Source organism: Pseudovibrio flavus (assembly GCF_009711345.1).
In the GTDB taxonomy this organism is placed as follows: domain Bacteria; phylum Pseudomonadota; class Alphaproteobacteria; order Rhizobiales; family Stappiaceae; genus Pseudovibrio; species Pseudovibrio flavus.
Genome location: NZ_SMMA01000066.1, coordinates 247,104 through 304,774, shown reverse-complemented (window position 1 = coordinate 304,774; position 57,671 = coordinate 247,104). Strand labels below are relative to the sequence as shown.

General features: G+C 53.2%; 48 protein-coding genes and 1 other RNA gene (1 of these 49 only partly in view). 20 read left to right on the top strand and 29 right to left on the bottom strand.

Annotated elements, in window-relative coordinates:
- Window positions 1-333, top strand: partial view of a pyridoxine 5'-phosphate synthase gene (locus E1162_RS18310; protein WP_155134484.1) — the final stretch only. Its footprint begins 420 nt before the window's first position; the window shows 333 of its 753 coding nt (coding positions 421-753); its start codon lies off the left edge, out of view; it ends in the stop codon at window positions 331-333.
- A gap of 85 nt (window positions 334-418) precedes the next feature.
- On the opposite strand, the gene E1162_RS18305 is transcribed toward E1162_RS18310, so the two are convergent.
- Window positions 419-874 carry a hypothetical protein gene (locus E1162_RS18305; protein ID WP_155134481.1) on the bottom strand — a complete coding sequence of 152 codons (456 nt, stop codon included), beginning with the start codon at window positions 872-874 and terminating at the stop codon, window positions 419-421.
- Between the two features lie 451 nt (window positions 875-1,325).
- On the opposite strand from E1162_RS18305, the gene E1162_RS18300 reads away from it, so the two are divergent.
- Together E1162_RS18300 and ilvC are read left to right on the top strand one after the other, a co-directional pair.
- The gene (locus E1162_RS18300; protein WP_371312014.1) at window positions 1,326-1,967 is read left to right on the top strand and encodes a TetR/AcrR family transcriptional regulator; all 642 of its coding nucleotides are present in this window, start codon (window positions 1,326-1,328) and stop codon (window positions 1,965-1,967) included.
- 56 nt (window positions 1,968-2,023) lie between these two features.
- The gene (gene ilvC, locus E1162_RS18295) at window positions 2,024-3,043 is read left to right on the top strand and encodes a ketol-acid reductoisomerase (protein ID WP_155134478.1); all 1,020 of its coding nucleotides are present in this window, start codon (window positions 2,024-2,026) and stop codon (window positions 3,041-3,043) included.
- Between the two features lie 85 nt (window positions 3,044-3,128).
- On the opposite strand, the gene E1162_RS18290 is transcribed toward ilvC, so the two are convergent.
- Complete coding sequence (locus tag E1162_RS18290) at window positions 3,129-3,344, bottom strand: hypothetical protein (RefSeq protein WP_257099111.1); 216 nt, start codon at window positions 3,342-3,344, stop codon at window positions 3,129-3,131.
- Window positions 3,345-3,511: 167 nt separating this feature from the next.
- On the opposite strand from E1162_RS18290, the gene E1162_RS18285 reads away from it, so the two are divergent.
- Together E1162_RS18285 and E1162_RS18280 are read left to right on the top strand one after the other, a co-directional pair.
- Window positions 3,512-4,720 (top strand): MFS transporter, encoded by a 1,209-nt coding sequence (locus tag E1162_RS18285; protein ID WP_155134475.1) that lies wholly within the window; start codon window positions 3,512-3,514, stop codon window positions 4,718-4,720.
- A gap of 434 nt (window positions 4,721-5,154) precedes the next feature.
- Entirely contained in the window at window positions 5,155-7,164 is a 2,010-nt protein-coding gene (locus E1162_RS18280) for an alkyl/aryl-sulfatase (protein WP_155134472.1), read from the top strand.
- A gap of 58 nt (window positions 7,165-7,222) precedes the next feature.
- Here the strand turns inward: E1162_RS18280 and E1162_RS18275 are convergent, their stop codons facing one another.
- On the bottom strand, window positions 7,223-8,695 hold the full coding sequence (locus tag E1162_RS18275) for a tetratricopeptide repeat protein (RefSeq protein WP_257099110.1): 1,473 nt from the start codon (window positions 8,693-8,695) through the stop codon (window positions 7,223-7,225).
- 423 nt (window positions 8,696-9,118) lie between these two features.
- Between E1162_RS18275 and E1162_RS18270 the strand changes: the two genes are divergently transcribed.
- The 3 genes from E1162_RS18270 (at window position 9,119) to E1162_RS18260 (ending at window position 13,305) form a co-directional block, all read left to right on the top strand.
- Window positions 9,119-10,033: a PhzF family phenazine biosynthesis protein gene (locus E1162_RS18270; protein ID WP_155134466.1), complete on the top strand. Its 915-nt coding sequence runs from the start codon at window positions 9,119-9,121 to the stop codon at window positions 10,031-10,033.
- A gap of 113 nt (window positions 10,034-10,146) precedes the next feature.
- Complete coding sequence (locus E1162_RS18265; protein WP_257099109.1) at window positions 10,147-11,331, top strand: ubiquitin-like protein; 1,185 nt, start codon at window positions 10,147-10,149, stop codon at window positions 11,329-11,331.
- 417 nt (window positions 11,332-11,748) lie between these two features.
- Window positions 11,749-13,305: a 2-isopropylmalate synthase gene (locus E1162_RS18260; protein ID WP_155134463.1), complete on the top strand. Its 1,557-nt coding sequence runs from the start codon at window positions 11,749-11,751 to the stop codon at window positions 13,303-13,305.
- A 52-nt stretch (window positions 13,306-13,357) separates the two neighbouring features.
- Here the strand turns inward: E1162_RS18260 and E1162_RS18255 are convergent, their stop codons facing one another.
- Entirely contained in the window at window positions 13,358-13,894 is a 537-nt protein-coding gene (locus E1162_RS18255) for a GNAT family N-acetyltransferase (protein ID WP_257099106.1), read from the bottom strand.
- Between the two features lie 532 nt (window positions 13,895-14,426).
- Window positions 14,427-15,383 (bottom strand): tRNA (adenosine(37)-N6)-dimethylallyltransferase MiaA, encoded by a 957-nt coding sequence (miaA, locus tag E1162_RS18250; protein WP_257099105.1) that lies wholly within the window; start codon window positions 15,381-15,383, stop codon window positions 14,427-14,429.
- A 14-nt stretch (window positions 15,384-15,397) separates the two neighbouring features.
- Here miaA and serB point away from each other — a divergent pair, with 14 nt between their 5' ends.
- Window positions 15,398-16,294: a phosphoserine phosphatase SerB gene (serB, locus tag E1162_RS18245; protein ID WP_155134457.1), complete on the top strand. Its 897-nt coding sequence runs from the start codon at window positions 15,398-15,400 to the stop codon at window positions 16,292-16,294.
- 117 nt (window positions 16,295-16,411) lie between these two features.
- On the opposite strand, the gene E1162_RS18240 is transcribed toward serB, so the two are convergent.
- The 7 genes from E1162_RS18240 to E1162_RS18210 form a co-directional block, all read right to left on the bottom strand.
- Window positions 16,412-17,896: a DegQ family serine endoprotease gene (locus E1162_RS18240; RefSeq protein ID WP_155134454.1), complete on the bottom strand. Its 1,485-nt coding sequence runs from the start codon at window positions 17,894-17,896 to the stop codon at window positions 16,412-16,414.
- 166 nt (window positions 17,897-18,062) lie between these two features.
- Window positions 18,063-18,254 (bottom strand): DUF2065 domain-containing protein, encoded by a 192-nt coding sequence (locus tag E1162_RS18235; protein WP_155134451.1) that lies wholly within the window; start codon window positions 18,252-18,254, stop codon window positions 18,063-18,065.
- Window positions 18,251-19,123 carry a protease modulator HflC gene (gene hflC, locus E1162_RS18230; protein ID WP_155134448.1) on the bottom strand — a complete coding sequence of 291 codons (873 nt, stop codon included), beginning with the start codon at window positions 19,121-19,123 and terminating at the stop codon, window positions 18,251-18,253. The genes E1162_RS18235 and hflC overlap by 4 nt, the downstream gene beginning before the upstream one ends.
- Window positions 19,123-20,292 (bottom strand): FtsH protease activity modulator HflK, encoded by a 1,170-nt coding sequence (hflK, locus tag E1162_RS18225; protein ID WP_155134445.1) that lies wholly within the window; start codon window positions 20,290-20,292, stop codon window positions 19,123-19,125. Before hflK ends, hflC begins: the two co-directional genes overlap by 1 nt.
- 232 nt (window positions 20,293-20,524) lie before the next feature.
- Window positions 20,525-21,361, bottom strand: coding sequence for an S-formylglutathione hydrolase (gene fghA, locus E1162_RS18220; RefSeq protein ID WP_155134442.1), 837 nt, complete (start codon window positions 21,359-21,361; stop codon window positions 20,525-20,527).
- Between the two features lie 128 nt (window positions 21,362-21,489).
- Entirely contained in the window at window positions 21,490-21,957 is a 468-nt protein-coding gene (locus E1162_RS18215) for a GNAT family N-acetyltransferase (protein ID WP_155135121.1), read from the bottom strand.
- A 28-nt stretch (window positions 21,958-21,985) separates the two neighbouring features.
- Window positions 21,986-23,095, bottom strand: a complete 1,110-nt coding sequence (locus E1162_RS18210) for an S-(hydroxymethyl)glutathione dehydrogenase/class III alcohol dehydrogenase (RefSeq protein ID WP_155134439.1) — start codon at window positions 23,093-23,095, stop codon at window positions 21,986-21,988.
- Between the two features lie 235 nt (window positions 23,096-23,330).
- Between E1162_RS18210 and E1162_RS18205 the strand changes: the two genes are divergently transcribed.
- Together E1162_RS18205 and E1162_RS18200 are read left to right on the top strand one after the other, a co-directional pair.
- Window positions 23,331-24,227 (top strand): hypothetical protein, encoded by an 897-nt coding sequence (locus E1162_RS18205; RefSeq protein WP_155134436.1) that lies wholly within the window; start codon window positions 23,331-23,333, stop codon window positions 24,225-24,227.
- A 19-nt stretch (window positions 24,228-24,246) separates the two neighbouring features.
- Window positions 24,247-25,317, top strand: coding sequence for a phytanoyl-CoA dioxygenase family protein (locus tag E1162_RS18200; RefSeq protein WP_155134433.1), 1,071 nt, complete (start codon window positions 24,247-24,249; stop codon window positions 25,315-25,317).
- Here the strand turns inward: E1162_RS18200 and E1162_RS18195 are convergent.
- The 4 genes from E1162_RS18195 to E1162_RS18180 form a co-directional block, all read right to left on the bottom strand.
- Window positions 25,314-25,823, bottom strand: a complete 510-nt coding sequence (locus E1162_RS18195; protein ID WP_155134430.1) for a dihydrofolate reductase — start codon at window positions 25,821-25,823, stop codon at window positions 25,314-25,316. The two genes, E1162_RS18200 and E1162_RS18195, sit on opposite strands and share 4 nt — an antisense overlap.
- 69 nt (window positions 25,824-25,892) lie before the next feature.
- The gene (locus E1162_RS18190; RefSeq protein WP_155134427.1) at window positions 25,893-26,504 is read right to left on the bottom strand and encodes a histidine phosphatase family protein; all 612 of its coding nucleotides are present in this window, start codon (window positions 26,502-26,504) and stop codon (window positions 25,893-25,895) included.
- Entirely contained in the window at window positions 26,501-27,325 is an 825-nt protein-coding gene (locus E1162_RS18185; protein WP_155134424.1) for a 3-deoxy-manno-octulosonate cytidylyltransferase, read from the bottom strand. Before E1162_RS18185 ends, E1162_RS18190 begins: the two co-directional genes overlap by 4 nt.
- Window positions 27,326-27,349: 24 nt before the next feature.
- Window positions 27,350-28,144, bottom strand: coding sequence for a thymidylate synthase (locus E1162_RS18180; protein WP_371312013.1), 795 nt, complete (start codon window positions 28,142-28,144; stop codon window positions 27,350-27,352).
- Window positions 28,145-28,315: 171 nt separating this feature from the next.
- On the opposite strand from E1162_RS18180, the gene ssrA reads away from it, so the two are divergent.
- The 4 genes from ssrA (at window position 28,316) to E1162_RS18160 (ending at window position 29,920) form a co-directional block, all read left to right on the top strand.
- Window positions 28,316-28,675: a transfer-messenger RNA gene (ssrA, locus tag E1162_RS18175) on the top strand.
- Window positions 28,676-28,804: 129 nt separating this feature from the next.
- Window positions 28,805-29,371: an SspB family protein gene (locus E1162_RS18170; protein WP_155134421.1), complete on the top strand. Its 567-nt coding sequence runs from the start codon at window positions 28,805-28,807 to the stop codon at window positions 29,369-29,371.
- A gap of 52 nt (window positions 29,372-29,423) precedes the next feature.
- Window positions 29,424-29,660, top strand: a complete 237-nt coding sequence (locus E1162_RS18165) for a DUF4169 family protein (RefSeq protein WP_155134418.1) — start codon at window positions 29,424-29,426, stop codon at window positions 29,658-29,660.
- Window positions 29,657-29,920, top strand: a complete 264-nt coding sequence (locus tag E1162_RS18160; protein WP_155134415.1) for a ribbon-helix-helix domain-containing protein — start codon at window positions 29,657-29,659, stop codon at window positions 29,918-29,920. Before E1162_RS18165 ends, E1162_RS18160 begins: the two co-directional genes overlap by 4 nt.
- A 2-nt stretch (window positions 29,921-29,922) precedes the next feature.
- On the opposite strand, the gene E1162_RS18155 is transcribed toward E1162_RS18160, so the two are convergent.
- A complete protein-coding gene (locus E1162_RS18155) occupies window positions 29,923-34,011 on the bottom strand; it encodes an AsmA family protein (protein WP_155134412.1) in 4,089 nt (1,362 codons plus the stop codon).
- A gap of 131 nt (window positions 34,012-34,142) precedes the next feature.
- On the bottom strand, window positions 34,143-35,561 hold the full coding sequence (locus E1162_RS18150; protein ID WP_155134409.1) for an FAD-binding oxidoreductase: 1,419 nt from the start codon (window positions 35,559-35,561) through the stop codon (window positions 34,143-34,145).
- A gap of 291 nt (window positions 35,562-35,852) precedes the next feature.
- On the opposite strand from E1162_RS18150, the gene E1162_RS18145 reads away from it, so the two are divergent.
- The 3 genes from E1162_RS18145 to E1162_RS18135 all read left to right on the top strand — a co-directional run bounded on the left by E1162_RS18145 (window position 35,853) and on the right by E1162_RS18135 (window position 38,712).
- The gene (locus E1162_RS18145) at window positions 35,853-37,493 is read left to right on the top strand and encodes a chloride channel protein (protein ID WP_155134406.1); all 1,641 of its coding nucleotides are present in this window, start codon (window positions 35,853-35,855) and stop codon (window positions 37,491-37,493) included.
- 135 nt (window positions 37,494-37,628) lie between these two features.
- Entirely contained in the window at window positions 37,629-38,390 is a 762-nt protein-coding gene (locus E1162_RS18140; protein ID WP_155134403.1) for an AzlC family ABC transporter permease, read from the top strand.
- On the top strand, window positions 38,383-38,712 hold the full coding sequence (locus E1162_RS18135) for an AzlD family protein (RefSeq protein WP_155134400.1): 330 nt from the start codon (window positions 38,383-38,385) through the stop codon (window positions 38,710-38,712). The genes E1162_RS18140 and E1162_RS18135 overlap by 8 nt, the downstream gene beginning before the upstream one ends.
- A gap of 174 nt (window positions 38,713-38,886) precedes the next feature.
- Here E1162_RS18135 and E1162_RS18130 read toward each other — a convergent pair whose 3' ends face one another.
- Together E1162_RS18130 and E1162_RS18125 are read right to left on the bottom strand one after the other, a co-directional pair.
- Window positions 38,887-39,921 carry a phytanoyl-CoA dioxygenase family protein gene (locus E1162_RS18130; protein ID WP_155134397.1) on the bottom strand — a complete coding sequence of 345 codons (1,035 nt, stop codon included), beginning with the start codon at window positions 39,919-39,921 and terminating at the stop codon, window positions 38,887-38,889.
- Between the two features lie 114 nt (window positions 39,922-40,035).
- Window positions 40,036-41,856 (bottom strand): aminopeptidase P family protein, encoded by a 1,821-nt coding sequence (locus E1162_RS18125; protein WP_155134394.1) that lies wholly within the window; start codon window positions 41,854-41,856, stop codon window positions 40,036-40,038.
- Window positions 41,857-42,164: 308 nt separating this feature from the next.
- On the opposite strand from E1162_RS18125, the gene E1162_RS18120 reads away from it, so the two are divergent.
- Together E1162_RS18120 and E1162_RS18115 are read left to right on the top strand one after the other, a co-directional pair.
- Window positions 42,165-42,359, top strand: coding sequence for a hypothetical protein (locus tag E1162_RS18120; RefSeq protein ID WP_155134391.1), 195 nt, complete (start codon window positions 42,165-42,167; stop codon window positions 42,357-42,359).
- 432 nt (window positions 42,360-42,791) lie between these two features.
- Entirely contained in the window at window positions 42,792-42,995 is a 204-nt protein-coding gene (locus E1162_RS18115; protein WP_155134388.1) for a hypothetical protein, read from the top strand.
- A 187-nt stretch (window positions 42,996-43,182) separates the two neighbouring features.
- Here the strand turns inward: E1162_RS18115 and E1162_RS18110 are convergent, their stop codons facing one another.
- The 9 genes from E1162_RS18110 to ftsZ form a co-directional block, all read right to left on the bottom strand.
- The gene (locus E1162_RS18110; RefSeq protein WP_155134385.1) at window positions 43,183-44,085 is read right to left on the bottom strand and encodes a 50S ribosomal protein L11 methyltransferase; all 903 of its coding nucleotides are present in this window, start codon (window positions 44,083-44,085) and stop codon (window positions 43,183-43,185) included.
- Window positions 44,086-44,201: 116 nt separating this feature from the next.
- Complete coding sequence (locus E1162_RS18105; RefSeq protein WP_257099130.1) at window positions 44,202-46,577, bottom strand: ATP-dependent helicase; 2,376 nt, start codon at window positions 46,575-46,577, stop codon at window positions 44,202-44,204.
- Window positions 46,578-46,890: 313 nt separating this feature from the next.
- Window positions 46,891-48,189 (bottom strand): nitrate- and nitrite sensing domain-containing protein, encoded by a 1,299-nt coding sequence (locus E1162_RS18100; protein ID WP_155134379.1) that lies wholly within the window; start codon window positions 48,187-48,189, stop codon window positions 46,891-46,893.
- A 105-nt stretch (window positions 48,190-48,294) separates the two neighbouring features.
- Entirely contained in the window at window positions 48,295-50,439 is a 2,145-nt protein-coding gene (gene ligA, locus E1162_RS18095; RefSeq protein WP_155135115.1) for an NAD-dependent DNA ligase LigA, read from the bottom strand.
- Between the two features lie 171 nt (window positions 50,440-50,610).
- The gene (locus E1162_RS18090; RefSeq protein ID WP_155134376.1) at window positions 50,611-51,867 is read right to left on the bottom strand and encodes a glycosyltransferase family 87 protein; all 1,257 of its coding nucleotides are present in this window, start codon (window positions 51,865-51,867) and stop codon (window positions 50,611-50,613) included.
- Window positions 51,868-51,959: 92 nt separating this feature from the next.
- Entirely contained in the window at window positions 51,960-53,642 is a 1,683-nt protein-coding gene (gene recN, locus E1162_RS18085) for a DNA repair protein RecN (RefSeq protein WP_155134373.1), read from the bottom strand.
- A gap of 42 nt (window positions 53,643-53,684) precedes the next feature.
- A complete protein-coding gene (locus E1162_RS18080; RefSeq protein WP_155135112.1) occupies window positions 53,685-54,539 on the bottom strand; it encodes an outer membrane protein assembly factor BamD in 855 nt (284 codons plus the stop codon).
- Between the two features lie 164 nt (window positions 54,540-54,703).
- Complete coding sequence (lpxC, locus tag E1162_RS18075) at window positions 54,704-55,663, bottom strand: UDP-3-O-acyl-N-acetylglucosamine deacetylase (protein ID WP_155134370.1); 960 nt, start codon at window positions 55,661-55,663, stop codon at window positions 54,704-54,706.
- Window positions 55,664-55,907: 244 nt separating this feature from the next.
- Window positions 55,908-57,647 carry a cell division protein FtsZ gene (gene ftsZ / locus E1162_RS18070; RefSeq protein WP_155134367.1) on the bottom strand — a complete coding sequence of 580 codons (1,740 nt, stop codon included), beginning with the start codon at window positions 57,645-57,647 and terminating at the stop codon, window positions 55,908-55,910.
- Window positions 57,648-57,671: the final 24 nt, after the last annotated feature.

Genomic DNA, 57,671 nt, shown 5'->3' with positions numbered 1-57,671 from the left:
GACCCGAACCCGTCACAGCCTGAGCTTGCCGCAAAAGCTGGGGCCGAGCGGATCGAAATCTACACAGGACCATACGGCGCGACCTACGGCGATATTGCTGCTGCACAGCGTGAGCTTGACCTTGTTGTTGAAACAGCAGAGGCTGCGCAAGCGGCTGGTCTCGCAGTCAATGCAGGCCACGATCTCACTGTAGATAACCTGCCACCCCTTATCGCCCGCGCACCGTACATCAGCGAAGTCTCCATCGGTCACGGCTTCACAGCCGATGCGTTGATTTATGGATTTGCAGAAAGTGTTCGCCGCTTCCGTCGCTCTTTGGGTGAAGACGCTTAAGGACAGCCTTGTAGGCGTGAGTAAAAACGCAAAGCGCACACTGCCGAAAGCTGTGTGCGCTTTTTTGTTTAGCAACCCAATGGCCTTAGTTATGGCCTGTGATAATACAGTTGCTGTCTTTGTCGAAACTTGCCAGCAAGATGAATGCCTTCTGGCTAAGGTCCTCACTCATATCGAGTATTTCGCGGCTGATACCTTTGTCGGCAAGCGCCTGAGGTACACCGTCTGACATGAAGTCATACTGGCCTTCAATACCCAGTGGGTGCAGATCAGTGACGATGCCAAGCACATCAGCCTTGGCGTCCATAATCCCTGTCGTTTTGTCGATGTTATATTTCGCACTCACATCAATGCCGATGAAGTCGCGATACTTGTCAGCGCAAGCTGCATCTTTTGCAGGATCGGGCGAACCGTTAAGCTTCACCGCTTTGACGTGATCAAGTTTCACATTCAAAGAACCCGAAACAGGAACAGCGAGCGCAGAGCCCACGCTTGCAAGGGTCATTGCTGCTGCCAATCCCAGAGCACTCAGTTTTCTCATCGACTTTTCCTTCCCATTAGCAAGGCGGCGACACCGCAACACGCAAAAGCCCTACTCAAGCAATGGGTGCAGAACAACAAAAGCCTGCCACAAGGGTAAAACGGCTTAAAACACAATCCCTCCGGTTTTATTCAAAGGCTGGAGCTTTACTGAATAGCCGCCCACACCCGCCCTGTCATGCGGAACCAAGCGCTACAAAGCATCAAAAAACGCCGTAACGCGGGCTAATGGACGGGCGCGTCCAAACCGCGGTTTTCCAAACTGTTGAGCTTGCAGCACCGGTTGATTGAAATTTTCGAAAAGAATAATCGCCCAAGCCGTAATTTGTATATTGACGGGGGACAGATTCCACGCCATAAGAGAACCGTACCGTACGGTACTGAGCAAAAAACGAATTTCGAGAGACTTCCCGAAAGTCGAAAACATAAAAGAAGATAAAGGCTTAACAACGGTGAATGCAGCGGCAAACAAACTGGAAGAGCAGACACTTACAGATCGGCAAAAGGCCGTTCTGGATACTGCGCTCCAGCTGTTGGTTGAAGGTGGCGAGAAAGCTCTAACCACTTCTGCTATAGCGCGCGCAGCCGGTTGTTCCAAAGAAAGCCTCTACAAGTGGTTTGGTGACCGTGACGGCCTTCTGGCGGCAATAGTAACCCGTCAGGCAAGCAAGGTGCGCACACCGGCCCACTCCGACGAAGTGGTTTCCAAAGAACAGTTTGTTCAGGAGCTCAACCACTTTGCTCAGGATCTTCTGGAAGTGATTTCCGGCGAGGTTTCTCTGGCACTGAACCGACTTGCGATCGGACAGGCCAGTAAAGGCGACGACGCCTTGGGAAGACAATTGCTTGAGCAGGGACGTGGCCGCATTGGCGAGCAAATGACCCAGCTCATGGCTCAAGGGGCAAAACTGGGTTTCGTTAAAGTGCCGGATGCCCACGCGGCCTACCAGATTCTCTACGGTCTGGTGCTCAAAGACATTCACGTCCGCCTGCTACTGGGAGCTACCCTCAAGCAGGAGGAAGCGGATTTTAAATCAGCGGCAGGCGATGCCGTTTCACAATTTATGCAGCTCTTCGAGAACTGCACCAAATAGGAAATCGGGCCGGAACCCTCTGCTGAGTAAGGGACTGGCTGAAAAAGGGGAAAACAATGCGCGTTTATTATGATGCAGATGCAGATCTGAACCTGATCAAGTCTAAAAAAGTTGCGATCATCGGTTATGGTTCCCAGGGCCGTGCACACGCAATGAACCTGAAGGACAGCGGCGCTGAGCAGGTTGTTATTGCTCTTCGTGAAGGCTCCACCACCCGCTTCAAAGCTGAAGCTGATGGTTTCGAAGTCAAATCCGTTGCAGACGCAGCAGCTTGGGCAGACCTGATGATGATGGCGACCCCAGATGAACTGCAGGCTGAAATCTACAAGGACAGCATTGCTGCAAACATCCGTGACGGCGCTGCAATCGCATTCGCACACGGCCTGAACGTTCACTTCGGCCTCATCGAGCCAAAGAACACCGTTGACGTTCTGATGGTTGCTCCTAAAGGCCCTGGCCACACCGTTCGCGGCGAATACCAGAAAGGCGGCGGCGTACCTTGCCTCGTAGCTATCCACCACGATGCAACTGGCAACGCTCTTGATCTGGCTCTGTCTTACGCATGTGGCGTTGGTGGCGGTCGCTCCGGTATCATCGAAACCACCTTCCGTGAAGAATGTGAAACCGACCTCTTCGGTGAACAGGCAGTTCTGTGTGGCGGTCTGGTTGAGCTGATCCGCGCTGGCTTCGAAACTCTCGTTGAAGCTGGTTACGCACCAGAAATGGCTTACTTCGAGTGCTTGCACGAAGTGAAACTCATCGTAGACCTGATCTACGAAGGTGGCATCGCAAACATGAACTACTCCATCTCCAACACCGCTGAGTGGGGTGAGTATGTAACCGGTCCACGCATCATCACCTCTGAAACCAAAGCAGAAATGAAGCGCGTACTGGATGAAATCCAGAGCGGCAAGTTCACTTCTGACTGGATGCAGGAATGTAAAGCAGGTCAGGCACGCTTCAAAGCAACCCGTCGCCTCAACGACGAACACCAGATCGAAGCAGTTGGCGAAAAACTGCGCGGCATGATGCCTTGGATCAAGTCCGGCGCTCTCGTCGACAAATCCAAGAACTAATCATCTTCCAGATCTACGAAAAACCCGGCCTTGTGCCGGGTTTTTTGCGTTCTGGACGCCGTGCCACGCAATGAGAACGCCCAAGCTAGTCCCTAGGCCATCTGGCAAAGGCAACAACCCAAAGAGCAATGAGATTTACAAAGGGGATAAAGGCAACGATCGTCCAAAGCTTACTGAAACCCATGCGCCCCAATATCTGCGCAATGGGAATACCAACGATGATGATCCAAGCAAGGATCATCACGATTTGCCACACTCCCATACCCATTTCGCCAAAACTCATTGCCTGCATGTCGTCCATGGTTCCCTCCAGTGCTTGCAAGGCAATTAGTCTACGAAAGCTGAGGCGAATAAACCCACCAACCTTACCTAGTAAAAACTAGTCTGATCTGTGAGGTTCTTTTCCATTGACGGCTCAAGGAATGCAAACTACGTATTATTACCTTCGCATTTTCTTTAGAGCTTTTCATGACAGACCAGATTGCACCGAGCCTGCGCCGGTTGGACCGTTATCCGGTTCTCTTCCTTTTTACGGTTTTCCTGAGCGCCCTACCCATCGCGTTGGCGGTGCCGCTTTTCAGCCTCTACGTAGTGGATGGGCTTGGCCGCTCTGCAATTCATGTCACCATCGTCATAGCGAGCTTGATGACACTAACGGTGCTCGCCAACAGGTACTTCGGTAGAAAGATTGACGAAGGTGCGCAAGTCCGTCCCCTTCTTGTGCTGACGGTCGTCGCGGATGGCCTAGGGTTTGGCTTGCAAGCCATCTATCCCGGCTATTGGTCCCTCATCATATTGGGTATTCCGCTTTGGGGAATTGGGGCTGCTTCCGTCTCTTTGTTTATGACGGCAGGTAGACTGTTTGCAGAAAAGACGGAAAGAGAACCTCTCGACTTCAACGCCTATGTGCGCATGGCCATTACCCTTGGCTGGATTATTGGCCCAGCCGCCGGTTTCACCATCTATGGCCTGCTTGATTTCGAGATTATCTTCTATCTTTCCTTCGCCCTCAAACTGGCCTGTGCAGGCTGTGTGCTATTGCTATTTCCACGGAACTTTACCAACCACAACATTAAGGACAGTGACAAAGAGAGGGCAGATCACAAGGTTCCGAACGCTCTTGTCGTTGCCTGTGTGCCCGTTTTCTTGCTGTTCGCATGTAACAGCCTGTTCGTCTCCGCAGCTCCGCTTTACTTCCTTGGAGAGCTAAACCTGCCCACATCAACTCCGGGGCTGGCGTTTGCTGTAAAATGTATCGTCGAGATGTTGGTAATCTACTACATCGCCGCGCCTGCACGGCGTTTTGGAGAACGGCGAATGATTATGCTTTCAGGCATATTCGGCGGCATGTTTTTCCTCTCCATCACGCAGGTAACGAGCGTGGAGGCTGCCATTTTATTCAGCGGTCTGGAGGGGCTTTATTATGGCATCGTTGCAGGCATTGGCCTGACATTCATCCAGTCTTATGCACCAAAGCAGACTGGTGTAGCGACAGCGTGGTTCTCTAACGCTTTGTTTGGTGGCGGGCTTGCAGGCTCTTTGGTCTTTGGCACCCTAGGCACCATTACGTCCTACCAGAGCACGATCTTCTACTGCAGCTTTATCGCGCTTTCAGCCTTTATAATCACGATCGCTATTCGCGATGCAGCTCCTGCCCCCTCTCAGGCTGCTCTTTGAACATTACTTGGGCGGGTTTACTGAACAATGATCCAGTAAGCCCGCGCTTCTGCCCGTTTTAAATCGGAATAATTTCCAGTGCTGCGCAGGTTATGGCTGTGCCGAGGGCCAGAAAGCAAAAGCTCATTAGCCAGAAATCTGTTCGTTCACAGTACCATTTGCGCGGTGAGTGCTGCTTGCCACACAGCGGACATTTGGAAGCCAACTCCCGACCTCCTCCGTACTACTAAAGAATCAATGTAAGTAGTATGCATAATCGCCGAACTACCATAAGACGCATATTTACGTAGTTAGCCTAAATAAGGCATTTCCTTGTGAGTAAACGATTAATCAGCCATTTACCAAAAGCATTGCTTGAAACACCAAGCTTAAACGCAGATTAGGACTAACCCAACGATACTCGCAGCACAAAAACAATAAGGTGCCGAGGTCCCATGACTACACCCAAGCTGCGTTTTCTAACCATCTGTTCCTTCGCGGCAGCAGGAGGCGTGCTCCTTTCTTCTGCAGCAAGCTTTGCCCAGCCCAATCCGGCGACCTCCTATACTCAGGAAAAGTATGAGGAGCTGATCAAAACACTTCCCTTCAGCAATACTCAAAGCTTCGACGATGCTAAGGAGGGGTTCATTGCTCCCCTGCCAAATGAAGGCAAGGTGACCAACGCACAAGGGCGCGTGGTGTATGACCTCAACAACTACGCCTTCATCATGCAAGGCTCCGTTGCGCCGGAAACCGTAAACCCCAGTCTTTGGCGGCAATCCCAGCTAACCATGCTGGGCGGCCTCTACAAGGTGGATGAGCGCATCTATCAGGTTCGCAGCGCGGACCTCTCAAACGTTACCTTTATTGAGGGTGAGACCGGCATCATCGTGATTGACCCTCTCATCTCGGAGGAAACGGCCAGCTATGCGCTTGATTTCTACTTCTCGCACAGGCCGAAAAAACCCGTTATTGCGGTGATCTACACCCACTCTCATGTTGACCACTACGGCGGAGTACGCGGCGTTGTAGATGAAGCCGATGTCAAAAGCGGCGCTGTGAAAATCTACGCCCCCGATGGTTTCCTTGACCATGCCGTTTCGGAAAACGTTATGGCGGGCAATGCGATGAGCCGCCGCGCTTCCTACATGTACGGCAATATTCTGCCTGCCAACCCTCAAGGACAGGTCGGTGCGGGCCTCGGCCCCACCACATCAAGCGGCACGATCACGCTTATTCCGCCGACAAATGTCATCAAGGACCGCCGCGAAACGCTGGAAATTGATGGCCTGACCTTCATGTTCCAGCTAACGCCGGATTCCGAAGCGCCCTCAGAAATGTTCTTCTACATCAAAGAGCTGAATGCCCTTTGCACCGCGGAGAACGCAACCCATACACTGCATAACACCTACTCTCTGCGAGGGGCGCGTATCCGCAATCCACTAGATTGGTCAAAGTACATTAACGAGGCGATCTACGAGTTCGGCAAAGACGTTAAAGTCCAGTTTGCCCCGCACCATTGGAGCCTCAAGGGTCGGGAAAAGATCATCGAACATCTGGAGGTCCAGCGGGATCTCTACCGCTATATCAACGACCAGCCTCTACGCCTTGCCAACCACGGCTTCCGCATGGTTGAGATTGCAGAAATGCTAAAGATGCCGAAAAAGCTGGAGACCACGTGGTCCGCGCGCGGTTACTACGGCTCTGTCAACCACGATGCCAAGTCTACCTATGTCAAATACCTTGGCTGGTTTAACGGTAACCCCGCAACACTGCACCCCTACCCAGAGCGTATAGCCGGTGCGAAGTACGTGGAGTTTATGGGCGGAGCGGACGCTCTGCTTCAACAGGCGCAAAAGTCCTATGATGCAGGCGACTATCGCTGGGTAGCGCAAGTCGTCAACCATCTGGTCTTCGCAGAGCCGGACAATCAGGATGCAAAGAACCTACAGGCAGACGCCCTTGAGCAACTTGGCTATCAGGCGGAATCTGGCCCTTGGCGTAACTTCTATCTCAGCGGCGCGAAGGAACTGAGAGAAGGCGTAAAGCCCGAAGAAGCTCCCGATACTGCGAGCCCTGACACCATTCGTGCGATGGACTTGTCTTTGATGTTTGATTACACCGCGCTGCGTCTTAACGCAGAAAAAGCGGGCGAGAGCGAAATGGTTCTGAACTGGAAGTTTCCAGACACAAACCAAGAGTACGTCGTAGAGCTACAAAACGGCGCTCTCAGTCATATTGAGGGCTATCAGTCTGATAAGGCAGACGCCACGATTTCCATAAACCGAGAAACCATCAATAATATCATTCTCGGACAGGAGACCTTCGACGGCGCAAGCAAAAGCGGTGATTTGAAGATTGAAGGCGATCAGGACAAGCTAAAGGAGCTTCTCTCGATGTTGGATAGCTTCGACTTCTGGTTCAACATCGTAACACCTGTCCCGCTAGACAAAGCAAACCAGTAGCACATAGAACACCGCGCTTACCCTGCGCGCGCCGGAGCGCGCAGGCTGCCCATTTCAATTATCGGGATGTGCTGTGCATTTGCTGCTCTAGACGATGAACAGCATCAGAGGATTGCTGAAGGCCACTTTCAGCCGATACGCGGTAAAAGTCCAAAGCTCTGCGGATGTTCTTATCCACGCCGGTCCCGTTCTCGAAGCACCAAGCCATCAAGTGGAACGCTTCAGGATCACCCTTCTTGGCAGCGGACTCAAAGAAGCCAAATGCTTTTTTGGCGTTCACCTCAACACCAACACCCTCAAGATAGGCTTTGCCTATCATGATTTCACCCTGCGGTTCGCCAAAATCCGCTGCCTGTTTGAAGTAATGGAAGGCTTCCTTTGCATCCTTCTTAACGCCGAGGCCATTGAGATGCATAAGGCCAATATTGGTGTAAGCAAATGGGTAGCTGGCCGATGCGCGTTTGTAGAATGAAAGCGCCTCGGCGTAGTCCTGCTTCACATGCTCGCCAAGTTCATACATCACGCCAAGATCATTAAGCGCCTTGCCAAAACCTTGGTCGGCAGCTGCAAAGAATAGCTCCAAGCCTTTTTCTGGATCATAGGGAACACCAACGCCAGCGAAGTAGTATCGGCCCAGAACATATTCCGACTGTGCCAATCCACGATCTGCGGCCTTCTTGAAGTGGGATAAAGCCATATCAAGGCTCTGCGAAACGCCTACACCTTCTTCATAGAGCGTGCCAACATAGTGAAGCCCAAGCGGATCGCCATGATCGGCAGCTAATAGATAATGGTGAACGGCCTCATCTATATCGACGGGCCCGCCTTCCCCAAATTCGTAAAGTTCGCCAAGAGGAACGTGTGCTTCCATTGCTCCATCAGCAATCGCTTCCTCATAGATCTTACGGGCTTTTTCGGGATCAGCTTCAACGCCTCTGCCCTGCCGATAAAGCGTTGCAAGGTTTAGCCGCGCTGGAAGCAGGCCAGCATTCGCCGCCTCTCCTATCCAGTAGAAAGCTTCTTCGTCATCGTGATCAACACCAATGCCATTGAGGTACATGAGCCCAAGATTGTTCTGCGCCCAGTAGTCACCAACGTCTGCAGCCTTGTGATACAGCTCCAAAGCTTTGGGCAGGTTTAGATGCCCATCCTTGCCATTTCGGAAGATATTGCCAAGGTTGGTCCACGCGGCGGAGAGCCCCATATCAGCAGCAACCTGATAGTATCCGATTGCCTTTTCTACGTCTCGATCAACACCACGGCCGAGCTCATAAGCCAAACCCAAGGCAAAGAGCGCCTCGCCATTTCCTGCCTGCGCCTCCACCAGTAGACGCGGAATGTTTGCCCCTTCCACCATATCTTCTAGCATGGCCTCTTCAAATTGAGGACCAAACAGTGCGCTGTACCGATCAGGCACAACGACAGCTCGATACGATAGCTGCGGCTCAAAATTGGGCGTCAGTGACGCCGCCGCTTCTCCGGCCACAAGGGCCATTACCGGCAAAAGAACCAGCAGGGTTCTATTACGCATTCGCATTCCTAGTGATTAACCAATTCGCCTTACTCATAGTCGCTCGGCGTCCATTCACAACACTTTTTATGCGACGACGAACAAAGACGAAATTCAAGCAGAATTGCGCCATTATACAACTGAATGTGTCGGTTTTGGGTATCCATAGATATGAGAGGCCGATCCCGCTAAGCATTTTCCGCAAGGATTCTATAGCTCACTGATTTAGCTAAATAATATCGCCATATCAGATAATCACGCTGCGCCAGATTATTTGCCTCATTCGTCATTACCGAGCATTATCAGCATAAAAACAGGCACAATGTGCACAAGCACTGGGATAAACTGGCAAACCTGATCACTTTGCAGTTTAAAACCAAAAGTAGAACTGGTTAAAATTACTCGCACAAACAAAATTGCTGCTTTGCGGAGAAAAGAACTGCTATGCCTCGTCGTTATGTAATTCTTGATGTATTTACCCAAAACGCTCTTGAGGGCAACCCGCTCGCAGTCGTTTTGGATGCTCAAGACCTTTCCGACGAGCAAATGCAAAGGCTCGCTCAGGAGTTCAATCTGTCTGAGACGGTTTTCGTGCTTCCACCGGAAAATCCCGCACACTCTGCTGCCCTTCGTATTTTCACACCGGGTGAGGAGCTAGGCTTTGCCGGGCACCCAACAGTCGGCACCGCTGTTCTGCTAGCGCAGGAACGGTTCAAACACAGCGAGTTGCAGCAAAACGCCGTTGTAGTGCTGGAAGAGAAGCTGGGAACGATCCGTTGCGGCGTGAAGCTGGAAAAGCCACTGCAAGGTTTCGCAGAGTTCGACGTGCCTCAAGTAGCCCGCCCTGCCCTGCCAGTGGCGGACAATGAGATGCTTGCCGCAGCGCTAGGCATATCTCCTCTTGAGCTAACCTTCGAAAACCACCGGCCACTTTCCATGGATGCAGGCAAGCCCTTCGCGTTCATTCCACTGCGCGATCTTTCCGTTATGGAACAGATCAGGCCGAATTCGAGCCTTTGGAAGAAGACCTTCACAGACTACGGCTTCAACAACATCTTCCTCTACTGCCGCGAATGTGTTTGTGCCAGCAGCGATTTCCATGCCCGTATGCTCTATGAGGATAGAGGCTCTATTAGAGAAGACGCGGCCACAGGATCAGCCGTCGCGGCCTTTGCGGGCATTGTCGCCTACTATGACAAACCTCTAGACGGCTCCCATATCTATAAGATCGAGCAGGGTTACGAGATGGAACGCCCATCCAAGATCACGCTGGAACTAGAGATGGACAAAGGCAAGATCCGGCGAGAGCGGATTGGCGGTAACGCGGTGGTTATTGGTCGGGGCGAATTGTACGTCTAGACCGGCCGCGAACCGAAAGCATTAGAGCCAACCTACAACCATTGGTGAATACCCTGCGGCATACCTATAGCTATTAGTACTCATCCAAGATCAATAGGTTAATTGGTTTCACGATGAGTTTTCTGGCTAGGCTGTTTGTTACCCTTTCCTTCATGCTGGTCGCATCCCTTACAACCAGCGCTGCGTTTGCGATGCAGATTTTTGTGCTGACCGAAGCGGGCAAGACCATCACCCTCGACGTGGAGGCCAGCGACTCCATTGAAAATGTGAAGGCAAAGGTCATGGATAAAGAAGGGGTTCCGCCGGATCAGCAAATACTGAAGTTCGCAGGTACGGTGCTTGAGGATGGCCGAACGCTTAGCGACTACAACATCCAAAAGGAATCCACGCTTCACCTGTTCCTCAATCTTTCTACCTTCGATGGTGCCCTTTTTAAGGAAGCTCTAGAAGCACAAGCACTTCGTGGTATGCGACAAGGCTCGCAGATTAATCAGCGCTTTCTCAGCAGCATCAATAGAGACCGATTTTCCACTACCGGTAGCGGATTTCGCTTCGGCTTGATAAGCGATCTTCCGTCCGTCTATTGGGAAAGTGATGTCCTGGCCCTTGAGGCAAACGCCCGCGCCTTTCTGGAATTATCGCTGGCTGAGAACATCATCACCGGCGCCTATCTAGGGGCGTTCGGTTCGCTTACTGACACTTCCAGCGCTATCGATAGCTACAACCGATTTGGCGCAGCATCGGTGGGCGCGTACAGCGCCATTAATCTGGGCGGAGTTATCGCAGCAGCATATGGCGAGAAAAACCTGACGTGGTTTGACCACTCAATGAAGCATGAAGCCGATCAATATGACGCTTCATTTGGAAGGAACGGCTACAGGTTCGGCGGCTCCTTGTCTGGGGAGATCAACTTTGAACAGCTTCTCATCTCCCCGCAGCTTGCAGTTTCCCACGCAACGCTTGAGGAAAAATCCACATCTGTGTTCGACGGCACTGATAATAATCCCCTGCACCTAGAAGCCGATTGGCTTACCCGCGTCTCCTTTACCCCGCAGATCACCCTCCCACTTTCAACGGGCGTGACGGATTCTTATTCGCTGGAAGCGCAACTAAACCCGCATATTACCTGTGAAAACGCAGCGAACTCTGCCGGAAACTGTGGTGGTGGCGTAGGAGTTGCTCTCACCTTTTCCAATCGCCCACAAGTTTTCTCGGGCGCTTTTTCGGCGAGCTTTGAAAACGTATCAGGCGAGCCGCGATACTCGGCAGGGCTTAACTTTTCTATTCCACTACCGTAAGGTGAGTTACTACGCATGAGCGTCTGAAGACGGCTAAGCAAGAGCATCAGTCTTTTGACCTCTTGCCAATTAATTTCTTTTGAGCTACCAAAGCAGCAATATTTGATTACATCTTCCCTCGGAACATTCCGAAGATTACAAAACAGAAGATGGATCACTCGCTAACAAGACCGGAAGGCATTGGAAACAGATGATCGCCCGTTGCGACACTGCTAATTTTTCCAGCGACGCGCACCAGCGCGGCGGCCTACTCCTACTTGGCGACCTCCTACTCCTTAGATGCCCCTAAGCGTCGGCAGCCCCGTATTCGGGCGGGCACTTGGGGGATTGTGAAATTTCATTACATCAGAGATTTTGTAAGACCCCCGCAATTGCACGTGTCTTTTCATGTTGGGGGCAAATAAGGACCATATGACTATGAGCGCAGCTGCAAAAGATCAGGTAGTTATCTTCGATACAACCTTGCGGGATGGGGAGCAGTCACCTGGCGCCTCCATGACTTTGGAAGAAAAGCTGCAGGTTGCCGAACTTCTGGACACTATGGGTGTAGACGTCATTGAAGCCGGTTTTCCGATTGCTTCCATTGGTGACTTTGAAGCTGTTTGCGAGATTGCAAAGCGTTCCAAAAACTCCGTAATCGCAGGTCTGTCTCGCGCTATTCCAGCAGACATTGACCGCGCAGGCGAAGCAGTTAAATTTGCTGAACGCGGCCGTATCCATACCTTTGTTTCTACCTCTCCTATCCATCTGCAATACCAGATGAAGAAGAACGAGGAAGAGGTTCTGGAAATCATCCGCCAGACCGTTTCCCGCGCTCGTAACCTGATTGATGACGTTGAATGGTCTGCGATGGACGCGACCCGCACATCTATCGAATATCTGAGCCGCTGCGTTGAAGCTGCAATTGATGCAGGTGCTACAACAATCAACCTGCCAGACACCGTTGGTTATGCAGTTCCGCACGAATACCAGATGATGTTCGAGCAGATCATCAAGAACGTGCCGAATTCCGACAAAGCGATCTTCTCCGTACACTGTCACAACGACTTAGGTCTGGCTGTAGCCAACTCCTTGGCAGGTGTTGCAGGTGGTGCGCGCCAGATCGAATGTACAATCAACGGCTTGGGCGAACGCGCAGGTAACGCGGCACTGGAAGAAGTCGTTATGGCCATCCGCACCCGCAACGACGTGCTGCCATACGGCTGCTCTGTCGATCCAAAATACATGACCCGCGCTTCCAAGCTGGTATCTGCTGTTACCTCCTTCCCAGTGCAGTTCAACAAGGCAATCGTTGGTAAAAACGCCTTCGCGCATGAGAGCGGCATCCATCAGGACGGTATGCTGAAGCACGCCGAGACCTACGAAATCATGCGTCCGGAAGACGTAGGGGTTCGCGCAACCTCTCTGGTTATGGGCAAGCACTCTGGCCGCGCAGCATTCAAAGACAAGCTGACCGAGCTGGGTTACGATCTGGGTGACAACGCTTTCCAGGAAGCGTTCCGCCGCTTCAAAGATCTGGCAGACCGCAAGAAGAACGTCTACGACGAAGACATCGAAGCGCTGGTTGAAGACGAAATCTCCGTACAGGGCGAATCCGTGAAGGTTCTGTCACTGACCGTTATTGCAGGTACTGGCGGCCCTCAGAAAGCGATCCTGACCATGGACGTGGATGGCAGACACAGAACCCGTGAAGCGAACGGCGACGGCCCTGTTGATGCAACCTTCAACGCGATTAAGGCGATCATTCCGCACGAAGCAACCCTGCAGCTGTACCAAGTACACGCAGTGACCGAAGGCACCGATGCGCAGGCTGAAGTGACTGTTCGTCTGGAAGACGGTGGCAAGATCGCTACCGGTAAAGGCGCAGACACCGACACACTGGTTGCCTCCGCTCGCGCTTACGTTTCTGCACTGAACAAGCTGAAGGTTCGCCGCCAGCGCGAAATCAACGTAGAAGACGCAATTGCCAGCTAAACCCTGCTGCTAAGAAGTTTTTGAAAGGCGCGCCCAACGAGGCGCGCTTTTTTTATGCGCTATGGGCAAGGCGCCGGCAGGAAGGGCTGAGAACCTGAAAGTAGTCGCGCACCTGCCCGCTCTCAAACCGCCGCTCGCGATACTCCATCCCGACGCTTCCCAAAATTGAAAGAGCGGCACGGTTTTGCGGGTGAACCTCTGCAACAAGATGGCTGTAATAGGTGTTTTCAAAAAACCAGTTCACCAGCGCTTTACACACCTCGCCGCCAAGGCCAAGACCCCATAGCGGCTCCTTAAGAACGCAGTCCAGTTTAACCTCTGCAGTCTCTTCCAGAAGAGAAAAGCCAGCGCGGCCAACAAAGCGCTGCTCCCGCGTTTCTATACGCCATTGGGAAAAGCCCAGCTGCTTTTCATCGGTAAGGTACATATCCAGCATATCGCGCACCCGGTCCTTGCTCCAGTGCGGAGCCTCGGGAATCAAATGACGATTGACGGACGCATTGCTATGCAAAGCGAGAAGCTCTTCGAAGTCACTTTTTTCAAAAGCTCTCAGATGCAGACGTTCCGTAAAAAGAATGGGCGTCGCCATGAACACACCTCCTCTTCGCGGTCGTGCGTAGAACACACTCGACATCAAACATGCAGTGGGCATGCAGAACGCTCTCTATACGGAACCCTTTAAGGCCCCTTGAACGTTTTCTCTCCAATACGATTAAAAGACCCGTGTTTGCACCGCACCCACAAGCCCTTCTATTTAAAGGATTGGCGGGTTCAGGAGTGGCCTGAAATGGAGCCACCGAACACCTACAATATCATGAGAAAATTTCACATAAGAAGCAGTACAATGTAAAAAGGCCAGCAAGGATCAACCTCACTGGCCACATTTACAGGAGCATCAGCTCCGCCGCATCTCGAGCCCAAAGACACATCATATCCCATTGAAAAATATAGGAATATGAAATATCTCGAAAATCTCTATGATTTATCTTTAAGGAACTTTGGGGGTTATGTCACGTAATTTTTTAGCGGTTCCGTGATTTAAATTACTTGACAAGAACCACACGCAAAAGAGGAGAAACTTAAAATTAACTCCACCTAAAGTTTCTATGGTTTCTTCTAGGTCAGACCTCGAATTTTTCTAGGGTACTTTCAATCGCTTTCGCCATTTCATCGGAATTAAGCGGGTTAAATTTATCCCATTCACCTAACTGACCACGGAAGAAAGTAGACTGACGCTTGGCGTATCGGCGTGTTTCGGTCTTGGACTTTTCGATAGCTTCGTGGAGGCTCATCTCGCCAGAATTTGCAGCAGCAAGCTGCCAGACGCCAATAGCTTTCATAACAGTTAGTGAAGGGTCCAGCCCCTTGGCCATCAGAGCAACGGCTTCTTCCATCGCCCCTTGATCCATCATCATGTCAAAGCGCAGGGCAATTCGTTCATGCAACGCCTTGCGGTCTGGATCAAGTGTCAGGCGAACAGTTTCAGCTTCACTCAAAAGCGGCTCGCTGCGCTCGTTCTGCCAAAAGGCAAGGGAGTGACCGGTTCCATCAATCACCTCCAGAGCGCGCACAACACGCTGCTTATCGGCAGGCTTAAGACGAGCTGCAACCTCTGGGTCCTTTTCGCTGAGGGTTGCATGAAGGCGCTCCACGTCGCCCTTTTCCCCTTCTTCACGCCAGTGTGCCCGAATGTCCTCGGGAATATCTGGCATCAGAGAAAGCCCTTCAAGGGCGCTCTTGAAGTAAAGCCCTGTACCGCCAACGATGATGATCGGCTTTTCCTGTTCCCGTGCCTGCTTGATATGACCTTCAACATCATTCAGCCAGCGCATCACGCTGTAGGCCTCATTGCTTGGAACGTGACCAAACATAACGTGCTCGGCTTGCGCTTCTTCTTCCTCACTCGGACGAGCGGAGAGGATGCGCAAATCCTCATAGATCTGCATAGAATCGGCGTTGATAATCTGTGCATCCAGACGTTTTGCCAGCTCGATAGAAAGAGCTGTCTTGCCGCTGGCCGTTGGCCCCGCTATCAACACCGCTAATGGCTTCATCTGCCTGTCTTGATTCCGATCCATGAAAGAGCTGCTTTATGTCTTTTGTTGTAACGCTCGTATCCAATCCGGCAAATCCTGCCGTAACCGACGAATTGATTGAAGCCATCGCCGGTGCCTTGCCTGTACAGGCTGAGCGTCGCGATCTCAATCCTGGTATTGCCTGCGACCTAACTTTTGCCTGCGAAGCGCTACCGACGAACCTTCAGGAAACCTTGCGCGAGGTTATTGCTGACCGTCCGGTTGACCTCTGTCTACAACCAGTTGAGGGAAGAAAAAAGAAACTTCTGGTCGCTGACATGGATTCTACCATGATCGGGCAGGAATGCATTGATGAGCTAGCAGCAGAACTTGGCCTCAAAGAACAGATTTCGGCTATCACCGAGCGTGCTATGCGCGGTGAGATCGAGTTTGAACCAGCACTTAAAGAACGTGTAGGCCTCCTCAAGGGTTTGGATGCAAGCGTCGTAGATCAGGTTATCGAAAAGCGTATCACCCTCACCCCCGGCGGCAAGGAACTCATTGGCACCATGAAGGCAAACGGCGCATACGCTGCTCTCGTCTCCGGTGGTTTCACAGTGTTTACCAGCCGCATTGCTGCGATGATCGGTTTTGATGAGAACAAAGCCAACATTTTGATCGAGGAAGACGGCAAGCTCGCAGGTACCGTTGCAATGCCAATTCTGGGTCAACAGGCCAAGCGCCAGCGCCTGACAGAACTGATGGAAGAACAGGGCCTGGCTACTTCTGAAACCCTCGCAGTGGGCGACGGCGCAAACGATCTGGCCATGATCGATTTGTCCGGCCTCGGCGTTGCCTACCACGCAAAGCCGAAGGTTGCTGCAGAGGCTGACGTGCGCATCGACCACGCCGACCTGACCGCCCTACTCTACATTCAAGGTTACAGTGCAGACGAGTTCAAAACCGTCGCCTGATTGGCAGTGATCTCAGGGATTTCAAAATAGCTTCCTAGAGATAGAAATCACGAATACAAAAAGCCGCTCTGAACATCTCCAGAGCGGCTTTTTTATTTATAACGTGTCGCTTCGATCTTAGTCTTCAATGCGTACTGCAATGAAGCGCAGCTCACCACTACCGTTGGAAAGCAACAGAAGCGCAGAGCGACGACCATCTTTTTTCAAGGCTTCGACCTGCTTGGCAACATCTTCCGGCGATGCGACAGGCTCCTGCGCCACTTCAACAATCACATCACCAGGAATGATGCGTTTGTCATCGGCAGGGCTACCAGCCTCAACAGCGGTCACAACAACACCTTCAACGATGTCTTCCAAGCCGAAGTTCTGGCGCATAGACTCGTCAACTGTTGCCAGCGTCATGCCAAGAACAACGGTTTGATCGGCCTTGTTCTCTTCGCCCTTCTGCTCGGCCTCCTCGGTCTTGGCCTCAGCGACTTCCTCAAGGCGGCCAAGCTGGACATCAAGGTCCATCTCTTTGCCCTTGCGCAAAATGCCAACATTCACTTCGTTACCAATGCTGGTATCAGCAACCATACGCGGCAGGTCGCGCATGACAGGAACCGGCTTGCCATCAAAGGTCAAAATCACATCGCCCGGCTGGATGCCCGCTTCTTTGGCAGGACCGCCATCGGTAACACCGGCAACAAGCGCGCCGCGTGCTTCCTTCATGCCAAGGCCCTCGGCAATCTCGTCAGTCACTTCCTGAATGCGAACGCCAAGCCAGCCACGACGGGTTTCACCAAACTCGCGAAGCTGTTTGATAACCTTGTTTGCGGTGTCGGCTGGAATAGCAAAGCCGATGCCGATAGAGCCACCTGATGGAGAGAAGATAGCGGTGTTAATGCCAACAACTTCACCTTCCATATTGAACAGCGGGCCGCCGGAGTTACCACGGTTGATGGAAGCATCTGTCTGGATGTAGTTGTCGTAAGGACCGGAGTTGATGTCGCGGTTACGCGCAGAAACGATACCCACAGTCACAGTACCACCAAGGCCGAACGGGTTACCGATCGCCATCACCCAGTCACCAACGCGAAGCTTTTCAGAACTGCCGAATTTGACGGACTGTAGCGGCTTTGGCGGGTCAACCTTAAGCACAGCAAGGTCGGTCTTCTCGTCACGGCCCACGACTTCCGCAGTCAGCTTGGAACCGTCATTGAAGTTCACTTCAATCTCGTCCGCACCTTCGATAACGTGGTTGTTGGTGATGATGATGCCTTCTTCACCGTCAATCACGAAACCGGAGCCTAGAGACTGGACCTTGCGTGGCTGGTCACCTTCTGGCTGCTGGTTGTCAAAGAACTCCTCGAAGAACTCTTGAAACGGCGAGCCCTCCGGCACCTGCGGAACAGGTACGGAGCGCTGAGCAGATACGCGCTGCGCTGTAGAGATGTTTACAACAGCATCACCAAGGTCCTCTGCCAGATCTGCTACAGAGGTAGGGCCTGCCGCCTGAACGGATTGGGTGCCGCCGGTAATGCCGCTGATGGCAAGCGCGCACGCCAATACGATGGCCTTAAAACTCACGTCCGGTACAGACCGGAGATACTTGATGGCCATTGGCCTCCTCCTGCAAACCCTGCTAATTTTCATGTAAGTTTATCTTAAAACACAAATGCCCGCAGCTTTCTTAACAAAGCGCGGGCATTCACCAATCTTATCTTCAAATTTTTGAAAAACGTCCGCCACCCTCACACTATTGCGCTTGGGCTTCGCTGTCGTTTCCCTAAAAGCCGCCTCTGGCGATCCACACTATCAAAAAACCTAGAAACAAGGCTACGAGACCACCCGTTCTAAGGGACTGTTCAGGCAGTTCCTGCGCCTTCTTCATAAAGTCTTTCATGTGGCCCGGTGCTAGAGCGTAAAGAACACCCTCCAGCACCAGAACCAGACCGATCGCTACAACGAGGTCACTCATTGTGCAGGAGCGGCTGCACCAGTAGCGTTGTTGAAGTAGCGGAAGAACTCGGAGTCCGGAGAAAGAACCATCGAGGTATCACCGGATTCCATTGCCTTTTCATAGGCCTGCATGGAGCGGTAGAACTCGAAGAACTCTTTGTCACGGCCATAAGCTTCAGCAAAGATCGTGTTACGTTCTGCATCACCATCACCGCGGATGATGTCTGCGTCACGCTGAGAGTTAGCAACAATCACGGTTGCATCACGATCAGCACGGGAACGAATACGACGAGCCTGCTCTTCACCCTGTGCGCGGATTTCAGTAGCTTCACGCTGACGTTCTGTCTGCATACGAGCAAAGATCGCTTGGGAGTTGGCTTCTGGAAGGTCCGCACGGCGGATCTTCACGTCAACAACCTCGATGCCGATTGCACGAGCGCGGGACTCAACATCAGAACGGGTCTTTTCCATGAGACCGGAACGTTCGTCGCGTACAACAGCGGTAAAGGTTTCCTTACCGATTTGGTCACGCAGAGCAGACTGAAGGAAGGTAGAGAGCAAGCGAGCGCCCGCGTCGATATTCGCAACAGACTGGTAGAACAGGACCGGATTGGAAATGCGGTAGCGAGCAAACGCATCAACCAGAAGACGCTTCTTGTCGGAAGCAATCGCTTCCAGAACAGGCATGTTCAAATCAAGAATACGCTTGTCGAGGTAGACAACGTTCTGCCAAGGCATTTTGAACTTAAGGCCCGGCTCGGTTTCTTCGCCGCGGATTTCACCGAACTGAAGAACAAGTGCTTGCTGGGTCGGGTTCACGATGAACACAGACCAGTAGAAAACCAGTGCAGCAAGGGCGATTACAATACCAATAATACCGTTACGCATTAGTTGTTCCCCCCAGCTGGCGCTGCGGTGCGCTTGTTCAACTGATCCAATGGAAGGTATGGCAACACACCTGCATCGGACGATTTGCTATCGATGATGATCTTGTTGTTCTTGCTCAGAACTTTCTCCATTGTTTCCAGATAGAGACGCTGGCGGGTTACGTCTGGAGCAGTCTTGTAAGCATCGTAGATCTTGGTAAAGCGCTCTGCCTGACCCTTTGCTTCTGCAACGGTCTGGTCACGATACGCTTGCGCTGCTTCACTAATGCGGGCTGCGTTACCACGAGCCTCAGGAACGATACGGTTCGCGTAAGACTGCGCTTCGTTCTGGATACGCTCTTGGTCAGCACGCGCTGCCTGAACGTCACGGAACGCTTCAATAACCTGCGCAGGAGGGTCAACCTTCTGCATCTGTACCTGCGTTACCTGAATACCAGCTTTGTAGGAGTCCAGAGTGCTCTGCATCAGCTTCTGCACTTCGGTCTCAACCAACGCACGGTTTTCAGTCAGAATGCTATCGATGCGGGATGCACCAACAACTTCACGCATTGCGCTTTCTGCAACCGCTTTCACGGTACCGGCTGGGTTCTGGATGTTAAAGAGAAACTCGGACACACCGGTTGGGGTGTTCTGAATGAGCCACTGTACCTTGAAGTCAACGTCAACGATGTTTTCGTCGCCGGTCAGCATGAGGCTCTCTTCAGGCACGTCACGCTGGTTTACAGCGGTGCCACGAACGAACTCTTCCATACCAATGCTGGTTTCACGAACCTGAAGAACATCAGGGGTGTAAACTTCACCAACTGGATAAGGCCAGTTGTAGTTCAGACCCGGACCGGTCTGGCCTACGACCTTACCGAATACTAGCTCCACACCTACTTCGCTTGGCTCAACGCGGTAAATACCGGTTGCCAGCCAGATGACCAGAGCGGCAAAAATAGCCAGCAGGATACCTTTAAAGCCAAGACCGCCGCCATCACCCGGCAGCACGCTTTTCAGATGGTCCTGACCACGCTTGAGGATTTCCTCGAAATCTGGCGGGTTACCGCCGCCACCGCGCTGCGGACCACCACCGCCGCCCCACGGGCCGCCGTTGTTGCCGCCGCTTCCTCCGGGATTACCCCAAGGGCCGCCGTTGCCGCCACCTCCACTTTGATTGCTCCAAGGCATAAAGAAGTCCCTTACTAGGTTATAGCGCCGGTCTGCCCGGCATTTGTCTCAAGCAACATTGCGTTTCATGCAAGCTAGGCAAATTTATAGGCAAGAGTTTGCGCCCACACAACGAAAGCTGGTAACAATCACATTTATCAGCTTCGCTTTTGCCCAAAAGCCCACAGTTTCCGACAATCCTACTTGATTTAGGTAAACAATTCACTGTGTTCAAGGCTTTACCGACCTTTGCCTAAGTCAGATTTGCCGAATGCCAGCCCAAATGCTCCGAAATGAACGTTGATACAAAGTAGTAGGAGTGATCGTAGCCCGCCTGCAGGCGCAACGTGAGGTCTATACCTGCCTCACGGCAAGCCTTTTCTAATGCCCACGGCTGCAACTGCTCTTCTATAAACGTATCACGGCCGCCTTGATCGACCAGCATTGGCCCCTGAAACCCTTTTTCTTTGATCAAAGCGCAGGAATCATGCCCGCGCCAAACTGCTTCATCACTACCCAGATAGGCGGTAAAAGCCTTGCGGCCCCATGGCACATCGCAGGGGTTCACGATTGGAGAAAATGCAGAGACACTGCGAAACAGCTCCGGATACTTCAATGCCAGAGTGATGGCGCCATGGCCGCCCATGGAGTGCCCCATAATGCCGATGGCAGAAAGCTCGACTGGAAAGTTGTCGCTCATAATGCGGGTAAGCTCACGAGCAACGTACGTTTCCATCTTATAGTGTTCGCTCCACGGAGCCTGCGTCGCGTTGATGTAAAAGCCCGCGCCCTGCCCAAGGTCATAGGCTTCATCATCGGCCACGTCCTCTCCTCTTGGCGAGGTATCGGGCGCAACGAAAATAAGACCAAGCTCGGCACACGCGGCCTGCGCTCCAGCTTTGGTGACAACATTTTCCCAAGTGCAGGTAAGGCCGGAAAGATAGACAACGCTCGCGCAATAATGGCCCTCTAGAGCCTTGCGCGGCAGATACACCGCAAACTCCATAGGAGTACCGGTTGCGGTTGATTGATGCCGATAGACCCGCTGTTCACCGTCAAAACAACGGTATTTCGAAACAAGATCAATCATCAGTGTCTCCTGCAAACATTGCGTGGATACACTATACGCTGGAAATGAAAATTATTCTTACACGCAGGGCAAACAAGAAGGCCGTGCAAAGCACGACCTCTTTAAAAAAACGAAGAGCCCGAAGACGATCAAGCCGCTTCTTTGACCATATCGATGTGAGGAATACCGCCATCATCGTAGATCTCGGAGACCGGTGTAAAGCCAAAGCTGCGGTAGAACTTTTCAAGGTGAGCCTGACCCTGAAGCGCGATAGAAGCACCAGCATCAATACGGGAACATTCGCCAATTGCTTCCAACATGAGAGAGCGCCCCATACCGGTGCCTCTAGCGGCTGGCGCAATAACAACGCGGCCAATCTTGAGAGGTTTACCCATCTGCTCCGGCAGGATGATGCGCAAGTAAGCGAGTAGTTCGCCTTGCTCACCACGAAGAAGGAAATGGCGGGACGTATTATCCAATCCGTCAATGTCCGCGTAAACGCTATTTTGTTCTACGATAAACACATCGCAGCGCAGTTTAAGCAGGTCATAAAGATCATCTCTGCTCAGTTCGTCATATGCCGCCCACTTGCCTGCGGGCGACACCTTCACATCCATTTCACTCACTTAGTCTCGACTTTCCGCGTCAATACATAACAACCGAGCGAATAGACTCGCCCTTGTGCATCAGATCAAACGCATCATTAATTTTTTCAAGCGGCATACTGTGAGTGATCATATGATCGATGTCGATCTTTCCGTCCATGTACCAGTCAACAATCTTGGGTACATCTGTGCGCCCGCGTGCGCCGCCAAAGGCACTTCCACGCCAAACACGGCCCGTAACGAGCTGGAACGGACGGGTGGAAATCTCCTGCCCCGCACCTGCAACGCCAATGACGACGCTCTCACCCCATCCCTTATGGCAGCACTCCAACGCCTGCCGCATGGTGTCCGGCCTGCCAATGCATTCAAAGGTGTAGTCTGCTCCGCCTTTGGTGAGATCAACGAGGTAAGGAACCAAGTCTCCGTCAACCTCACGCGGGTTCACAAAATCCGTCATACCGTACTTTTCAGCAAGCTCGCGGCGGGCGGGGTTGATATCGACCCCAACGATCTGGTCGGCTCCCACTAGGCGAAGCCCCTGAACAACGTTAAGGCCGATACCGCCCAAGCCGAAAACAACCGCACGACAGCCAACACCAGCCTTTGCAGTATTGATCACAGCACCTACGCCCGTTGTCACACCGCAACCGATGTAGCAGACCTTATCGAAGGGCGCGTCCTCACGGATTTTCGCCACGGCGATTTCCGGCAGCACCGTATAATTGGCGAAGGTACTGGTGCCCATGTAATGGAATACCTTTTCGCCGTTGATGGAAAAGCGGCTGGTGCCATCAGGCATCAAGCCTGCGCCTTGCGTTGAGCGGATGGCCTGACACAAATTGGTTTTAGGGTTTAAGCAGTACTCGCACTGGCGGCACTCAGGCGTGTAAAGCGGAATGACATGATCTCCCGGCTTTACCGAGGTCACACCCTTTCCAACTTCGCGCACGATACCAGCGCCTTCGTGGCCCAAAATTGCGGGAAAGATACCCTCTGGATCATCCCCAGAGAGCGTAAACGCATCGGTATGACACACACCGGTTGCCTTGATTTCAACCAGAACCTCAAAGGGTTGAGGCCCTTCCAGCTGAACGGTCTCGATGCTGAGCGGCTCTCCAGCCTTAAACGCCACTGCGGCTTTTACATCCATGTACGCCTCCCGTTTTCTGAACCAGCAAATGAAGTTACGTAACGGAAGCTATACGACTTTGCCCCTAAATACACCCTCCCAACTGAACGGGGAGCCTAAGGCAGCTCCTCAAAGAAACATTAGGACTAGTTTCACCAAGGCCTATTGCCCACCTTGTTTTGAGAGGCAGCGCCCGCCGTGCTCGCATGGTTAAATTTCCCCAATTGCATAACTAAGATACTGTGTTGGGGCGAATATGAGGGAGCAAACCGGTTTTGGGCGCGACCCGTTAGCGTTCTATGAGCGCAACTTGCAAATGCACGCGAGGCAGCAGCAGAAGATGCTTCTCAAGCAGCACGGTCTCGACATGCAGGCCCAGTGTGAACGCTTGTGGCAAGATGGCTTGCTCACTGTTCAAGGCTTTCTGCCAACACGCCAATTCACCCGCTTAAAAGAGGAACTAACGCCCGCTTTCTTCCCTAGTGTCGAGATAGAGCATGGCGGCATTATCGCGTCAGCCTCAATCATCAGCGCGGCCAGCATTCAGCAAATGCCGTTTCTACAAGCCCTTTTGTTTCATGAGGATCTGGAGTGCTTACTCAAGTTTATGGTTGGGCGCCTGCCCGTTATCCGGCCGTCTCTTGTGACGCGGCAGGCCTCAACCTCAAACTCGGTGCCATGCGGTAGTCAGGCGCTATCGGAGCTTTTCGCCCCTCGCTGGCTGGCTTGGCTAACGCTTGATGAGGAAACCATTTGGTACGCACCTCAATCCCATCAGCTAAACCCCAAGCGGATAAAAGAGAAGCTTTCCAACTTTCAAAGGCGTTTGCACGGTTCCAAGCCAAAGTATTCGCTTTCAAGCACACCTCAGGAGGGAATAGTTCTTCCGCCCAATACGCTTGTCATTCTGGATAGTTTTGGCCGGTTTGGCTGGCCGCATCCAGCCAAGAATGAACAGCTACAAGACCTGTTCTTCATTGAAACCAATCCGTTCATCAATCGCTTTTCCCGCAACGCTTTTGAGAACAAATCAAAGCACCTGCTGGATTTGCTCGCGCATCTGACCTCAAAGGCCCCGCCGTCAGAAAGACCAGACACCAAGACAAAGGCGAACGTCCTTTCCAATCTCCCACTAACTCCAACCCCGAGCTGAACTTAGAGGTAGAGACGCAATGTCCATCATAAACATCCTGAAAACGCCGCTTTATGCAGCGCAGGTGGCCAGCTCGGCCAAGTCCTTCAAGAAGAATCCAATCATCGGCAACAGACAGCTGAACGAATGGGGCCTGCATAAAAAGCGCTTACTCCAAGCGCACAAAATGGCAGAGAAGCGCCGTAAAGCCCTAGCTGATCCTCTGGAGAGCTGGGAACTGCGAGAGTTTCGTCGCAACGGCTTCCTGCTCTATGAAAACTACCTGCATGATGAAACCTTCCTAATGCTGCGAGAGGAACTAAAGGCAAATCCGCTTCAAGCTTGGGAGATGAAGCAAGGGCAAACCGTAACGCGCATGGCTCCGCTAGGGTCGGCAGCGCGAGCGCTCTGCCCAACAACAGCAGAAGTAACAGATAACATCTACCTGCAAGACCGTATCCGCTTTGCAGCTGGAATTGGCGGGCAACCGCTCTATTTCATCCAGACTGTGCTCACCAATCCTTCAGTCAAAAAGGCAGACCCGCAAACCAAAGTGCATGCAGATACCTTTCATAGCACTTCCAAGGCTTGGCTATTTCTGGAAGATGTCGCTCTTGATGAAGGGCCCTTTTCCTATGCACCGGGTTCTCATCAACTCAACAAGCTGCGGATTGAATGGGAATATGAACAGAGCCTTGCCGCTTCTGGCGACACCAACAATCACCATGCGCATGGTTCATTTAGAGCAAGCGATGATGATTTAAGGGCAATGGGCTATAACTTGCCGCGGCCGTTTCCGGTGAAAGCCAACACCCTTGTAATTGCTGATACCTTCGGCTTTCACGGTAGAACGCCAAGCGAAAAGCCCACTACACGGATAGAGCTACACGCCCATATGCGTCGCAATCCGTTTTTGCCTTGGAACAGCTTCGACGTAAAAAGCGTTCCCGGCATAAGGCATAATGAGCTAGAAATTTATCTGGGTTGGACCAGAATGCGTGAGCGCGTTTTTGGCACGCGCTCAATCTGGCATGATGTTGGTACCCTGCCCTACAAAGAACCATCCCCGCTCATGAAGCAGGTGAAGAAGAAACAGCCAATCAGCGCCTAGTCGCGGCGCTGATAAATCTCCAAGGAAGTGTCTGCGGTATCTTTCGGGCCGCGTTCAAACGGCGTGCGCTCGACAAGCTCCCAATCCGCCTCGCGAATATCAGGGAACTTCGTGTCCCCTTCCGGCTTGGCGTGTACGCGGGTGATGTAAAGGCGGTTCGCCATCGGCATCGCCATAGCGTAGATCTGCCCGCCGCCGATCACCATAATCTCGTCAATGCCCTGCACATTGGCAGATGACTGAGCGAGTGTAATCGCCTCTTCTAAAGAAGGGACGACAAGCGCACCCTCAGGCTTAAAAGCGCTATCACGGGTAATGACGATATTGGTGCGACCCGGCAAGGGCTTACCGATAGACTGGAATGTGCGCCGACCCATAATCACCGGCTTACCAAGAGTGGTCTTTTTGAAGAACTTGAGGTCGGTCGAAATATGCCAAGGCATATCATTATCAGCGCCGATAACACCGTTTTCGGCCACAGCAGAAATCATAGAAATAAAAGACATGGTCACAACTCCGGTGTCAGGGTGATGGTTATGGTCACTATCACCCTAAGCCCTTAAATTTTCGCCAAATTACGGACGGATATTCCAGCTTTCAAGGCGAACACCGCCAACAGCATCGATCTCGAACACACCGTAAGCACCGGTCTTGAGCTTGAGATCGGTATCACCTGCACCAGCGCTCAGCGCCTGTAGAGCAAAGCGGGCAATACCGTTGCTGGTTACCAGCAGGATGGTTTCGCCCTCATACTTCTTTGCGGCCTTGGCAAAAAACTCCTGCCATCGTGCAACAACAGCAGGTGGATCAATCAACCAGCCATCAGGTGGAATTGCCTGTTCTTCCCACGCCTTGAGAGCTGCTTCACCTATACGGGCAACAACCTCTTCCTCTGGCTTGTTCTCGTCCGGCCCGTAATCAACCTCTACCAAAAACGGCAGGACGCTAAGCGGCACCTCATGATCCTGCGTTGCAAGAGCAAGCTCGGCAGTCTGTTTGGTACGCTGTAGCGGCGAGCAGAACGCGCGATCGAAGGAAAGACCGGCCTCACCGAAGTGGCGACCAAGCGCTTCACCCTGTGCTCGTCCAGAGGTGCTCAGCGGCAAATCGGTACGGCCACCTACGCGGGTAACCACATCACCTTTGTCAAAGGTGTTGCCATGGCGACAAACGTAAACGCGGGTCATAGACGCTTCTCCAGCTCAATGAACGGATCGCCAAATTCGGCAATCAGGCTCTCTGCAATCTCAGCATCAGCAGGCGTATCTACGCCGGACATGGAGAGCTTTGGCGGCTCAACAAGTGCTGCAAATACCTTCATACCGTTTTCAAGGAAGCGAAGCTGCTCAAGCCCCTCAAGCTTCTCGTAGTGAGCAACTGGCCAAGAGGTGTAGGTCTTGAGCGCATCCACCCGATAGCCGTAAAGGCCAATGTGGCGCAGAACAGGAGATAGAGCCTGACGCTCGCGCATTTCCTCTTCACCACGAATTGCAGGCAAAATGTTCTTGGAGAACCAAAGAGCGTGTCCGTCACGGTCACGAATACAGGTGGTGCCAGAGTATGGATGCTCACGTTTGTGCAAGCGCAGCTTATCCAGCCCTGCCCAGTCCAGTTGGATCACAGGTGTAAACAAGTCTGCGCCGATGTTTTCGCGGGCAGCCTCAATGAGAACGGAAAGGTGCTCAGGCGGCGTAAACGGCGCATCACCCTGCAGGTTCAGCACAAAATCCCAATCGCCACCGCAAGCAATAGCCGCAGCAAGTGCACGGTCAGTGCCCGATGGCAGTTCAGGATCGGTCATCACCCAAGGTGCGCCGATATCATCGCAGTGGCGGGCAACTTCTTCGCTGTCTACCGCCACAACATAAGACGCGCCCGTCTCCTTCGCCGCCACTCGGGCAACCTGTACACATCGCTCCAACAAACTGCGCCCGGCAATCAGGTGCAGAGGTTTTTTCGGAAAACGGGTCGAGCCAATGCGGGCAGGAACGCAGATAAGAGCGCGCATGATATGTCCTAGTGCTTTGGATTATTAAACGGAAACCACAGCCTTAATATGGGGATGCGGGTCATACTCTTCTACTGTGAAATCTTCGTACTTAAACGCGAAAAGATCTTTTACCTCTGGGTTGATCCGCATCGTCGGCAAAGCGCGTGGTTCACGGCTAAGCTGCAATTCGGCCTGTTCCAGATGGTTCATGTAAAGGTGCGCATCACCAAAGGTATGCACGAAATCGCCTGGTTCCAGATCACAGACCTGCGCCACCATCATGGTGAGAAGCGCATAGGATGCAATGTTAAACGGAACACCAAGGAACACATCCGCAGAGCGCTGATAAAGCTGGCAGGAAAGCTTGCCATCTGCCACGTAGAACTGGAACAAAGAGTGACACGGCGGTAGCGCCATATCATCAACCAGTGCAGGGTTCCATGCAGAAACGATGAGGCGGCGGCTGTCAGGGTTCTTCTTAATCTGCTCAATCAAACCGGTGACCTGGTCGATAGAGCGACCATCCGGAGCAGGCCATGAGCGCCACTGGTAACCGTAAACAGGACCCAGATCGCCGTTTTCATCAGCCCACTCATCCCAAATACGAACACCGTTTTCTTTCAAATAACGGATATTGGTATCACCGGAGAGGAACCACAGCAGTTCGTGGACGATAGATTTCAGATGCAGCTTCTTGGTTGTCACCATCGGGAAACCTTTGGACAGGTCAAATCGCATCTGGTGGCCGAAAACAGATTTCGTGCCAGTTCCAGTGCGGTCTTCCTTCACCACGCCTTCGTCCATAATGCGGCGCATGAGCTCAAGATACTGCTGCACGGGAGAAACTTCCTTTCATGAACTGCCGCCCTAATCTTTACGATGGGGGAGCTGCAAAGCTAATTTTTGCCAGATGCTTATACACACAGGCCATAGAATGCCACAACCGCAGGCCAAATCGGCAAAACTGCCCCAGCTTGTCAACAAGTCTCATAGAAGTGATGATTTCCGCCTCTTCCATTTACCGGCCTCTACACCTATATTCCCCCCTGCCAGCTTGCGGGCTATGGCAATAAATGGGTAGCGGAATAAACCTATCGGACCCGGGGGCGGTACCCGGCGCCTCCACCCAAGCCCGCAGACTTTTACTGCGGGTTTCGGCGGGGGCGAAATAGGATCGACGAGGGCGTAAAGGCTATACTTTTGCTCGGCATGGTACCACCGTCATCGGACCAAGATTGTAGTTGCAAATGACAACTATGCTATGGACAACGCTGTCGCTGCGTAATGCAGTGCCGGTAGTCCGCTAAGTCCCGTTGGGTAGCACCTTCGGGCGGGGTTCGGAGGCACCTGGCAACAGAAGCCTTCACTGATTTTTTGAGCCTGTGGGACGAAGTTACCGCTAATGAGCGGGAAATTGAAAAACCGCAGGCCTTTTCTTTGCCTTTACGCTATAGTTAGGCTGATCTGAAACGCAAATAAGGGTGAGCGGTGCCACAAATGGCAGAGGATCTGATCCGCTACGACATCATCATTCAGGACGCACTTCGTGGCGCCGTACGGAAAATTTTGAACGAAGTTCTCCGTGCAGGCCTGCCAGGAGAGCATCACTTCTATATTGCTTTTGAGACCACTGCGCCGGGCGTAAAGATCTCCAACCGCTTGAAAGAGCGCTACCCGAAAGAAATGACAATCGTCATGCAGCACCAGTTCTGGGACCTGCAAGTGAGCGAGCATGCATTCGAGGTTGGCCTTTCCTTCGGCGGCGTGCCGGAAAAGCTTTATATTCCATTCTCCGCGATCAAAGGCTTCTTTGACCCATCCGTTCAGTTCGCGCTTGAATTTGAACCGGGCAAGACAGCTGAGGAGCTTCCGGAAGAGTTTGCTGTGACCGAGCGTGATCTTGAAGTTGTTGAAGAGCTTCACGAGCAGCTTGAAGCAGTAGAAGACAAAGCAGACAAGAAGCCTCAAGAGAACAACGACGCTGAAGCTGACAAAGAGGATGACAAATCATCTGACAATGGCGCGCAGGTCGTCTCGCTAGACGCTTTCAGAAAGAAAAGCTAAGATGAAAAGAGCCCCGCACGGGGCCCTTTTTTTATCCGGAGTAGCAAGGTCCATGTCTGCTGATATCGTCAATCTACGTCAGGCTCGTAAGAACAAGGCCCGTCAGGACAAGGAAAGACAGGCAGAAGAAAACCGCCGTGTACATGGGCGCACGAAAGCAGAGAAAAACATCACATCCTTTGAGCGCAGCAAAAGCGCCAAGGACCATGAAGGGCACTTTCTCCGTTCTGTCTCCTCGACCATAGATCCAGTCTCTTCCACCACAGATAAAGACGAAGACAGCCAATGAGCCTGCAAAAGCGCTCCATTACCCTGCATGGCCATAGAACCAGTGTCGCGCTGGAAGCAGATTTCTGGCAGGGGCTTGAAGAACTGGCTGATGTAAAGGGCCAGACAATGGCTGCAATGATCGCCAAGATCGATGACGAGCGCGACCCGGACACCGGCCTATCAAGCTGTATCCGTATTGCAGTCCTGCGTTTTTATAGGGAAATGGGCAAGTCAGAGTACGGCGAACCGCTCGCAGCTGATGACCAGCCTACCGTCTAACTTCAGTTAATCACCAAGAGACGACCGCCGTTCAGCTCCAGCATACGAGGCGGCTTTTGTTGTTTCGGCGTTGGCATAGGGCCGACGTCGTCAAACAACGGTCCTATACTTCCTGTTGGTCCCACATTGTCATCACCCGGCGCTACCAGAATTTTAGGCTGGCCAGAGTGCTCTACCGGCGGCAGGTACTTTACGGCATCTTCCGGCACCGTATTTTCGCTGTGAGGGCCGATATAGATCGGCGTCTCAAGCGCTGGTAAATCACCGCCACTTTGGCTCTGCGGCTGTACTTTTGCAGGCGGCGGCGTAGCGGGTGCGTCCGGCTCTTCTTCAAGAACAGATTGGATTTTGTCGAGAAGGGCAGGATTAAGCTGTCTGGAAGATGCGGCAGCTTCTGCCTTGGCTTTGGCAGCGGCGGCTCTAGCAGCCTCTTCGGCAGCACGCTGAGCGGCTTGCTGTGCAGCTACTGCCTGCTCCTGTTTACGGCGCTCTGCCTCAACCTTACGAAGACGCTGTTCCTCAGCTGCTGCAGCTGCCTTTTGGCGCTCGGCTTCTTCAGCGGCTTTTTGAGCTGCTATCCTCTGGGCTTCTTCTTCCGCTTTGCGTTTTGCTGCCTCTTCCTGCTGGCGTTTGATTTCCTGCAAGCGCTGTTCCTGCTCGGCAATACGCGCCTGCTCCTCTTCGATCCGCTGAACATTTTGTTCAATCGCCCGAAGGTTCAGGTAGGAAAGCAAAGGACCAACATCGACAGAGCGTTCTGGCTGCTCTAGTGCTCCTGAGAAGATCAGGGCAGCTTGCGGCTCAGCGCCACTACCAAGGCCATCAACATCGCCCACCTTAATGGACATGTCTCCCTCAACGCTCCAATTCTCCAGATCAACCGAAGCGGAGCCGAAGATCGTTGCGTCCTGCGTATCAACGCTCACGTTGCGCGCCCGCAGTTTGCCGGAAGCAATACCGAGGTTGCCTTCAACACTCTGGAACGGAATTTCACCCACTTCGAGGTGGTCCAGCAGAGCATTGCGGATAATCACTTCATCAAGCTCAAGACCGGCATCAGCTGCCGCGATCACCAAGCCAAAGGCAGCAGGGTTCAAACCACGAATGGTGCCATCACTCACGGTGAAGGTACCGCCGCCGGAAAGACCGGAGACAAGTCCTGCAACAGTGCGGCCAATGCCTTCAAACTCGGAGATCACCTGCAACTGGCCTGTTGCCACAGGGCGGCCATCGGCCTGCCAGATCACGTCTTCCAGATCGACCCCGTCAAGACGAACACGGCCCGAAAGGCTTGCCTGTCCATTGGCACGGGTGAGTTCGAACGCGCCGCCAACGTTTCCGCCAGCGTAGCGCCCCTCACCATTTGCAAAGGATACCTCGTCACCACGAAGGCGAAGGGCCCCGGTTGCTGCATCAACGCGCGTATCGTCGGAGAAGAACAGCTGATCCGCCTTAAGCGCCAGTGTTAGATCAACACTATCGAGCAGCGAAGGACCAAGCGGCGTAGACGGCCAAACGCTATCGGAGCTATCTAGCGTACCAGCCCAAAGATCCGGCCCCAAGAGAAGCTCGGTCAGCGCGCGCATGTCCAGAGACGAAAGCTGCAAATCACCTTTACCGCTAACAACACCGTTCTTGATGGAGGCTTCTTGCAGTTTGCCCTGAAGGGTCATTCCTGCCAGCTGACCGGAAATCTCTTCAAGGGAGAAACTATCGCCCTGCCCCTTACCGATGAAGGAAAGCCCCGCGCTCAAATCTCCCGAAAAGACAGGAAGCGAACGACCGAAAGAAAGCGCCAAAGACGATAGATCAACACTGTCAAAGGCGCCCTCAAGGCTCCAGTCTACTGCATCACCGGTCTTAGGGTGATTGAACGAACCGAGCATCTCCAGCGAGCTTTCGCCCACTTCGCCTTTGAACACATAGTCCATCTTGGTGCGCGGGATACCCTGAACGGACACAAACACATCGCCGCCAGAAAGCGATCCAACAGGCAGAACATCAAGGCCGACCTGCTTTAGAAGGCTTTGCCCATCGTTACCACCCAAGGAAACCTCAAGGGTCACATCGCCCTGTTCCCAGTCATCAACGCGCCCTGCAAAGCTAACCGCGATATCGAGCTGGTTTTGATCAACACTGCCATTGAGATCCAGCGCCATCTGCGTGCGCTCACCCTCTGCCGTTGCAGCAAGCGTGCCAGACAAACGGGCAGGCGCAAGCGCATCAGCAGCGGAGGCAAACCACTGTACCATGCTGTTGTCCGGCGCGTAATTTTTTAAAACAGCAACAGCGCCTTGCATGGAGGTCGCATCCAGTTCCCCTTCCATTTGACCTGATGGAACGGTGTAAAGATCATCAATGCGGCCCTTGGCAGCGACACGCGCCCCTGCAAAATCCTTGATCCGCAGGCGCTCGATGACAAGCGTATCGTCGCGCAGGTCTGTTTTAAGCAGAACAGATTTGGCAGTAACACCCGCAGTTACCAGTTCATCTGCCCGAAGCTGCAAGGAGATGTCTTGCGCTTTAGTCGCCGGTTTCAAGCCAGAGAACGCGCCGCTAAACTGCTCCAGAAGATCAAGATCCAAACGATCGGATTCCAGATCAACAGCGAGCATTGGCGGAAGGTCGGCAACGGACTGATAGCTCAACCGGCCAACTGTACGTGCGCCCTCAACCTCTAGAACCTTAAGGTCGAGCTCTGTATTGCGACTAGTGAGAACCGTATGGGCATCGAGCTTGATTGATGGAAGGTGCGCCGGACCATCATATTTGCCGTTTTGCAGCCACGCTGCCAACTTGGTTGGCTGAATAGACTGCATCTGCACGTCGCCATCGTAACCGCCGCTTGTGCCGGTATCCAAACGACCCGAAGTAACAAAGGCGCTGCGGCCCGGGAGCAAACCGGAGAGGTTGGTAATGTCCCATCCGTTTGGCTGCGTTTCAAGGTCCAGATCAACGTTGGAGATAACACTGCCGCCGATCACGATGCTCGGAATATCGATAGCGATCGTTCCCGGCCACGAGATAGCAGGCACATCACCGGAATAGCTAGCCAGCTTACCGCCAAGCTCTTCCAGCTTAAACGGCTTGTTAGGGCCGCCGCCCCAAATGCGATCAAGGTCAACCTGTTTGAACGCAGCGCCCAGCTTGAATTCTGGCACCTTGCCAAACACAACATCCAGATCACCCTGCGCCGAGATTGGACGGTCTTCAGGACCAAGCAAAAGCTCTGCTTCACTGACCTTAAGAGCGTTCACGTTCAGATCAAACGCGCCCCCAACGGACCAATGAACGCTGCCGTCATCTTCTTCATTAACGGAACGAACTGTGACAGCACCGTTATAGTTGGGGTGACCACCGCCTTTGCTGAACTGACCATCCAGCGCAAACTGCATACGTGGTGTCGTCGGCACGATCTGCGCTTTCACGCGCAGCGTGTCATCCGCTTCCAGCCTGCCGGTACCAATGGTGAAGAAGTAAGGCACCTGCTCGATATTAATGGAGCCTTCCGCTTTAAACGGACCATCCAGCGAGCGGGCTGAAAGCACCATAGAGGCATTGTCACCGCTATAGGTTTTGCCGCTTCGCGCATCGACAATCGAAAACGCGCCTTCGGTAACTTCCACGTTCTCGAAAATGAAGGATGCCGGGTCCATAGACGCGATCATGGAGTCTTGCGGCGGAGCCTGAAAGATATCGGCGCGACCTTCTTCATCCAGCGCCATATTCAGCACTGGGCGATCAAGCACCATATCCATCACGCGCACCTCACCGCGCAGCAATGCGGGTATTTCTATGCGTCCTGAAAAACGGGAGATTTGCAACAGCGGGTCTTCGCCCTGCCCGATCTGCACATCTGTAAAAGTAACAGCAGGCATCGGCAGCAAAGATATTTCGGCACTTCCAAGAATAGTGACCTGATGGCCGATGACTTCTTCAGCATAGCGCTCGTAGACCGACCGATAGGCAGACCAGTCGATAAACATAGGCGCAAGAAGAGCCGCGACCAAAGCCACGATCAATGTCGAACCAATGGTAATGTAGACCGAGTTCAACGAGTATTCCTCCAAACCGCTTGGTGCCCACCCCATGCGCGCCACACAACAACGGTCTCATTCCTAAGCTATACGAATGGATTACCGCAGTATGGTGACGCCTTCAACGGGGTGTTGGCAATGATTCAAGAGGAACCACAATGGATTAATTGCACAAATGCAGTGCACTAGCCCTCGATCGCAACCACTTTGCCAGGATTCATTATATTTTGGGGGTCAAGACTGCGCTTGATAGCAGCCATAACATCCACACCGTTCCCATGCTCCAAACGCATGTAACGCATCTTGCCCTGCCCTACGCCGTGCTCTCCGGTACAAGTACCGCCCATAGCAATAGCGCGTTTGTTAAGGCGGGAAACAAATGCCTCGGTCGCCTCACGCTGCGCAGCATCCGATGAATCGCAAAGCGCCAGAACGTGGAAGTTACCATCACCAACGTGACCGACAATCGGAGCAACAAGACCGTTTTCTGCAATGTCCTTTTGCGTGTCAACAACGCACTCGGCAAGCATGGAGATAGGCACACAAACATCCGTTGAAAGGCCATCCCAGCCCGGACGAAGACCGCGACCGGCCCAATATGCGTTGTGGCGCGCTTCCCATAGCTTGGTGCGCTCTTCAGGACGAACAGCCCACTGGAAGTCCTCAGCCCCGAATTCGCCTGCGATTTCGCCAAACAGTTCTACCTGTTCCTTCACACCGTTCTCCGAACCGTGGAACTCCACAATCAGGGTCGGCGCTTCTTTCAGTGATAGTTTGGAGTAGGCGTTTACGGCAGAAACCTGCAGTTCATCCATCATTTCAATGCGCGCAATCGGCAGGCCGCTCTGAATGGTGAGAATAACGGCGTTACAGGCGCTCTCCACATCAGGGAAGGCAGCCGTTGCAGCGGAAATAGCCTCAGGCAAACCGAACAGGCGGATGGTTAGCTCCGTAATGATGCCCAAAGTTCCCTCAGAGCCAATCATCAACCGAGTAAGGTCATAACCTGCAGATGACTTCTTTGCGCGGCCACCGGTTTTCACGATAGAGCCGTCGGCCATCACTACTGTAAGACCCAGAACGACATCTTTCATAGTGCCGTAGCGCACAGCATTGGTGCCGGAGGCACGCGTTGCCGCCATGCCTCCAAGGCTCGCATCTGCGCCCGGATCAATCGGGAAAAACAAGCCAGTGTCACGAATGTATTCATTGATCTGGTTGCGCGTAACGCCAGCTTGAACAACACAGTCCAGATCCTCAGGGTTTACAGAAAGGATCTCGTTCATCTGTGACAGGTCAATACAAACGCCGCCGCCCGGCGCGTTAACGTGGCCTTCAAGCGAAGAACCGGCACCAAAAGCAATAATCGGCACACCAAGATCAGCACATACTTTTACCGCTTCGCTCACTTCCTCAGTGGTATGAGCGAACACCACCGCGTCCGGCATCTGGTTCGGCAACCATGTTGTCGTGTGTCCGTGCTGCTCTCTAATCGCAGCTGATGTCTGGCATCGCTCATTAAAACGCGTCTTCAAAATTTCGACGGCTTTGGCGGTTTCTTCTGGCTTGCGGTCCACTGGAACTTGCAGAGCGTTGACAGACATTGGTTTTCTCCCGGTAACGCAGCTTGTCTACCTTAGTTTGTTGTAGCGCTCGTTCTACCAGAGCTCGAAATATCAGGCAAAACACCTAAAGTCGTATATCCATGCGTTAACTATGGAATTCGCGTAAATTGGCCATTTTACTCTGCTAGAAGGCGAAAAATGTCGCTTTTCAACCCTTCATTTGTTTTTGTTTATTCAAATGAAAGGCCCCTTCCCCTAAAAAGCAACGAAGCTTGAAGCCGCAAATTTGAACCGGAGAACGGTAAACGCTCTCGGTTAGCACTGGTCGCCATGTTTTTGATCTTGCAAACAATCTTTCAGCTCCCACTGCTGATAAGAAAATGGATAGAACCCAACCTCCGTTTTTTTCTGGCCAACCGACAGCCGATTGTTTGGGTTCTCGCCATAGGTATTGGCGCATTTGTGGCTGTATCGGCAATTCTGTTCCGCATTGGCATTGGCCTCGTCCAGTGGACATGGCTCGGCACCATGTCAGAGCGCGTAGACGAACCGGCCTCCCAGCTACCGTGGTTTATTATTCTTGCAGCGCCATGCATCGGCGGCCTGCTTGTCGGCATCCTGCTACAAACAGTGCAATGGAAACAGCGTACAGGCGGCGTTGCTGACGTCATTGAAGCACGCGCAAGCGGAACATCCGGCCTGCCGTTCTGGCCCGGTATATCCTCTGCCCTTATTACTGTTTTGTCTCTCGGCTCTGGCGGTAGTGCTGGCCGTGAAGGACCAGTGGTGCATCTGGGCGCAACCATCGGCACCGCCCTTTGCTGCAAGCTCAATTTGCCAGATGCTGCACGGCGAACCCTGCTTGCCTGCGGCGTAGCTTCTGCAGTATCTGCAAGCTTTAACGCGCCCATCGCTGGGGTGCTCTTTGCCCATGAGGTTATCCTTGGCCACTATGCAATCACTGCGTTCGTGCCAATTGCTATTGCCTCTACCGTGGGCACACTGATTGCCCGTCTTTATTTCGGCAACACAGCCGCTTTCATTATTCCCGACTACCAGATCATTTCGCTTTGGGAGTTTCCAGCCTTTGCACTGTTGGGCCTCGTCTGCGCCGCTGTAGCCATCCTCTTCCAGTTTGGTGTTATCGGAACGGACTGGTTTGCAAGAAACATCAAGATGCCCCTGTGGTTCCGCCCTATGCTTGGCGGCCTGCTAGTTGGCCTAATTGCCCTTGCCTACCCTGAGGTGCTCGGAGTTGGCTACGCATCAACCGACAACGCCCTTAAGGCAAACCTCTCACTCTCGCTTATGTTGGCGTTGCTCATCGCCAAGACAGCGGCAACAGCCATAACGCTTGCATCGCGTTTTGGCGGCGGCGTGTTCTCGCCCTCGCTCTATCTGGGCGCTATGGCAGGCGGTTCCTTCGGCCTCATCGCTGCGCAGGTGTTCCCAGAGTTAGCATCCAGCTACGGTCTCTATGCAATTTTGGGAATGGGCGCAGTAGCAGCAGCGGTACTTGGCGCGCCGTTCTCGACCACAATGATCGTGTTCGAGCTAACAGGCGGCTATACACTCTCCATCGCGCTGCTTATGACCGTTTCCATCGCCACTGGCCTCACCCAAGCTATTCATGGCCGATCCTACTTCCATTGGCAGTTGGAAATGCGCGGCGTCATGCTTCAGGACGGTCCGCACAAGTGGCTTGTCCAGATCGTGCATGTTTCCGACTTTATGGACCCGCCTCGCTCTGGGACGGAGCGAGAGTTCTTTCCTGATGAAGAAACGCCTTATCTGACAACAGATGATACGCTGGAAGAAGCGCTGCAAACCTTCAACAAAACGGGCACGGCTACCCTTCCCGTTGTTGATGCCAAGAACCCAAATCACTTGGCAGGGTATGCAAGCCATGTTAGGGCTTTAAGGTATTTTAATTCCGCGCTTATCAAAGCAAACGAGGAAGAGCACCGCTAGCTCGACCACGATTTGCGATTGCATTCGATAACTCTGATATAGATTGACCTTTCCTCACTTGTGCAGGCGATGGCTACAACCTATATGAAGAGCTTGCTTTCCTATTTTAAGTAATACTCCGTAGACATAAGGAATATGGCTGTGGTTCACTCAGCTTATGCCGCACCTGCCCAAACTGTTCCTAGTTTCGGGCTTGGCGTCGCGACTATTTTTCCGCTGCTTTTCGCAACAGCCCCTATCGGGCTTCTGTTTGGCGCACTGGCAGCTCAAAAAGGCCTGACACCGGCCGAAGTATTTCTCATGAGCTCCATGGTTTTTGCCGGAGGCTCACAGTTCGTTGCGCTTGATCTTTGGGCAAACCCTTTGCCGTGGTTTACCATTGCCTCCTCCGCCTTTCTTGTGAACCTACGCCATGTGCTGATGGGTGCATCACTCACCCCGAAAATCCCGCTTATCACTGGCAGAAAGCGCATGCTTGGCTACTTCTTCCTGACCGATGAAACATGGGCGTTTTGCGAGCAAAAGGTACTTAGCCAGCCAGTGGGCTTTGGCTACTACATGGGCATCTCTCTGCCGTTCTTCAGCAACTGGGTGATTAGCTCCTTTATTGGTGCCTTCATTGGTCCGGTTATGGGAGATCCAGCAACAATCGGCTTGGACTTCGCATTTACCGCACTCTTCGTCTTTCTTGTGATGAGCTTTTGGACGGGATACCGCAGCGGTCTTGTTATCGCGGCAAGCGGTCTGACTTCTGTTCTCGTCAACATACTGGTTGAAGGGGCTTGGTACATAATCGCAGGCGCATTGGCCGGCATGCTGGTTGCTGCAATTCTGGCAAAGCCTGAAGCGTCAACCAATACAGCGCCACTATCAGATCAGGAGAACCAAAATGGCTGAACCATGGTACGCCGTTGATCTGGCAACTTTCCTGACGATTGTAGCTATGGCCGTGGGCACCTACGCCACCCGCCTTGGTGGCCTTGTGCTACTGCGCTTCTTTCACCTGACAGGACGCGTTGAGGCAGCACTTAAAGCAGTGCCGCCTGCCATCCTCATGTCCATCGTGGCACCTACCGCTATCGCAACAGGCATTCCAGAAACCGCTGGCACAATCGTGACCGCCCTTGCTGCCCTGCGCCTTCCATTGCTGCCTGCAATAGCCCTTGGCGTTACAACAGTGGCACTGCTGCGCCTAACACCGCTTGCGACAATGCTCTGAAAGAAAACGGCTAGCGCAGAGCTGCTGCGCTGGCCCTTACTTCCCCAACATCCATAAGTGATGGCGCTTTGCCCTTCAGCCTCGCAACAAGGTTTTGGTGCGCGGCAGATAGATGTGCCTGCCGAGCCCCTAACGGTGGTAGAGAAAGCAAATCCATGCTCTGAAAGCGAACGGCTAGCGCAGAGCTGCTGCGCTGGCCCTTACTTCCCCAACATCCATAAGTGATGGCGCTTTGCCCTTCAGCCTCGCAACAAGGTTTTGGTGCGCGGCAGATAGATGTGCCTGCCGAGCTCCGAGCGGTGGCAGAGAAAGCAAATCCATTCCCACCCACGGCGCATAAGGGTTGCGGCGCAGCGAGCCATAAAGACCAAGACGCACACAAGGGCGCGTACTGATCCCCCTAGCGTGGAAACCATGCGTATCGGCAATTACCAGAGTGTTTGCCGGAACGTTCATGGGGACTGGCTCTCCAAAGCCCATCCGCTCAAGCTCGGCAAGAGAAGCCCTGAATGAACCTACTGCATGCAGCTTGTTCTTATGCTCAGCAGCGATAAGGCTTTGCTCATACTCCCACTTACGTCTTCCGCTTGTAAGCCTGTGAGATCCGGGAACGTAATGGAATGGCCCATCCTCCATCTCTACATCCTTCAGGAACAGCCACGCCTTTGCAGTGGGGAAGAATGTATCCGAGTGGAAGTGGGTTTGTGGGTCGCGTTTATCCTGCTCTGGATTGGAAAGCACAGTATGCAGATAAACCATAGGCTCTGCATCACGCGAAGCTACATAACGCAGGCCGCCCTGAAATAAAGGGAGCGCAACCGCCTCACCCAATCCCGACAGTTTCTTGCATTGCTCAGGCCCAACAGGAATGAACCGTGTTACCGTTCCACCCTGCTTCATTTCCCGCGCTGGCAAGGGCGTATCTTCAACCTGTTCCAGAAGTCGCTTGAAGGTCTGCTCAGGCAATGCGTTATGCCGAAGGATAAAACCGTTCTCCTCAAACGCTGCACGGTCTTGCGGCTCAAGAAGCTGAGTAAGACCGCGGCGGCGGGAAATTGCCATACGCTCTGCCAACTCAATACGCTTGATATGAAAGCCGCGCTCATTCAGCCGCTTGCTGCCAATCAGCCCGTTATCTCGAAACGATTTGCCCCCCAATGCGATATCCAGCATCCACCAAGGCGTCTTTACTAAATCCATTGCTCTCATGGGCGCACCTCCACACCGCTGCAATGAATCTAGGAGCGACACAGTCCCTTGCCTACTCCAACAAAAAAGGGGGCTAGATGCCCCCTCTTGTTTTTATTGTGACGCTATAGCCAATTATGGAATCGCGCGGGTCGCTTCCTTCAGCCATGCAGCGGTTTCTTCATCAACCAGCGGGCTGATGGTTTCATAAACGCGTGCATGATAGCCGTTCAGCCATTCCAGCTCGGAAGGCAGCAACATGTCCACATCAACCAAACGCAGATCAATCGGCGCAAGGGTTAGAGACTGGAAGCCAAGCATTGGCTTATCGCCGCCAGCAACATCGGTTGCCGGAGTGACAAGCTCAAGGTTCTCGATACGAATGCCGTACTCACCGTCGCGGTAATAACCCGGTTCGTTAGAAAGGATCATACCGGCTTCAAGCTTCACGCCATTATTCATCTTGGCAATACGAGCAGGCCCTTCATGCACGCTGAGGTAAGACCCAACGCCATGACCCGTGCCGTGGTCGAAGTCCAGACCGGCTTTCCAAAGCTCAATGCGTGCCAGCGTATCTAGCTGCGCACCGCACGTACCAACTGGGAAGCGAGCTGTTGCCAGAGAAATATGGCACTTGAGCACCAAGGTGAAATGGCGACGCTGCTCGGCAGTCACCGCACCAACCGCCAGTGTGCGGGTGATATCAGTGGTACCGTCTTCATACTGACCACCAGAGTCGATCAGATACAAAGAGTTCAGGTCAATCGGACGATCAGAATCGTAGCTCACACGATAATGGCAGATTGCGCCATTAGGGCCTGCGCCGGAAATGGTGTCGAAGGAAATATCCTTAAGCACACCGGTCTCACGGCGGAACTCTTCAAGCGCTTTTGCTGCCGCCACTTCGGTCAGTTTGCCAAGCGGTGCTTCACGCTCAAACCAAGCAAGGAAGCGCGCAAAGGCTGCACCATCACGAATGTGAGCTGCACGTGCGCCTTCAATCTCGGCAGCGTTCTTGATAGCTTTTGGAAGGAGGACAGGCTCAGTGCCTTCCACCACGGTGCCGCCAGCATTCAAAACAGCATCGTATAGCGCTTGGCCAGCAAGGCTCACATCCACCAGTACCGCTTTGCCTTCAGCGCCAAGACTTGCAAGAGCTGCAACAAGCGCGGTTGGCTCTTCGATATGGCAAAGCTCGCTCAGTTCAGCACGAACTTCGTTAGAAAGCTTCGGCGCTTCGATAAACAGTGTCGGCTTGCCGAACGTCGGCAAAATCGCAAAGGAAAGTGGAAGCGGCGTGTGGTCAACGTCAGAGCCGCGAATATTCAAAAGCCATGCGATGGAATCAGGCTGCGTTAGCAGTGCCGCATCAGCTTCCTTTTCGCTCACAAGCGCAGCAATGCGGTTGATCTTGGAAGAAGCGCTTTCACCGGCATAGGCAATCGGGTGAATGTTCACCGCGCCCAGTGGCGCAGCAGGACGGTCAGCCCACACTGCATCAACAAGGTTGGCTTCTACCGCAACCAGCTCACCGCCAGCTTTCTCCACGGCCTTTTGCAGCACACGAACCTGAGAGACAGGATGCAGCATCGGGTCATAACCCACGCGCATACCTTTTTGCACGTTCTTACCCAGCCATTCGCTCAGCGGCTGCTCAACAAGATGCTGATACTCGAACACATCCAGATCAACCTGACTGCGCACCTGAATGGTGTAGCGACCGTCAACGAAGATCGCTGCTTTATCTTTCAACGTCGCAGCAACACCGGCAGAACCGGTAAAACCTGTCAGCCATTCCAACCGGCAATAGGCTGGCGGCACATATTCGCCCTGATGAGCATCGGCCCTTGGGATCAAAAAACCGTCCAAGTTATGCACTGCAAGCTCTTTTCTAAGCAGTTCAAGGCGTTTTGGACCCTCTGATCGGTTACTTTTCAGCTCGAAATTCTGGAACATATTGGCAATTCGCTCCGCAGCAGCATCTCTTGATATATTAAGGCGCGTTTTTTCTAAACTAAGCTAATCCTAGCGAAATAAAGTAAAACGTGCAGTCAAAAACGCATCCACTCCAACGCCTTTCCAAGCGAAAAAACAGGCACCATTTTTGAATATGTATATCAGAGTATGCAAAAAGTGCAGAACTGTCATGCGTAGTTATCTATTTTTATTTTCAGCGACTTAAAGCATAAGTCCCCTCGTAAGAACAACACACCGCAGTGAGCCCTAACAGACCGCTGCCTCTTCTTCCTAAAAGGACAAACACCATGGCACTGGCCGATGTAACCGCTGTATTTGGCGAAGTAAAAGCTGCTGAAAAATCTGCAATCCGTCGCTTCTTTGAAAACGTAATCGAAGCACGTCAGGCTCAGATCCAGCGCGAAGTTAACCGTTATCTGGCTCACCTCGACGACGCTACTTTGAACAAGGCAGGTTTTACCCGCGCAGAACTTCTGAAATAACCTAGAGTTATTCCCGAGCCTGGCTTACAGGCTACCAAAATAGTCGGACACGCTTCCTCCCTAGAGCCCGGCGACCCAAAGAGTTGGGCGAGCTTCCTCCCTAGAGCCCAACGACACGCGAAAACCCTTGCTTCTGACAGGCCACGGTTGCCTCCCACAACCTACGGCGTTCCTCCCACAGAAGCAGGGGGTTTCTCTTTTTACTTTGAATATTTCCCGCTTCCTCCCTGGCGCTGCACCTATTTCGGTTGCAGCGCCTTTTTTTATTTCAAAACATAGCCTGCCTGCCACTTATACGCTAAGGAACAGGCAAGCACCCTTCCCATGCAAATAATGCAACCTAGCCATGCAAACCTATCTCTTTAAACCGATTTAGAATCGGGCGATAAAGCAATCACAGACAAACAACAAAGCAAACAAAGGAAAAAGAAAATGGCTTTCGCTAGTCTTCACCACGACGCTCACTGTACCACCGAACACACATCCTTCGGCGACAAAGTAAAAAACTTCTTTGAAGCTCTGTATCAGGCTCAGGTTCGCTCCCGCGTTTACCCAGAACTTCTTAAGCTCGATGACAAACTTCTTGCTAACGCTGGCTTCAGCCGTGAAGAACTCCTCAAAGAACTGCACCGCTAATGGTCAGGCATTTGCCTGCAGCTCCCTTTCAGGTCAAAAACAACAATAATTCCTGAAAGCGAGATGCAGGCAATCAAGAAATAAAAACAAAGCATTCTCAGTCACCTTCCAAATCCTCCCAAACAAAAAAGGGGCCTTTCTCTAAGGCCCCTTTTTTGTTGCTTAAATTGTAACTGAGAGAACCGCCTTACGGGTTCCAATCACCGCGTACCAGCGTGAGGGTCAGCCAGCCATCAATCTCGCCGCGACGAACCAGACGATAGCCATGCTGCGCATAGGCAGAGATAATACGTGGGCCATGCTCAATACGCAGACCTGAAAGAACCAGAACAGACTTGGCAGCCATACGTGCAGACAGCTCGGTAGACATCTGCTGCAGCGGCTTTGCCAGAATGTTGGCAACAGCCAGATCAAACGGACCGTATTCAGCAAAGCGGCGATCACTTACACCACCTGCGGTAAACGCACGAACCAGAGGGCCTACGCCGTTTTTCTTGGCGTTGTCGATAGCCGCTTCAGTCGCGATCGGGTCAATGTCACTTGCCAGAACCTGACGGTTGGAAAGCATGGCAAGCGCAATAGCCAGAACGCCGGTACCGGTGCCGATATCAACCATCTTCTTATAGGTATGGCGGCTCAGTAGGCGGTCGAGCTCCAACAAGCAGCCCGCGGTAGTACCATGGTGGCCAGTGCCGAATGCCTGTGCAGCTTCAATCTCGATGCTCAGCTCATGGGCCTGTACCTTGTCACGGTCGTGAGCGCCATGCACCACAAAGCGACCAGCGCGAACCGGCTTCAAACCTTCCAGAGACTTGGCAACCCAGTTGATCTCCGGCAGCACTTCAACTTCAGCATCTTCAGGCAGCTTGCCACCTTCAAGGTGATCTGCAAGGCGTGCTTCAACGAAAGTACGCGCCTCATCAACAGTAGAATCCAGAACCAGAACTTCGGCAGTCCAGATCAGGCCATCCTCGGAGTTTTCAAAGATCGCGACAGGGTAGCCCTCGTCTTCAAAAATCATCTCCATAATATCCGCAAGGGCCTTCGCCTCTGGCTCGGGCTTGGGAATGCGTACGCGGATAGTTGCCATTCAAATGCTCCAGTTCTGGTGTCGTTGGTAGAGCCATATACAAAGGGAGGGGGCCAATGACTACCCCTAACAGGTAGCAGAACCCCCTCCCCGTCTACTTTTTTCGCAATTTGGCTTTAGGCTGGCTCTACAAAGCCATCCAGCACTTTTTTGCGGCCCGCTTTTTCAAATTCTACAGTCAGCTTATTGCCTTCAATCGTCTCCACGTGACCATATCCGAACTTCATATGGAAGATCCGCTGGCCCACGCTAAACGCGGATGCATCACTGGTAATGGACTTGGCAACCAGCTCACCTTCAATGGTCTTAGGACCGGCGCGCTGCGCTCTGCGGGTCTGGTTTCCGCCATGATAGCGCCCTTGCCCGTAACCACCAGCCTGCGCTTGCTGCGCACGTTTCCAACCCGGTGTGGAATAGGAGTTATTGAAGTGGTCTGCGTTATCAAAGCGACTTGCGCCATACCCGCCACCAGCGCCGGATGAACCATAGCCGCCGTAGGTCGAGTTCTGTTCCACAATCTCGATATTATCGGATGGAAGCTCGTCAAGGAACCGCGATGGAATAGAAGACTGCCAGGACCCATGAATGCGGCGGTTCGAGGTGAACCAGATCTTCACGCGCTGGCGACCACGGGTTACGCCCACATAGGCCAGACGGCGCTCCTCTTCCAGCCCCGCCATACCGGTTTCATCAAGCGCGCGCTGGTTCGGGAACACACCCTCTTCCCAGCCCGGCAGGAACACGCTGTCAAACTCAAGACCTTTAGCCGAGTGCAGCGTCATGATGGAAACGGCGTCTTCGCCTTCCTCGCTATCGCGGTCCATAACCAGCGAGATATGCTCAAGGAAGCCACCAAGACTCTCGAACTCCTCCATAGAACGGATGAGTTCTTTCAAGTTGTCCAGACGGCCCGGAGCCTCCGCAGAACGATCTTCACGCCACATCTGCGTATAGCCGCTCTCGTCCAGAATAATTTCAGCAAGCTCTGTATGGCTCATGGTGTCGAGCTGCGTGCGCCACAGATCAAACTGCCCCAGCAGGTCAGCCAGAGACTTGCGGGCTTTCGGCCGCATCTCTTCAGTCTGCGTCAACTCGGCCGCAGCCTGCATGAGCGGTATCTGGCTCTCTCGAGCATACTCATGCAGAAGCTTGATAGTCGCCTCACCCAAGCCACGCTTTGGCTTGTTCACGATCCGCTCAAAGGCAAGGTCGTCGGTCATCTGCATCACACAGCGGAAATAGGCCAGCGCATCGCGGATTTCCTGACGCTCATAGAAGCGCGGCCCACCGATAACGCGGTAGTTCAGGCCCAGCGTGATGAAGCGATCTTCAAACTCGCGCATCTGGTAGGACGCGCGCACGAGAATGGCGATCTCGTTGAGCATATGCCCTTGGCGCTGAAGGTTCTCGATCTCTTCGCCGATAGCACGCGCTTCTTCCTGACTGTCCCAAGCAGAAGCAACACTCACCAACTCTTCATCTGCGCCGATCTGATCGGTAAAGAGCGTTTTACCAAGGCGGCCCTGATTATGAGAGATCAGGTGAGAGGCCGCAGCGAGGATATGGCTCGTCGAGCGGTAGTTGCGTTCGAGGCGAATAACCTCCGCACCCGGGAAGTCCTGCTCGAAACGAAGGATATTATCAACTTCAGCACCGCGCCAACCGTAGATAGACTGGTCATCATCGCCTACGCAGCAAACATTGGAGTTACCCTGCGCCAGCAAACGCAGCCACAGATACTGGGCGATGTTAGTATCCTGATACTCGTCCACCAGCATATAGCGGAAGCGACGCTGATAGTCTTTCAGCACGTCAGGATGCTTTTGGAAAATGGTAATGCAGTGAAGCAGCAGATCGCCGAAGTCACAGGCGTTCAGAATGGAAAGGCGTTCCTGATAAAGCTCATAGAGCCTGCGACCCTTACCATTTGCAAAGGCATTGGCTTCACCAAAGGAAACGCGCTCCGGCGTCAGGCCTCGGTTTTTCCAGCTATCCAGCATTCCTGCAAAGGTCTTTGCAGTCCAGCGCTTCTCGTCGATACCTTCAGCCTGAATAATCTGCTTGATGAGGCGGATCTGGTCGTCAGTATCCAGAATGGAGAATGAGGAGGTCAGGCTCACAAGCTCGGAGTGGCGGCGCAAAATCTTCACGCAGATTGCGTGGAACGTGCCAAGCCATGCCATCCCTTCAACGTGATTGCCCAGCGAACTCGCAATACGATGCTTCATCTCGCGTGCAGCTTTGTTGGTAAAGGTTACAGCGAGGATCTGGTTAGGGCCAGCCTTACCCATATTCATGATATGGGCGATACGCGTAGTCAGAACGCGGGTTTTACCGGTTCCGGCACCAGCAAGCACCAGCACAGGCCCGTCAATGGTCTCCACTGCGTGGCGCTGCTCGGCGTTCAACCCTTCAATATAGGAAGGCACATTGGAACGGCGCGCTGCCATAGCCCGCGCAGCAATACCGCCAGCTCTTGGCTGGTGTGCCATATCGTTTGTTTGAAGGTCGCGCGCATCGCCATTCTTCGGCAAGCCGGATGAAGATACCATGTAGCCTGTCGCTTCTCTCGCTTGGAGCCGTTGTGCCCAAAAAGTCGGCTCGAATCCTGTTCAGTAATGAGTGGGAACAATATAGCAACAAAGCGACAGAAGCGAGGCCGACAAAAGAGCACTACACATGCAATTGCCCTTTCGTTTCCCTTATGCAACGCCTGTATGGAAGCGCACCAACTGCAACAGGCCTGGCGCGGTAGCGCCGTAGGGACGACGGTACGCAGATTAGAAACAAAGCCCTACATCTTATTCAGCTCGCCCGCTTTTCTGTCTCGTCACTTTCCTGTTCGCCTGCACTGGCTGGAACACGCCACAGCCGCTTGCGGATTTCTTCAGCAGTTCGGGAAAGCTCGCCGATCTCGTCGGTTCTATCTTGCTGCGGTACTGGGAAGTGAATTTTTCCAGCAGCCAGCCCTTGCAGGGAGTAGTTCAACGTTTTGAGCGCCGTAGTAATACCGCTCAAATTCACCACAGAGAAGACCGTCGTAATCAGAAGAAGCAACAGTGTAACGCCGAGCCAGAAGGTCAGCTCCTCAAGAATTGCATCACTCTCCGTTTGCGCAATCACCATTGCATTATTGGAGACTTTTTCCGCCAACTCATGAATGTGAGCAAGACGATCCGTTGAAGCGGCAAACCACAATGACGGAGTAATACCCTTTGCATTATCTGTTTGAGGCATTTGTTCCAAGATAAGCCGATAGACAGAAAAGTCGCTTATTGCTGCGCCGCGTACCACTTTTTCAAACTGCTCTATCTGCTGATTGGTAGCACTGGCCCGAAACACTCTCGTCAACAGCGCTTCAGCCCCACGCGCCTCCACCATGTCCAGATAGGCTGGCTCAATGCTTATACCTTTCCCATGCCTTACTAGGAGGAGAGCACCGTTGACCCTTTCAAGACCGGCAGCTTCGGCAAGGCTTAGCAACATAAGTAGTGGAACCTGCTCTCTAGAAATCGCCTCAGACGGGCTAGCCTCTGTTGCCACAGTCATCACGTGAAAGAGCGCATCAATCAGCTCGGAGTAACTTTTAATCACCCCGCGAGCCGAGATTTGCCGCGTCATGATTTCCTGTCGGATTTCTCTAAGCTGCTTGGTTATTTGAAGAGAGGAAAGCGCCTCATCACAAGAGCCACTATTATCAGAGCAGAAGGACTGCATCTCACTTTGCAGTTTCACAACGTTTCGTCCTAACTGGATAGAACGGGAGAATTCGTCACAAGCGATGGAGTTTTCTACGCAAAACTGTTCAACGGTCACTTCAAGCTGAACAATTTTCTCCCGGACAGTAGAGCCTGTACCTTCCGCCGTATACCCCGGATCAATCTCAAACTCTGATGCTACCCGCACCGCATTCTTGCCGCGCTCGATTTGCAGGTCATAGATGATATCGTCCGCAAGGTCAGAAATCTGGATAACGGGAATCAAGCGGCGGTGCTCTTCATATTTTTCAAAGATCGCCCAAACCAGCCATGCAGAAAACAGCAGCGCACATGCCAAGGGCACGATGGTAAGGGCAAGCAGCTTGTTTTGAAGAGATTTACCCATGGCTCCAGCTTTGATCGAGACAGAATGACTATCCCTACTAGGCCATCGGATTATTGGCTTCCCCGAATACTCAGAGGTTTCGGGAAAGCCTTATATTGCAGTTAATTAACTGGAGCTTTGTCCGGTCAAATCAAACCAGTCATCTTCAGAAATTACCTTGATGCCAAGCTCCTGCGCCTTGGTAAGTTTTGAGCCCGCTTTAGGGCCAGCCACCACAAGGTCGGTCTTCTTGGAAACGGAGCCGGAAACCTTGGCACCAAACATTTCTGCCTGTGCTTTGGCTTCATCGCGGCTAAGACGGACAAGCGAGCCGGTAAACACGATGGTCTGGCCAGCAACAGGACTTGCCGAGGTATCCGCCACCACAACAGAGCGCGGGTTAACCTCTTTCATCAGCTTGTCCAACTGCTCGATGTTGTGCTGCTCGCCAAAGAAATCAGTAAGCGCCAACGCAACAGTCATGCCTATGCCGTCAATGTCATTAAGGTCGCGGAAGGCTTCGCTGTCATGATCACATGCTTTAACCATTGCCTCGTAAAACGCCTGCCAAGAGCCATAGGCGCGGGCAAGCAGCTTGGCGTTGCCCTCACCCACATGACGAATGCCAAGGCCGAAGATAAAGCGGAAAAGGTCCATCTCGCGGCGGGCATCAATGGCATCAAACAGATTACGGGCAGAAACAGCGCCCCACCCTTCACGGTTACGCAGCTTGACGAGCGCCTTACTATCCCGTTCGCGCAAAGTGAAGATATCAGCAGGTGTGCGAATACCGCCCTCTTCAAGCGATAGCTCGTAGAACGTCTCTACCTGCTTATCGCCAAGGCCTTCGATGTCCAGAGCACCGCGAGAAACGAAGTGCTTTAGCTTCTCTACAGCCTGCGCTGGGCAGATCAAACCGCCGGTACAACGGCGTACTGCATCCATACGGCCAGTCTTGGTGTTTTCCTCACGCACAGCATGGGAGCCGCACGCCGGACAAACCTGCGGAAACTCGAAAGGCACGCTATCTTCAGGGCGTTTTTCAAGATCAACATCAACGATCTGCGGAATAACATCGCCCGCACGCTGGATGATAACCGTATCGCCAGCACGCAGGTCTTTACCACCGCGAATTGGCTTACCGTCCTGCCCGATGCCTTTGACGTAATCCTCGTTGTGAAGGGTCGCGTTGGAAACAACCACACCACCCACGGTGACCGGCTCAAGCTTGGCAACCGGTGTCAGAGCACCAGTACGGCCCACCTGAATTTCGATCTCGCGCAAAATGGTGAAAGCACGCTGGGCAGGAAACTTATGCGCAATCGCCCAACGCGGAGAGCGAGAAACGAAACCAAGGCGCTCTTGCAGGTCAAGGCGGTCGATCTTGTAAACCACACCGTCAATGTCATAGCCAAGCGTTGCGCGGTTTTCTTCAATGTGATGATAAACGGCAATCAGCTCTTCAACGCTCTGGCAGCGCTTCATCAACGGGTTGATGACAAAGCCCCACTTGGCGAAGGTCTCGACCATCTCCATCTGTGTGGTCGCTGGCATTTCGCTCATTTCGCCCCATGCATAGGCAAAGAACTTGAGCGGACGAGATGCGGTAATAGCCGAGTTAAGCTGGCGCAAAGAGCCCGCCGCCGCATTGCGTGGGTTCGCAAACGGTTTCCCGCCATTGGCGATCATACGTTCGTTAAGCGCTGCAAAGTCGGCGTGGGACATATAAACTTCGCCGCGCACCTCAACGACATCCGGCACGCCAGCTGGCAGTTCCTTCGGAATGTCAGAGATAGTCAGCGCATTGGCAGTAACGTTTTCACCCTCTGTGCCATCACCGCGAGTAACAGCGTGAACCAGCTTGCCGTTCTCATAACGAATAGCGAGAGAAAGGCCGTCGATCTTCGGCTCAGCAGTAACAACCAACGCACCCATAAGCGGATCGTAACGCAGGAAGCGGCGCACCTTGCCGATGAAGTCACGTACGTCCTCATCGTCAAACGCGTTGTCCAATGAGAGCATTGGCACGCGGTGGGTGATCTTGCCAAAGCCTTCACCAACAGCTGCACCTACCCGCTGGGATGGGCTATCTGCTGTAACCAGCTCGGGAAACTGCTTTTCAAGCGCATCGTTACGGCGGCGCAGTTCATCATACTCGCCGTCAGAGATCAGCGGCGCGTCATTACGGTAGTAAGCCTCGTCGTGCTTTTGTATCTGCTCGGCAAGCTCTGCCAGTTCCTGTTTTGCCTGCTCGACACTGATTGATGCCAGCGGCAGCTCCAGTTCGTTGTCTTGAGACCGAGACTCGCTCACCCGTTTATTCCTGTCTTATAATTTCCAAGTTGGCCCTATTTTGCACGAACAGCCCGCCACAACAAGCAAACCGGACCACTCGCTTCTCACTATGCTGAGGATAGAAGCTATTGGCTAAGCGAGGACAAATTACGGCCTCGCCATATCCTTGGTCATCACAGGTTCGCTACGCTCCTGCCCCGATGACTGGCGTTTCGACCAGCGCTTGCGCAGGATTTCCTCCTCCCGCAACCTGACAAGAAGGTAGAGCAAAGCAGTAAGCATCAACAGCGGCGCTATTGGAGCAAAGTGGGCAGCCGTTCCCACTGCGATAACTGGCACCAAAAACGCACCAAACAAAGCACTTGCCCCAAAGAAGGAGGCTTCACTACCCTCTTCGAAAATACCCGTCTTCACACCGTAGAGATAAAGCAGCGGCGTCAGGATCGCCAAGTCCCAGCAAAACAGCAGAGGCGCGGACAGCATAACGGTGATACCGAAAGCAAGATTACGAAGCTCAAAGCGGCGCGTTTGCTTGTAGAGCCAAAAGATGACCAGCACGCCCAATACGCTCACGCCAAGCTGGCTATAAAGCGCAATTTCAAAAGGCACGCCAAGAACGCGAAGGGCCGAAAAAACAGAGGGCATCAGGTAGAGCGTCATGCCTTGCGCCTGCTCCAACAGTGAGTAGAGCGCGGTTGGAGCGCTGGACATGTAGGCAGACCAGACCGGCGCGCCAAACAGAACGGTCGTAACGCTCACCAGCAAGCCGCCGCTAACAATCATGCCGCAAAGAGCAATCACATTGCGCTGCGCGATTACTGCGATGACTGCAAACAATCCGATTTCTGGCTTGATAAGCGCAAAGCCAAGCAAAAAGCCCGCAGTTGCAGGGGCGCGCTCAAGCAAACGCAAGCCGCCTGCCATAAAGCCCGCTAAGAGCAGAGTGGATTGCCCGAAGAACAGCGTCATCAAAGTTGCAGGCGCAAGAACGAAGAAGATTGGTGCTCCGCCATCACGCAGTTTTCCGGCGCAGCTCAGCATCGTCGCGACAATACCCACTCCGGCCCAAGCCAGATAAGCACCCATGTAACCAAACGCCGCTAACGGAAGCACAAACAAAAGTGTTACAGGAGAAAGCACCCAGCCTTGATAGAACCGCAGTATCTCGCCCTGCCCGTCCCTTACCGCAGGCATCTGGGAGAAGTCGGTCACAAAGGGCGCAGCACCCATCACCGCCTTCTTGGCACTATCATAGAAGAAGGCAAAATCACCGCCGAAGGAAGATAAATCCATCATGCTTTCCGATGTCTGCCATAGCGTCCAGACATATAGCGGCACACCGACCACAACCAGCAGGAAAACGAGATGATAGTAAGCCCTGAATCTGGGAAAGATGCGCAGCATGGATGGATAGCCCCGTTAGATAGCCCTTCACCCACACTGCAGAATTATAGTTAAAACATTGAAAACGCTACGTTACGCAGTTCTCACCCACATCAAACAAGGGTCTCGCTGACATTCATAGCCATCAAGCGGTCAGCCGCTGCACGCGCTTCCTCTGTAATGCTGGAGCCGGAAAGCATACGCGCAATCTCTTCGCGGCGCTCTGCATCGCCCAGCTCGTTGACGCGCGTTGCGATAGTATCCTTGGCGACCTCACCCTTCTGGATGAGGAAGTGACCATTAGCCCGCGCAGCCACCTGTGGCGCGTGGGTAACGGTGAGCACCTGTACCGTGCTTGCAAGACGGGCAAGGCGCACGCCAATAGCTTCAGCCACAGCGCCGCCTACACCGGTGTCGATCTCGTCGAACACCAGCGTTGGCGCGGAGCCCTTGTCTGCAAGAGAAACCTTGAGAGCGAGCAGGAAGCGGGACAACTCACCACCGGACGCGACTTTGAACATCGGTCCCGGACGTGTACCCGGGTTTGTCTGCGCCCAGAACTCGATTGTATCGATACCCTCAAGACCACGCGCTTCAGGATCACTATCCTGATTGATGATAAAGCGGGCACGCTCCAGCTTCAGCGCTGGCAGCTCTTCGTGAACAGCCTTCTCCAGCAGACGTGCGGCCTTCTCACGCTTCTTGGAAAGATCAGCAGCGATCTTATCGTAAGCAGCACGGGCTTCCACGACAGCCTTCTCAAGCGCCTGTAGCTTGTCCTCACCGGCATCTAGGTCGGCAAGGTCTGTCTCCATGGCTTCGCGCAAACGCGGCAGCTCATCGACAGGAACAGAGAACTTGCGGCTGGCAGCACGCAGAGCAAACAAGCGCTCTTCGGTAGCTTCCAGCTCACCACGATCAAAATCGGTCTCACGCAGCGCCTGCTCCAAACCACCACGCGCTTCTTCAAGCTGATCCAAAGCACTGCCGAGGTTCTCCACCACAGAGGTCAGATAGTTCGGCGCTTGGTCAACCTTGCGCTCAAGACGGCGCAGAAGGCTGGAAAGTTCAGGAATTGGAGAGGTCTGGCCGTCTAGCGTGTCGTAGGCATCACGAAGATCACCTGCGATCTTCTCTACCTGCATCATGTCCTGACGGCGAATAGCAAGCGCCTCCTCTTCACCCTCATGCGGGTTCAGGGTCGCCAGTTCATCTGCACTGGCGCGAAGATAGTCAGCTTCACGGCGCGCTTCTTCAATGCGTGCAACATGGTCCTTCAGCGTCTTTTCCGCTGTCTTCACAGCACGGGCTGCTGTTCCGGTCTTTGCGCAAAGCGCTTCCAGACCACCAAAGCTGTCGAGGATTTGACGGTGGCTTTCTGGTTCGACCAGAGCACGGTCATCATGCTGACCATGCACTTCAACCAGAGACGAGCCAACTTGGCGCATAAGGCCAGCGCTCACCGGAGCGTCGTTCAGGAACGCACGAGTACGACCATCTGCTGCCTGCACGCGGCGCAAGATGATGTCGCTATCGGATTCCAGATCGTTTTCACGCAGGAGTTCGCGAACAGGATGCGCCATTGGCACGTCGAAAACAGCGGTCACCTGCGCCTGCTTCTCGCCATGTCGCACGAGACCTGCATCACCACGCCCACCAAGGGCCAGAGAAAGGGAATCAAGAAGGATAGACTTACCGGCTCCAGTTTCGCCGGTAAGAACGCTCATACCCTCAGCAAACTGAAGGTCCAATCGGTCAATAAGAACAATATCGCGGATAGAAAGGCTAACGAGCATTGGTTTCGTACCAATACGCCCTCCGAAGAGGGCGCGTTAATATCAAGAGCCGGTTACCCGACCAAAGGCTTTACTGATCCAGCTGCTGCTGTTTTCCTGCGGCTCGTAACCACCCTTTGCAAGAAGCTTGTAGGCATCCTTATACCAAGAGCTCTGCGGGAAGTTATGGCCAAGAACAGCTGCTGCGGTCTGCGCTTCAGGCACGACGCCAAGCGCGTAGTAGCTCTCTGCCAGACGGTACAGCGCCTCTTCAATGTGGCGGGTGGTCTGGTAGTTGGTGACAACAACCTTGTAGCGGTTGATAGAAGCAAGATAGTTGCGGCGTGTCAGGTAGTAACGGCCAACTTCCATCTCTTTACCCGCCAGCTGATCTTCAGCCATGCGGATCTTCTTACGCGCTTCGTTGGCGTAGTCGGAATCTGGATAACGCTGGATGACTTCCTGCATTGCTGCCAGTGCCTGCTCGGCAGACTTCTGGTCACGGCCAATGTCAGGGATCTGCGCAAAGTGGGACTCACCGATCAGGTACAGCGCATAAGCGGCATCCTCGCTACCCGGATAAAGGGTAACAAAGCGCTTTGCAGCAGAAACCGTCTCTGGATAGCGGCCCATTGCGAAGTTGAGGTATGCAATGTTGATGAGAGATTTGCGAGCATATTCAGAATACGGATAGACTTTATCCAGCTCACCAAACTTCGAAGCAGCACCTTTCAGGTCACCCGAGGCACGCAGAGCAAGACCCTGATTGTACAGAAGCTCGGCTGGAGTGTCCTCGAAAGCCATTTCGTCAACGTCTTTCGACGCGCAGCCAGCAACGGCCAGCACACCAGCAAGAACAGAAAAGCGAACAGCTTTGGCAAGACGAGAGCTCGTCTTCGCACGCAGATCAACACCCATAAGCAGCAATTTCTCCAACTCCTCAGATAAATTGGATTCGCCGGAACCCCCAGCGCACAATAGGCTTCTAACCCAATGCGTGCGCCGCGTCACTAAGTCGACGGCCGTTTGACGCGAATTTGTGTCGGAGTTAGGGCGAAACCTCTGAACAACTCAGAAGATCTTTAGGAAACCTCGGGGCCAAAAGCCGCAGCCTGCATACCGCCGATGAGTTCCGCATGGCCAGCTGCTTCGGAAACAGAGCGGGTTTTCTCGCCTGCTTCTACGATTTCGAAAGCTTCAGGATTTTTGAAAAGCTCAACCAAAATCGCATGGTTCATGCGGTGACCGCCTTTGTAAGAGCGGTATTCGCCAAGAATCGGCAGGCCAGCAAGCGCAAGATCACCAACAGCGTCCAGAGACTTGTGACGAACGAACTCGTCGCTCCAGCGGGTGCCTTCTGGGTTCAGTACACGGTCACCGTCAAGAGCAACGGAGTTCTCCAGAGAAGAACCAAGCGCAAAGCCCAGCTTCCAGAGTTTCTCTACGTCCTGAACAGAACCGAAGGTACGTGCACGGCAAACGTCGTTCTTGAACACGTCTGGTGTCAGATCAAACACCAGCTTCTGTTCGCCGATCAGCTTGCTGTCAAAGTCGATGGTGATGTTAAAGCGGGTGCCGTCAAACGGGTTCAGCTCGCACCACTGGTCACCCTGCTGCACACGAACGCTTTCCTTAATGCGGATGTAGCGACGCTTTGCATTCTGCTTTTTCAGGCCGGTCTGCTCGAATGCTTCAACAAAAGCTTCGGAGCTGCCGTCCATGATTGGCATTTCAGGGCCGTCAATTTCGATGAATGCGTTATCAAGTCCCACACCGCGAATGGCAGCCATCAGGTGCTCAATGGTGGACACGCCGTAGCCAGCAGGATCGCCGACGACAGTGCACAGAGCAGTCGCTGTAACAGATTGCCAATTTGCAGGAACGTCACGGGCATCTTCACGATCGGTCCGGTGGAACACGATGCCAGTGTTAGGTTCTGCGGGATGCATGGTGATAGTCGCAGGTTTGCCGGAATGTACACCGATCCCTGTCAGGGTCACGATGTCAGCAAGCGTTGTCTGTTGCGAAACACGCATTGTCATTTTCTTCCAGCCTTTGTTGATAGGGCTCGACCTCTTATGAAGGGCCGTAGCCGAGAAATTCCTTGGTACCCACCGGTTAGGCTGGAACATAACGAGACAGGCAGGAAGAATAAAATAAAGCTTTATTACGCTTTGTAACGAAGGATAAAACTTCGGTAATTTTACGGAGTAGAAGAAGCAGAAACGCGCTGCAGCAATCCAGAAAAATCTGGATTGCTGCCGAGAGACGCGAGGTTATTCACAATCAGGTTGCTTGCCGGCGCAAAAACGCAGGGATTTCAAGCTGATCGTCCTCAATCATAGAACGGTTCTGTGGCGCAGGGCGTCCGCCCCGATCCAGCAGACCAGCTGCTCCATGGTTGGTTGGTGCTTGGTTAGGGTTACGGAAAGACGGCGCCTGACGCGGAGCTTCCATGACTTCTTCTTCGTAATGTTCAGCGCTTTCGTGAGCCATTTCCTCGTCTTCACGGCGGGTAAGACCACCAGCAAGACGACGCAGCAGGCCCATCGGACGGCGCTCTTCTTCCTCGTGATGGTGGGAAGCAGCTTCATGAGCATGTGCTTCGCGGTCCATCAGAGGCGCTTCTACAGATGGTGCAGCTTGAGCTGGTGCAGCGGTAGCAGGCTGCGGGGCATTGTGAGCGCGCATTTCACGTTGAGCGATAGGAGGGAAGTCCTCCACTCGCGGCATACGTTGCTGAGCGTCAAATTCCTCTGCTACCGGCGGGATAAAAGGCTGGGGAACCGGAGCCTCCTCCACAACAGCAGTGTTCTGCTCGTCCAGATCATCAAGGCTCTCTACAGCTTCGTATGCACGCTGCTGGTAAGGAGCAATTTCAACTTCAGGATCGGAAGCAGCAGCGACCGGAGCCTGTTTTACCGGAGCGGCGCGCATTGGCGCCGGTGCGTAGGGCTGGGCTGGCGCTTTCGGCGCTGGCGCAGGTGCTGCGGTTGCGCTCTGAAGGCGCTCGGTCAGCTGAGCCATACGGGCTTCGGCAGGAGAAACATCTTCGCGGCGTTCCTGATCGATACCTGTTGCAACAACAGATACGCGGATGATGCCGTCGAGGCTTTCGTCGAAGGTTGCGCCCAGAATGATGTTTGCATCTGGATCCACTTCTTCCCGAATACGGGTAGCAGCTTCGTCAACTTCGAACAGGGTCAGGTCGTTACCGCCAGTGATGGAGATCAACAGACCGCGAGCACCCTTCATGGAAGTTTCATCAAGCAGCGGGTTGGCAATAGCCGCTTCAGCAGCAGCCAGCGCACGGTTTTCACCGGAAGCTTCGCCAGTACCCATCATCGCTTTGCCCATGCCGCGCATAATGGAGCGAACGTCAGCAAAGTCGAGGTTGATGAGACCTTCTTTGACCATCAGGTCAGTGATATTCGCAACGCCGGAGTACAGCACCTGGTCAGCCATGGAGAAGGCATCTGCAAAGGTGGTCTGCGCATTGGCAATGCGGAACAAATTCTGGTTTGGAATAACGATCAGTGTATCAACATGACGCTGAAGCTCTTCAATACCAGCTTCTGCAACACGCATACGGCGGCTGCCTTCGAACTGGAAAGGCTTGGTCACCACACCAACGGTTAGAATACCCTGCTCGCGAGCAGCGCGTGCCACAACAGGTCCTGCACCGGTACCGGTGCCGCCACCCATACCAGCAGTAATGAAGACCATGTGCGAACCGGAGAGATGGTCATTGATTTCGTCAATAACTTCCTCTGCCGCCGCACAGCCAACTTCCGGCTGGGAGCCTGCACCAAGACCTTCAGTCACGGCAACACCCATTTGGATAACGCGTTCAGCCTGGCAAAGTGCCAGTGCTTGCGCGTCAGTGTTGGCGACCACAAAGTCACAGCCTTGCAGACCTGTTCTAATCATGTTGTTGACGGCGTTGCCGCCACCACCACCGACACCGAATACGGTGATCCTCGGCTTCAGCTCCTGAACCTCAGGCATCTTCAGGTTGATCGTCATAATTTCCTCGCGACCCTTTGGCAG

Bases quoted from the DNA above. Each gene is read 5' to 3' on its own strand.
- E1162_RS18255 (WP_257099106.1), bottom strand. From the start codon at position 13,894: ATGGCGACGCCCATTCTTTTTACGGAACGTCTGCATCTGAGAGCTTTT.
- E1162_RS18275 (WP_257099110.1), bottom strand. From the start codon at position 8,695: ATGCGTAATAGAACCCTGCTGGTTCTTTTGCCGGTAATGGCCCTTGTG.
- E1162_RS18160 (WP_155134415.1), top strand. From the start codon at position 29,657: ATGAGCCTGCAAAAGCGCTCCATTACCCTGCATGGCCATAGAACCAGT.
- E1162_RS18110 (WP_155134385.1), bottom strand. From the start codon at position 44,085: ATGGCAACTATCCGCGTACGCATTCCCAAGCCCGAGCCAGAGGCGAAG.
- E1162_RS18115 (WP_155134388.1), top strand. From the start codon at position 42,792: ATGGCTTTCGCTAGTCTTCACCACGACGCTCACTGTACCACCGAACAC.
- E1162_RS18155 (WP_155134412.1), bottom strand. From the start codon at position 34,011: ATGGGGTGGGCACCAAGCGGTTTGGAGGAATACTCGTTGAACTCGGTC.
- E1162_RS18290 (WP_257099111.1), bottom strand. From the start codon at position 3,344: ATGGACGACATGCAGGCAATGAGTTTTGGCGAAATGGGTATGGGAGTG.
- E1162_RS18135 (WP_155134400.1), top strand. From the start codon at position 38,383: ATGGCTGAACCATGGTACGCCGTTGATCTGGCAACTTTCCTGACGATT.
- E1162_RS18100 (WP_155134379.1), bottom strand. From the start codon at position 48,189: ATGGGTAAATCTCTTCAAAACAAGCTGCTTGCCCTTACCATCGTGCCC.
- serB (WP_155134457.1), top strand. From the start codon at position 15,398: ATGTCTTTTGTTGTAACGCTCGTATCCAATCCGGCAAATCCTGCCGTA.
- E1162_RS18215 (WP_155135121.1), bottom strand. From the start codon at position 21,957: ATGGATGTGAAGGTGTCGCCCGCAGGCAAGTGGGCGGCATATGACGAA.
- recN (WP_155134373.1), bottom strand. From the start codon at position 53,642: ATGCTCGTTAGCCTTTCTATCCGCGATATTGTTCTTATTGACCGATTG.
- E1162_RS18120 (WP_155134391.1), top strand. From the start codon at position 42,165: ATGGCACTGGCCGATGTAACCGCTGTATTTGGCGAAGTAAAAGCTGCT.
- fghA (WP_155134442.1), bottom strand. From the start codon at position 21,361: ATGATTGATCTTGTTTCGAAATACCGTTGTTTTGACGGTGAACAGCGG.
- E1162_RS18190 (WP_155134427.1), bottom strand. From the start codon at position 26,504: ATGACCCGCGTTTACGTTTGTCGCCATGGCAACACCTTTGACAAAGGT.
- E1162_RS18130 (WP_155134397.1), bottom strand. From the start codon at position 39,921: ATGAGAGCAATGGATTTAGTAAAGACGCCTTGGTGGATGCTGGATATC.
- E1162_RS18140 (WP_155134403.1), top strand. From the start codon at position 37,629: ATGGCTGTGGTTCACTCAGCTTATGCCGCACCTGCCCAAACTGTTCCT.
- E1162_RS18305 (WP_155134481.1), bottom strand. From the start codon at position 874: ATGAGAAAACTGAGTGCTCTGGGATTGGCAGCAGCAATGACCCTTGCA.
- ilvC (WP_155134478.1), top strand. From the start codon at position 2,024: ATGCGCGTTTATTATGATGCAGATGCAGATCTGAACCTGATCAAGTCT.
- E1162_RS18200 (WP_155134433.1), top strand. From the start codon at position 24,247: ATGTCCATCATAAACATCCTGAAAACGCCGCTTTATGCAGCGCAGGTG.
- E1162_RS18270 (WP_155134466.1), top strand. From the start codon at position 9,119: ATGCCTCGTCGTTATGTAATTCTTGATGTATTTACCCAAAACGCTCTT.
- E1162_RS18280 (WP_155134472.1), top strand. From the start codon at position 5,155: ATGACTACACCCAAGCTGCGTTTTCTAACCATCTGTTCCTTCGCGGCA.
- hflC (WP_155134448.1), bottom strand. From the start codon at position 19,123: ATGCGTAACGGTATTATTGGTATTGTAATCGCCCTTGCTGCACTGGTT.
- E1162_RS18090 (WP_155134376.1), bottom strand. From the start codon at position 51,867: ATGCTGCGCATCTTTCCCAGATTCAGGGCTTACTATCATCTCGTTTTC.
- lpxC (WP_155134370.1), bottom strand. From the start codon at position 55,663: ATGACAATGCGTGTTTCGCAACAGACAACGCTTGCTGACATCGTGACC.
- E1162_RS18240 (WP_155134454.1), bottom strand. From the start codon at position 17,896: ATGGCCATCAAGTATCTCCGGTCTGTACCGGACGTGAGTTTTAAGGCC.
- E1162_RS18105 (WP_257099130.1), bottom strand. From the start codon at position 46,577: ATGGCACACCAGCCAAGAGCTGGCGGTATTGCTGCGCGGGCTATGGCA.
- E1162_RS18265 (WP_257099109.1), top strand. From the start codon at position 10,147: ATGAGTTTTCTGGCTAGGCTGTTTGTTACCCTTTCCTTCATGCTGGTC.
- hflK (WP_155134445.1), bottom strand. From the start codon at position 20,292: ATGCCTTGGAGCAATCAAAGTGGAGGTGGCGGCAACGGCGGCCCTTGG.
- E1162_RS18150 (WP_155134409.1), bottom strand. From the start codon at position 35,561: ATGTCTGTCAACGCTCTGCAAGTTCCAGTGGACCGCAAGCCAGAAGAA.
- E1162_RS18285 (WP_155134475.1), top strand. From the start codon at position 3,512: ATGACAGACCAGATTGCACCGAGCCTGCGCCGGTTGGACCGTTATCCG.
- E1162_RS18080 (WP_155135112.1), bottom strand. From the start codon at position 54,539: ATGGGTGTTGATCTGCGTGCGAAGACGAGCTCTCGTCTTGCCAAAGCT.
- E1162_RS18125 (WP_155134394.1), bottom strand. From the start codon at position 41,856: ATGTTCCAGAATTTCGAGCTGAAAAGTAACCGATCAGAGGGTCCAAAA.
- E1162_RS18170 (WP_155134421.1), top strand. From the start codon at position 28,805: ATGGCAGAGGATCTGATCCGCTACGACATCATCATTCAGGACGCACTT.
- E1162_RS18210 (WP_155134439.1), bottom strand. From the start codon at position 23,095: ATGGATGTAAAAGCCGCAGTGGCGTTTAAGGCTGGAGAGCCGCTCAGC.
- E1162_RS18185 (WP_155134424.1), bottom strand. From the start codon at position 27,325: ATGCGCGCTCTTATCTGCGTTCCTGCCCGCATTGGCTCGACCCGTTTT.
- E1162_RS18260 (WP_155134463.1), top strand. From the start codon at position 11,749: ATGAGCGCAGCTGCAAAAGATCAGGTAGTTATCTTCGATACAACCTTG.
- ftsZ (WP_155134367.1), bottom strand. From the start codon at position 57,647: ATGACGATCAACCTGAAGATGCCTGAGGTTCAGGAGCTGAAGCCGAGG.
- miaA (WP_257099105.1), bottom strand. From the start codon at position 15,383: ATGGATCGGAATCAAGACAGGCAGATGAAGCCATTAGCGGTGTTGATA.
- E1162_RS18165 (WP_155134418.1), top strand. From the start codon at position 29,424: ATGTCTGCTGATATCGTCAATCTACGTCAGGCTCGTAAGAACAAGGCC.
- E1162_RS18195 (WP_155134430.1), bottom strand. From the start codon at position 25,823: ATGTCTTTTATTTCTATGATTTCTGCTGTGGCCGAAAACGGTGTTATC.
- E1162_RS18235 (WP_155134451.1), bottom strand. From the start codon at position 18,254: ATGAGTGACCTCGTTGTAGCGATCGGTCTGGTTCTGGTGCTGGAGGGT.
- E1162_RS18145 (WP_155134406.1), top strand. From the start codon at position 35,853: ATGTTTTTGATCTTGCAAACAATCTTTCAGCTCCCACTGCTGATAAGA.
- E1162_RS18205 (WP_155134436.1), top strand. From the start codon at position 23,331: ATGAGGGAGCAAACCGGTTTTGGGCGCGACCCGTTAGCGTTCTATGAG.